41 protein-coding genes and 2 pseudogenes (1 of these 43 running past the window's edge) are annotated in these 57,671 nt (G+C 69.4%); 11 read left to right on the top strand and 32 right to left on the bottom strand.

The window, feature by feature from the left end; genetic code table 11:
- The 13 genes from ABZ016_RS36695 to ABZ016_RS36635 form a co-directional block, all read right to left on the bottom strand.
- On the bottom strand, positions 1-5 hold the start of the coding sequence (locus ABZ016_RS36695; protein WP_356921063.1) for a phage baseplate assembly protein V. The gene continues 532 nt to the left of window position 1, outside the view; the window shows 5 of its 537 coding nt (coding positions 1-5); it begins with the start codon at positions 3-5; its stop codon lies beyond the left edge, outside the window.
- 34 nt (positions 6-39) lie between these two features.
- Positions 40-1,179 (bottom strand): hypothetical protein, encoded by a 1,140-nt coding sequence (locus tag ABZ016_RS36690; protein WP_356921062.1) that lies wholly within the window; start codon positions 1,177-1,179, stop codon positions 40-42.
- Positions 1,172-1,543, bottom strand: a complete 372-nt coding sequence (locus tag ABZ016_RS36685) for a hypothetical protein (protein ID WP_356921061.1) — start codon at positions 1,541-1,543, stop codon at positions 1,172-1,174. The genes ABZ016_RS36690 and ABZ016_RS36685 overlap by 8 nt, the downstream gene beginning before the upstream one ends.
- Before the next feature lie 8 nt (positions 1,544-1,551).
- Positions 1,552-2,253 carry a hypothetical protein gene (locus ABZ016_RS36680; protein ID WP_356921060.1) on the bottom strand — a complete coding sequence of 234 codons (702 nt, stop codon included), beginning with the start codon at positions 2,251-2,253 and terminating at the stop codon, positions 1,552-1,554.
- Positions 2,250-2,942, bottom strand: coding sequence for a hypothetical protein (locus tag ABZ016_RS36675; RefSeq protein ID WP_356921059.1), 693 nt, complete (start codon positions 2,940-2,942; stop codon positions 2,250-2,252). Before ABZ016_RS36675 ends, ABZ016_RS36680 begins: the two co-directional genes overlap by 4 nt.
- 13 nt (positions 2,943-2,955) lie before the next feature.
- Positions 2,956-9,816: a DUF4157 domain-containing protein gene (locus tag ABZ016_RS36670; RefSeq protein WP_356921058.1), complete on the bottom strand. Its 6,861-nt coding sequence runs from the start codon at positions 9,814-9,816 to the stop codon at positions 2,956-2,958.
- Complete coding sequence (locus ABZ016_RS36665; protein WP_356921057.1) at positions 9,813-10,109, bottom strand: hypothetical protein; 297 nt, start codon at positions 10,107-10,109, stop codon at positions 9,813-9,815. Before ABZ016_RS36665 ends, ABZ016_RS36670 begins: the two co-directional genes overlap by 4 nt.
- Positions 10,100-12,121 (bottom strand): ATP-binding protein, encoded by a 2,022-nt coding sequence (locus ABZ016_RS36660; RefSeq protein WP_356921056.1) that lies wholly within the window; start codon positions 12,119-12,121, stop codon positions 10,100-10,102. Before ABZ016_RS36660 ends, ABZ016_RS36665 begins: the two co-directional genes overlap by 10 nt.
- Before the next feature lie 31 nt (positions 12,122-12,152).
- Positions 12,153-13,052: a Pvc16 family protein gene (locus ABZ016_RS36655; protein WP_356921055.1), complete on the bottom strand. Its 900-nt coding sequence runs from the start codon at positions 13,050-13,052 to the stop codon at positions 12,153-12,155.
- A gap of 91 nt (positions 13,053-13,143) precedes the next feature.
- Positions 13,144-13,899, bottom strand: coding sequence for a hypothetical protein (locus ABZ016_RS36650; RefSeq protein WP_356921054.1), 756 nt, complete (start codon positions 13,897-13,899; stop codon positions 13,144-13,146).
- Positions 13,892-14,626 (bottom strand): hypothetical protein, encoded by a 735-nt coding sequence (locus tag ABZ016_RS36645; RefSeq protein ID WP_356921053.1) that lies wholly within the window; start codon positions 14,624-14,626, stop codon positions 13,892-13,894. The genes ABZ016_RS36650 and ABZ016_RS36645 overlap by 8 nt, the downstream gene beginning before the upstream one ends.
- Before the next feature lie 104 nt (positions 14,627-14,730).
- Positions 14,731-15,255: a phage tail protein gene (locus ABZ016_RS36640; RefSeq protein ID WP_004003113.1), complete on the bottom strand. Its 525-nt coding sequence runs from the start codon at positions 15,253-15,255 to the stop codon at positions 14,731-14,733.
- Positions 15,256-15,288: 33 nt separating this feature from the next.
- A complete protein-coding gene (locus ABZ016_RS36635; protein ID WP_356921052.1) occupies positions 15,289-17,154 on the bottom strand; it encodes a phage tail sheath subtilisin-like domain-containing protein in 1,866 nt (621 codons plus the stop codon).
- A 670-nt stretch (positions 17,155-17,824) separates the two neighbouring features.
- On the opposite strand from ABZ016_RS36635, the gene ABZ016_RS36630 reads away from it, so the two are divergent.
- Positions 17,825-18,313: a hypothetical protein gene (locus ABZ016_RS36630; RefSeq protein ID WP_356921051.1), complete on the top strand. Its 489-nt coding sequence runs from the start codon at positions 17,825-17,827 to the stop codon at positions 18,311-18,313.
- On the opposite strand, the gene ABZ016_RS36625 is transcribed toward ABZ016_RS36630, so the two are convergent.
- Positions 18,279-18,581, bottom strand: a complete 303-nt coding sequence (locus tag ABZ016_RS36625) for a hypothetical protein (RefSeq protein ID WP_356921050.1) — start codon at positions 18,579-18,581, stop codon at positions 18,279-18,281. The genes ABZ016_RS36630 and ABZ016_RS36625 overlap by 35 nt on opposite strands.
- Before the next feature lie 276 nt (positions 18,582-18,857).
- Between ABZ016_RS36625 and ABZ016_RS36620 the strand changes: the two genes are divergently transcribed.
- Complete coding sequence (locus tag ABZ016_RS36620; protein WP_356921049.1) at positions 18,858-20,081, top strand: GAF domain-containing protein; 1,224 nt, start codon at positions 18,858-18,860, stop codon at positions 20,079-20,081.
- A 119-nt stretch (positions 20,082-20,200) separates the two neighbouring features.
- Positions 20,201-21,718 carry an aldehyde dehydrogenase gene (gene adh, locus ABZ016_RS36615; protein ID WP_356921048.1) on the top strand — a complete coding sequence of 506 codons (1,518 nt, stop codon included), beginning with the start codon at positions 20,201-20,203 and terminating at the stop codon, positions 21,716-21,718.
- Between the two features lie 906 nt (positions 21,719-22,624).
- Here the strand turns inward: adh and ABZ016_RS36610 are convergent.
- The 10 genes from ABZ016_RS36610 to ABZ016_RS36565 all read right to left on the bottom strand — a co-directional run bounded on the left by ABZ016_RS36610 (position 22,625) and on the right by ABZ016_RS36565 (position 39,405).
- The gene (locus ABZ016_RS36610; protein ID WP_356921047.1) at positions 22,625-24,244 is read right to left on the bottom strand and encodes a hypothetical protein; all 1,620 of its coding nucleotides are present in this window, start codon (positions 24,242-24,244) and stop codon (positions 22,625-22,627) included.
- Between the two features lie 190 nt (positions 24,245-24,434).
- Positions 24,435-26,597 (bottom strand): AAA family ATPase, encoded by a 2,163-nt coding sequence (locus tag ABZ016_RS36605; protein WP_356921046.1) that lies wholly within the window; start codon positions 26,595-26,597, stop codon positions 24,435-24,437.
- A gap of 330 nt (positions 26,598-26,927) precedes the next feature.
- Positions 26,928-27,161, bottom strand: a complete 234-nt coding sequence (locus ABZ016_RS36600) for a hypothetical protein (RefSeq protein WP_356921045.1) — start codon at positions 27,159-27,161, stop codon at positions 26,928-26,930.
- A complete protein-coding gene (locus tag ABZ016_RS36595; RefSeq protein ID WP_356921044.1) occupies positions 27,148-28,326 on the bottom strand; it encodes a hypothetical protein in 1,179 nt (392 codons plus the stop codon). Before ABZ016_RS36595 ends, ABZ016_RS36600 begins: the two co-directional genes overlap by 14 nt.
- On the bottom strand, positions 28,323-28,604 hold the full coding sequence (locus tag ABZ016_RS36590) for a hypothetical protein (RefSeq protein ID WP_356921043.1): 282 nt from the start codon (positions 28,602-28,604) through the stop codon (positions 28,323-28,325). Before ABZ016_RS36590 ends, ABZ016_RS36595 begins: the two co-directional genes overlap by 4 nt.
- A gap of 1,087 nt (positions 28,605-29,691) precedes the next feature.
- Positions 29,692-34,875 (bottom strand): NaeI family type II restriction endonuclease, encoded by a 5,184-nt coding sequence (locus ABZ016_RS36585; protein WP_356921042.1) that lies wholly within the window; start codon positions 34,873-34,875, stop codon positions 29,692-29,694.
- Positions 34,856-35,791: an ATPase gene (locus ABZ016_RS36580; protein WP_356921041.1), complete on the bottom strand. Its 936-nt coding sequence runs from the start codon at positions 35,789-35,791 to the stop codon at positions 34,856-34,858. Before ABZ016_RS36580 ends, ABZ016_RS36585 begins: the two co-directional genes overlap by 20 nt.
- Entirely contained in the window at positions 35,791-37,863 is a 2,073-nt protein-coding gene (locus ABZ016_RS36575) for a caspase family protein (RefSeq protein WP_356921040.1), read from the bottom strand. Before ABZ016_RS36575 ends, ABZ016_RS36580 begins: the two co-directional genes overlap by 1 nt.
- Complete coding sequence (locus ABZ016_RS36570) at positions 37,860-38,822, bottom strand: alpha/beta hydrolase (protein WP_356921039.1); 963 nt, start codon at positions 38,820-38,822, stop codon at positions 37,860-37,862. Before ABZ016_RS36570 ends, ABZ016_RS36575 begins: the two co-directional genes overlap by 4 nt.
- 217 nt (positions 38,823-39,039) lie before the next feature.
- The gene (locus ABZ016_RS36565) at positions 39,040-39,405 is read right to left on the bottom strand and encodes a DUF6221 family protein (RefSeq protein ID WP_356921038.1); all 366 of its coding nucleotides are present in this window, start codon (positions 39,403-39,405) and stop codon (positions 39,040-39,042) included.
- Between the two features lie 514 nt (positions 39,406-39,919).
- Between ABZ016_RS36565 and ABZ016_RS36560 the strand changes: the two genes are divergently transcribed.
- Positions 39,920-40,045, top strand: a complete 126-nt coding sequence (locus ABZ016_RS36560) for a hypothetical protein (RefSeq protein ID WP_356921037.1) — start codon at positions 39,920-39,922, stop codon at positions 40,043-40,045.
- A 475-nt stretch (positions 40,046-40,520) separates the two neighbouring features.
- On the opposite strand, the gene ABZ016_RS36555 is transcribed toward ABZ016_RS36560, so the two are convergent.
- Positions 40,521-41,249 (bottom strand): NUDIX domain-containing protein, encoded by a 729-nt coding sequence (locus tag ABZ016_RS36555; RefSeq protein WP_356921036.1) that lies wholly within the window; start codon positions 41,247-41,249, stop codon positions 40,521-40,523.
- Between the two features lie 85 nt (positions 41,250-41,334).
- Between ABZ016_RS36555 and ABZ016_RS36550 the strand changes: the two genes are divergently transcribed.
- From ABZ016_RS36550 to ABZ016_RS36540, 3 genes are all read left to right on the top strand, one after another.
- Entirely contained in the window at positions 41,335-43,071 is a 1,737-nt protein-coding gene (locus ABZ016_RS36550) for a hypothetical protein (RefSeq protein WP_356921035.1), read from the top strand.
- Complete coding sequence (locus ABZ016_RS36545; RefSeq protein ID WP_356921034.1) at positions 43,068-43,967, top strand: hypothetical protein; 900 nt, start codon at positions 43,068-43,070, stop codon at positions 43,965-43,967. The genes ABZ016_RS36550 and ABZ016_RS36545 overlap by 4 nt, the downstream gene beginning before the upstream one ends.
- Before the next feature lie 61 nt (positions 43,968-44,028).
- On the top strand, positions 44,029-44,694 hold the full coding sequence (locus ABZ016_RS36540) for a hypothetical protein (protein WP_356921033.1): 666 nt from the start codon (positions 44,029-44,031) through the stop codon (positions 44,692-44,694).
- Between the two features lie 200 nt (positions 44,695-44,894).
- Here the strand turns inward: ABZ016_RS36540 and ABZ016_RS36535 are convergent.
- The 3 genes and pseudogenes from ABZ016_RS36535 to ABZ016_RS36525 form a co-directional block, all read right to left on the bottom strand.
- Positions 44,895-45,205 (bottom strand): annotated as a pseudogene (locus ABZ016_RS36535) (transposase family protein); the annotation flags it as partial.
- A gap of 771 nt (positions 45,206-45,976) precedes the next feature.
- On the bottom strand, positions 45,977-47,095 hold the full coding sequence (locus tag ABZ016_RS36530; protein ID WP_356921032.1) for an acyl-CoA desaturase: 1,119 nt from the start codon (positions 47,093-47,095) through the stop codon (positions 45,977-45,979).
- 7 nt (positions 47,096-47,102) lie between these two features.
- Positions 47,103-48,158, bottom strand: coding sequence for a ferredoxin reductase (locus ABZ016_RS36525; protein WP_356921031.1), 1,056 nt, complete (start codon positions 48,156-48,158; stop codon positions 47,103-47,105).
- 85 nt (positions 48,159-48,243) lie between these two features.
- Here ABZ016_RS36525 and ABZ016_RS36520 point away from each other — a divergent pair, with 85 nt between their 5' ends.
- Positions 48,244-49,383 carry a helix-turn-helix domain-containing protein gene (locus ABZ016_RS36520; RefSeq protein ID WP_356921030.1) on the top strand — a complete coding sequence of 380 codons (1,140 nt, stop codon included), beginning with the start codon at positions 48,244-48,246 and terminating at the stop codon, positions 49,381-49,383.
- A gap of 166 nt (positions 49,384-49,549) precedes the next feature.
- Here ABZ016_RS36520 and ABZ016_RS36515 read toward each other — a convergent pair.
- Positions 49,550-49,660, bottom strand: a pseudogene (locus ABZ016_RS36515) (transcriptional regulator); the annotation flags it as partial.
- 121 nt (positions 49,661-49,781) lie between these two features.
- A complete protein-coding gene (locus ABZ016_RS36510; protein ID WP_356921029.1) occupies positions 49,782-50,687 on the bottom strand; it encodes a helix-turn-helix transcriptional regulator in 906 nt (301 codons plus the stop codon).
- Between the two features lie 287 nt (positions 50,688-50,974).
- On the opposite strand from ABZ016_RS36510, the gene ABZ016_RS36505 reads away from it, so the two are divergent.
- Together ABZ016_RS36505 and ABZ016_RS36500 are read left to right on the top strand one after the other, a co-directional pair.
- Positions 50,975-51,829, top strand: a complete 855-nt coding sequence (locus ABZ016_RS36505; protein ID WP_356921028.1) for an oxidoreductase — start codon at positions 50,975-50,977, stop codon at positions 51,827-51,829.
- Between the two features lie 65 nt (positions 51,830-51,894).
- Complete coding sequence (locus tag ABZ016_RS36500) at positions 51,895-52,701, top strand: SDR family NAD(P)-dependent oxidoreductase (RefSeq protein ID WP_356921027.1); 807 nt, start codon at positions 51,895-51,897, stop codon at positions 52,699-52,701.
- A gap of 164 nt (positions 52,702-52,865) precedes the next feature.
- Here ABZ016_RS36500 and ABZ016_RS36495 read toward each other — a convergent pair whose 3' ends face one another.
- Together ABZ016_RS36495 and ABZ016_RS36490 are read right to left on the bottom strand one after the other, a co-directional pair.
- Complete coding sequence (locus tag ABZ016_RS36495) at positions 52,866-54,167, bottom strand: RICIN domain-containing protein (RefSeq protein ID WP_356921082.1); 1,302 nt, start codon at positions 54,165-54,167, stop codon at positions 52,866-52,868.
- Positions 54,168-54,267: 100 nt separating this feature from the next.
- The gene (locus tag ABZ016_RS36490; protein ID WP_356921026.1) at positions 54,268-55,698 is read right to left on the bottom strand and encodes an endo-1,4-beta-xylanase; all 1,431 of its coding nucleotides are present in this window, start codon (positions 55,696-55,698) and stop codon (positions 54,268-54,270) included.
- A gap of 452 nt (positions 55,699-56,150) precedes the next feature.
- Here ABZ016_RS36490 and ABZ016_RS36485 point away from each other — a divergent pair, with 452 nt between their 5' ends.
- Positions 56,151-57,620 (top strand): non-reducing end alpha-L-arabinofuranosidase family hydrolase, encoded by a 1,470-nt coding sequence (locus ABZ016_RS36485; RefSeq protein ID WP_356921025.1) that lies wholly within the window; start codon positions 56,151-56,153, stop codon positions 57,618-57,620.
- Positions 57,621-57,671: the final 51 nt, after the last annotated feature.

Raw genomic sequence — 57,671 nt, 5'->3', positions numbered from 1 at the left:
GCCATGCTGAACTGCTCCTGGTTTCCGTTGGGTCGGCCGCTAGGGCCGGACGTAGTCGCCGCGGGCTTCGAGGCCCTCTCGCGAGAGGGTGAAGTTCTGCTGGTACGAGCCCGGCCGCAGGTTGTGGGTGACGGACTTGACGTAGTAGTCGCCGTCGTACGCCCGGCCGGCGCCGCGCACGCCGACGAGCTGGCGCGGCTGGAGGATGTAGCCGTGCCGGTTGACGTCGAGGGAGCCGGAGCCGGAGACGACGTCCGCGGAGACGGCGGCGCGGGCGAGCAGTTCGGCCTCGGCCTGCTCGCGCTGCTGCTTGGCGGTGCCGGACAGCGTCCTGCGTTTGAGGGCGGGGGTGGGGCGGCGGCCGAGGGGCGGCCGCAGCGGGCTGATCGGGGGTTGCGGCAGGAGGGTGGACTGCCGGGTGCCGGGGTCCTGCCACCGCGCCTGCGGTTCCTCCCTCGCCGTCCCGTCGTAGGCGAACGTCATCTGGTCGACGGTGGAGTGGGCGTCCATGTTGACGTTGAGGGCGTGCTGGCGGATGCCGAGCCGGACCTCGGGCCCCCAGCGGGCGGACGACTGGCCGGGGTTCGGGCCGGGCTCCAGGTAGAAGGTGTATCCGTTGGCGCGGGCGAGGTCACTGACGTAGCTCAGGTCGGTGCCGGTCTGGTAGTGCACGCGCAGGTCCTGGTGAGGGGGCTGGGCGACCTTCTCGGTGTAGACGTCGGGCCGGATGCCGTAGTCGGAGTAGCGGCGCAGAATGGCGAGCACCCGCTCGGAGGGCGGCAGGTTCGGGTACCGGGCGGTGCGCTCCTCCAGGTCCATGAGCAGGGTCAGGTCCTCGCCGGTGAGGGTGAGGGTGGAGTGGCCGGGCCGGTTGCTGGCGCCGACCTCGTGCCGGACGACGAGCCCGTCGAAGAGGACGTCGGAGGTGCCGCGCACGCTGACGGTCACGATGAGCCGGGTCTTCGGGTCGAAGAACCCCTCGGGCAGGAGCCGGCGGCTGATGATGCCGTTCTTGGTGAGGTCGAACGCCAGCTGGAATCCGCTGCGTTCGCCCGCGGTGGCGGTGATCTGGGCGGAGAGCAGGGCCTCGGTGACCTCGGCGGGCACGGGGCGGGCGAGCTTGGGCCCCATGAGGAGGGTGATGTGCACGGGGCCCTGTCCCACGGGCAGGTCAAACACGCCGGTCTCCCCGGGTGAAGCCGCCGCCCAGGGGGATGTCGATGACGCGTCCGGCCTCGTCGGTCAACTCCCGCGGGTCCAGTACGGGGTTGGCGTCGGCGATCTGCCACCACTGGCCGGGGTCGCCGAAGTAGCGCTGGGCGAGCAGGTCGGGGCGTTCGCCGGCGCCGACGACGTGCTGCTGGGGCTCCTGGTCGGTGTCGTCGAGGGGTGGCAGCAACCGCCGCTTGGTGTACCGGACTTCTGTCCCGTCGGCTCTGCGGTGCACCCCGATCTCGGCGTCGTGGTACCTGCTGGTGCGCGGATACGGATGGGCGCCCGGTATGGCGTCCAGGGCGCTCTCGTACGGTTCGATGTCGGCCATGGTGTGGCTCATCCCCTCCTGATCGACGCGCCGGCTGCTGCCCCGATGCCCCCGCCGAGCCCCAGCGTGCCGAGACTGCCGCTCCTCGCGGCCGCGGCCAGCCGTTCCTTCTGGGCGAGGTGGGCCATGTACAGGTCGGCACCCCGGTGCCCCGCCGGCAGGTCGCTGACGGTGAGGATCTTCATGCCGATGCTGAGTGAGGCGCGGATCGGGTTGAGATTCACGTCGAAGGCGGACTCGTTCACGGACAACTCGGTGAGCCGCACGGGCATGACCCGCTTGCTCCCCCAGGTGAACAGCGTCAGCGGCATCTCGATGGGGCTGATCTCGATGGCGCCCTGCTGTGAGAGCCTGCTCGCGGCGCGCAGTTGCGCGGTGGTCGGCTGCACGAGCATCTCCAGCGTGGCGAGCTGGGGGTGGATGCCGTCGGGCGCCGCGATCTCGAACTGGTCGGTGGCGTCGATCTCTGCGGTGAACTTCCAGGTCTCCTGGGCGGGGCCCTTGAGCCGCAACGCCTCGTTGCGGTCTCCACTGCCGGTGCCACCCCCACCGGCGTCCCCACTGTCTCCCGCCGACTGGGGGCTGACGCTGCGTTCGAGGGTGTCCGGGTTGAACTGGAGCACGATGATCCGCTGGGGCGTGCCGGTGTCGGGGTTGACGACGACGATGCCGGAGCGGATGGGCTTGGGGATGTCGGCGTAGCGGGTCACAGGCGGGCCTCCAGACGGGTGCGGAGGTCCGAGTAGTCGTGGCCGGGGAAGAGTTGCGGGAAGACGTCCAGCATGGTCCGCAGATCGTCCGCCACACTCCCGAGTCCGCTCTCCCCCAGATCGACGTCGGCGAACAGGTACTGCCAGCCGAACGTCCCCTTGGTGACGAGAAGCGCGTCCAGGTACTGGGCGTAGTCGATGTCCAGCAGACACGCCCCGTCGGAACTGTCGTAGTACCAGACCTCGGGTGAGATGGTCTCGGTCACCACGGACGGAAGGCGCAGCGCCGCGAGCGTTCCGGCTCCGGTCCTCGGCTGTTCGTCGAACACGCGGAACTCCTCGTAGAGGGCACGCACGTCCGCCGGCAGATCGTCGTGGATGAGGGTCTCACCGGTGGCGAACAGGGCTGCGGGAAGGTGACGCAGAGAGAACTCACCGCTGAGCGTGGTCGCGCCCTCGGTGAGCGTCCAGTGGGACGAGACTCCGTCGAACCGCAGGAAGGCCCGCTGGAGTTCCGGGGCGAAGCGGACACCCTGCCACTCCTCGATGAGGGCGAAGGCCTCCGGCGCCTCGCCCGTCGCTTCCTCGATCTCCCCCCTCTCCTCGTAGCGGACGTCCACCCCGTCGGCTTCCTGCAGTTCGTCCAGGAGCCTGAGGTACCTGAGTTCCTGTTCCGTGTAGCGCGCCATGGTCCTCTGATTCCTAGGTGAAGCGAATGTCGTTCTTCTTGGCGACGACGGCCGCGAGCTCGCTGTCGAAGTTCCTCAGCTTGCCGGGTGATGCGGCGGCGAGGCGTTTCTTGTACGCCTTCATCCGCACGATCAGCTGGAAGATGTCGCGGTAGGGCGACTCGTCGCGAAGTGCCTGGGCGAAGGCCCGGCTGACGCCGAATTCGGTCCTGATGGAATCGGGACCCTTACCGTTGATGTCGAACCTGGAATCGAGGGCGTTCGGACGCTGGATGTTGTCGCGCGTGTAGTGGCCCTCGGTCGGCTGTTTCCGCCAGGTGTTGCCGGCGGGGGCGTACTTCCCCCAGGCCATGGAGATCTTCTTGGGGAAGTACTCGTCCGCACCGCTGTAGAAGCTGACGTCGAAGTTGTACCAAATCATCGCGATGCTCGGATCCTTGGTGATCGCCTTGAAGGCGGGCAGCTCGACTCGGTAGGCGAATCGGCTGTTCACCGCGGTCCCAGGAGCGGGGACGAGGTTCGATCCCGTGGCCTTTCCTCCGAACTTCTCGGTGAACAGGTGCATACGCACCCAGGCCGTGTCCTTCCGGAGATTCGCGGGCACCAGGTCCCACCCGAGCGGGATCTTCGGATTCCCGCGCGGCTTCTCGCCCTTGTGGTTCTTGATGGTCTTGTTGATACCGGTGGCCTGGAATCCATGGCCACGTACACCGTCCGTGTAGGGCGGCAGGACCATGGGGAGGAGCGGCGGCCTGCTCGGATCGATCTCGCGGAGTTCCAGCAAGCGTCCGAGCCTGCCGAGCGCGCCGCGCAGGGCCCGGTATTCGAGCTCCCCTGTACGGGTCGTCGTGCCCCGGGGCGGCAGCCTCCGCTTGACCTGTTCGGCCCGGACGTGCTGGGCGCGTGCGGAGCGGATGGCTTCCAACTGACGACTCTGACGATCGGGGAACTCCGTGAGCTGGTCGGCCTCCGTCTTCCATTTGTCCAGGTAGTCGGTCACCGGGTCGGTCTGGCTCCGCACCACCATGTCGGCAGTCGGTCCCCGCCCCCGGAACATCAGGGTGTGCGATTCACCGTCCAGATTGCGGAAGTGCACCCTGGGCATGGTCTGCTCCCAGGTCGTTTCCTCAGGCTTGCGGTCGTCACGGCGCCTCCGGTCGCGGTTGCCCGTCCGGTCCCTGGCCCGGTCGTCCCGGCGCCGCCACTGCTCCCGCAGTCGCCGCAACCGCTCGTTGAGGCCGTTGCCGATCCGGCGGCGGGCCTTGCCGGAGAGCTTGGCGGCTGCGCGGCGGGCGCGGTCGACCGCTGACTTGATGGTCTGGCGGGCGCGTCGGAGGGGGCGCCGGCGGGAGCGGTCCTTGTCGCTGTCGCGACGGCGGTCAGGACTGCGGTCGTCGTCGCGGCGGCGGTCGTTGTCGGTGTCGCGGCGGGCGCCGGGCGGTCGGCGGTCGGGCCTGCGGGCGTCGTCGCGGTGGCGGTCCTGGTCACGGCGGCGGTCGCCCGGGCGGGTGTCCTTGGTCACGCGATCACGGTCGCGGTCGCGGTCGTCCGTGTCCCGGCGCCGGTCGGGACGCAGCGTGTCGCGGGCCGGGCCGCGGCGTGACGGTGTGCCAGGCCGCTCGGTCTTGTCGTCGTCCTTCATACGGCGTTCCGCGTCCCTCATGCGGCGCCTCGCGGCGTTCACGTCCCGCCCCTCGTCCCGGCGTTCGTCGTCGTCCCGGCGCTTCCTCGGGCGGGTGGTGTGGGACGGGCGGGACTTCTTCTCCGGGGTGGAGCGCTTGCCGGGGCGTGGCTTCGACGGGGGGCGGGAGGTCTTGTCCGGGGGCGGCTTGCGGGGGGACGTCGGGCGGTTGCCGGGCTTGTCGTCCATGCGGTCGGCCGGGCGGTCGGGGGACGGCGTGCGGTCGTCCGTGGGGGCGGGGCGCTCGTCCTTGGGCTTGTCCGGGGCGTCCGGCTTGTCATCGGAGGAGCCCGGCTTGTTCTTCTTGTTGCGGAGGTTCTTGAGCATGCCGCCGAGCCGTTCGGCCACCTTGCCCATGAAGCGGCTGACCCCCTCGACGAGGAACTGGTAGATCAGTTCCAGCAGGGCCACGACCCCGGCCGCGACGGCCTTCGCGAACGGCAGCGCGCCGTTGCCGCTCTTGACCGCCTTCAGGAAGTCCATGAACAGGCCGAAGGCGGCGAGGATCTCGCTGAGGGCGCCCCAGGCGGTCTGGAGGGCGTCGATGACGGCCATGACCCAGCCGGCGCCGGGGATGAGCTTGGCGACGACCTTCTCCACGACCATCACGCCGATGATGACGGGCAGTTGGGGCAGCGCCTCGTCCCAGGCCATCTGCGCCATCTGCTCGACGGTGACGCCGCCGGAGACCAGCTCCTGGAAGTCCTCCAGCGGGATGCCGATGATCTCCTGGACCTTCTGATCGAACCAGGCCCGGACCGCGGTCTTGATCTCCTGGAAGAGGTGTTCCTTCGCGCCCGTCTCCGCGGCTGCTCCGGCCTTGCTGATCCAGTCGCCCGGGTCGGAGACGATGTCGTTGAAGATGGCCGCCCACTCGCCGAGCGCGGCGACGGCGGCGGCGCCGAACTCCAGCGCGCCGACGGTCACCGTCTCGGCGATGTCGACCGCCGAAAGCAGACCGCCCTCCAGGGCGTCGAGCCCGGCCAGGAGCGCTCCGCACAGTCCGTCGAGGAGTTTGCCCGCGACCTCCTTCAGCGCGTCCGCGGCCTCGTTGACCTTCTGCACGGCCCAGTCGCGCGCACCGTCGATGGTGCCCCGCCACTTGTCGCGCATCGCCGGGTAGTCGGCGAGGAGTTCGTCCCCGAGCGCGATCAGCGCGTCGGCGAAGGTGTTGATCTGGTCGATGACCCAGTTGCGGGCGTCGTCGATGAGCTTGAATACCTGCTGCTTGAACTTGTCGATGAGGTCGGTGACGACCTGACGGGCCTTCTCGAAGACGCTCTTGATGGCGTTCTTGAGGTTCTCGAAGAACTCCTTGAGTTTCTCGATGGCCTCTTCGAGCCAGTTGTCGGCGTCGTCCTTGCCGTCCTGCTGCTTCTTCTCCGCCTCCTTCTCGGCGCCCGTCTGCTCGTCGTCGATCTTCTTGTTGTCGTCCTCGGTCCGCTTGTCGACGTCCTTGTCGGTGTCCTCCTCCTTCTTCTTGATGTCGTCGCGGACCTTGTCGTACTTCTTGCCCTTCTTGTCGTCGATCTCCGAGACCTTGTCGTCCTGCTCCTTGCGCCACCGGTCCCGTGAGTCGGCGATGTCGGAGCGGCCCTTGTCGCGGGCGTCGGACTGCTTCTTGCCGCTGGCCGTGACCTCCTTCTTGAGGTCCTGGTCGTGCTGCTTGCGGTCGTCCGCGGCCTTCTTGTCCTTGGCCTGGCGTTCCTGGCCCATCTTCTGGCGGCCCTGGGAGAAACCGGCCTGGATCTGCGGGCCCCGGTCGTGCTCGGCCACGGCGGAGGCGGACTCGACGGGCACCCCGCCGCCGGACACCGATCGCGCGCCACCGGCCTTCGCCGACTTCTTGCCGCCGGCCACTTTGCCGGTCAGGGTCTCCTTCGGCACGTCGGGATAGATCTGATCCTCGCCCATCGGGCGGGCCGCGTCCTCACGCCCCGACCGGTGCAGCTCCCTCTTGCGCTCGTCGAGCTTCTGCCCCTGCTCGTCGGTGCGCCGCGGGTCCGAGTCGTCCTCCAGCGGAAGCTTCGGTGCGTCGCCCACCCGGGCGTTCCTCAGCCCCTCGTCCTTGGTCGGCAGGCCCAGGATGGAGTCGATCAGGTCGTCGAGCGGCAGGATCTCCTTCAGCAGCTTGCCGAGCAGCTGGGCGCCGATGGTGACGGCGATGTCCCACCAGCTGGGCTCCGGCACGTTCGCGCCCGGGACCTCGCCCTCCGGCTTCTGCTCGCCGGAGATCTCGGGCGTCCTGCCCGGGGCGGCCTCCGTACGGGCGACCTTGGCGTTCGTGTACGTGCCCGGGGCCGCCGTCTTCGGGCCCCCGGGAACCGTGCGCGGGGAGCCGGAGGGCCGTTGCATCTTGGGCGGCGCCTTGCGCAGGGCCGTGCGCTCCTTGTCGACGGAGCGGCCGACCGCGCTGCCGACGCCCTTGAGGGTCTCCAGGGCCTGGTGCGGTTTGAGCCCCGCGGCCGTCGACAGTCCGGACTCGGGGGTGGCGTTGGAGACGTCCGGGGGCGGGGCCTGCTTCTTGGGCTTCGGGTTCGCCTTGGAGCCGCCGGATGCGGAGGAACGGCCGCCGGAGCGGACGGGGGCGGGCGCCGGGGACTTGCGACCGCCTCCGCTGCCCGAGCCGCCGCGGCGCGACGCGGTCTTCGCCGCCTGCCGTGCCGCTTGGCGCTTGCTGCCCGCCGGGCGGGAGCGGGAAGCCGTTGAACCGCCGCCGGACGCCGGGGCTTCGGCGGCCTTGGGCGTGTTGGTCTTCGGTTCCGGCCCCGCGGCCATGGGGGAAGGACCGTTGCCCGGTGCCAGTTTCGGGGCGCTCGCGGGTCCCGGCGTGGAGACCTTGTCCGGGCCGCTCTCCGGGCCGGGGGTGGTGGCGGGGCCCTTGCCCTCGGTGGCGTCCTGGCCGCCGCCGGGCGAGGCCTCGGGCGTGGGGGCGGTGGCCCCCTGGCCCCCGGCGGTTTCGCCCCGGCCGTCCTCCGAGCCTCCCTCGGGCTTGTCGGCCTGCTTGCCGGTCTGCGGGTCCGTCTGCTTGTCCTGGGCCTTGTCCGCACCGGCACCGGACTCCTTGGCGCCGCTGCGGTCGGGGGCTCCCGCCGCCGACTTGTTGTCGCTCTGCGGCTTGCTCTCGCCGCCCTTGTCCGCGCCCGTCCCGCCCCCGCCCGAGGACGAACCGGCGTCCTGCGCGCGGGCGTCCTGCCCGGCCTTGGCCAACTGGTCCGGCGCCGCGGTCTCACCGGGCCCGGCGACCGTCCCACCGGCGGCGGCGTCCGAGGCGCGTGCCTCCTCGTCGCGCCGCGCGGCCTCGGCGTCCTCCTTGCGTTCGTCCGACTGCTTCCGTACCGGATCCGCGACAGAGGCGTCCGCCGCCGAGGATTCCGGGGACCCCGTGCCGAGACCACCGCCTATCCCGGACGGTCCGGCCCCCTGTTCCTCGGTCGCAGCGCTCAGGAGGTCCTCGAACGACTCACGGTCGCTCCCCTCTTCCTCGGAACGCGACGCCGCGTCCTGGTCCCGCCGGGCCTCCTGCGGTGCCGGGTCAGGCGCCGGAGCGTCACCGACGGACGACAGGCCGGGCAGCGCGGCCGTGCCCCTGCGCCGTTCCTCCGCGAGACCAGGGTTCCTGGCCGCGTCGGTGTATCCGACGAGGTCGGCGTCGGGGACGGGCTCCCCGTCAGCCGCCGACGCGGCGTCGTCGGCCGATTCCCGTTCCGTGTCGTCCTGCGCGGGTTCCGCGTCCAGTCCCAACGGCTCGTCGTCGGCGTCCTGTTCGTTCTCCGGGTCGCCGACCGTGCGGGCCGGGCCCGGTCCGCCCCCGGTGCGGGGCTTCTCGCCGGGCTCGGCACCGCTGCGGTCGATCGTGCCCGGGGCCACTGCCCGCCGGCCGGCCGCTTCGCCCGGGCCTTCGCCCTGACGCCGCTCCTCCTCCTCGACGGCCTGTTTCTCGGGCTCCTGGGCGGCCCCGTCGTCGGCCCCGCCCTCCTCCTCGGTGTCCCGGTCGTCCTGCCTGTCCTGGTCCTGCTGCGCGCGGTCGGTGTCCGAGGCGTCCTGGCGTTCGTCATCGGCGTCCTTGTGGGCGTCCCGGCCGGAGGCGTCCTTCTCCTCCCGCTGGGCCTCGGAGCGGTCCTGCTCGTCCTTCGCGTGCTCCTGCTGCCGCGTGGCCGAGCCGGCCTCGCCCTGGGCCGCGTCCTGAGCGCCGTCCCGGTCCGCCGCCCCGGCGTCCCGCCGCTCCCCCGCCCCCTCGTCCCGCCGTTCTCCGCCGGCCTCGCCTTCGTCGTTCCGCCGCTCGTCCCGGTCCTGTGAGGCGGCGCCTGCTTCGGGCTCGGAGTCCTCGCGCGCTCGCTCCTCCTCGACCTCCTCGGCCGCCCCCGCCACCGCCTCCGGCGCCACCGTCGCGTCCATCGGCAGCGGGCCCCGCCGCTCCGTCTCCTCCACTCCTTCGAGGAGCCGGTCGACGACGGGCGCGGGCAACCGCAGTTCCAGCCGGTCCAGGACGGTGTCCTGCACCTCGGGTGCCATACGGGCCAGTTGGCGTCGTACCCGGCCCGAGCGGTCCTCCGGGTCACCGCGCAGGGACCGCAGCAGGCCGTTGGCGATGCGGTCGACCAGGGTGGCGGGGTCGAGCTGCTCGGTACGCCGGCGGTCGGCGTCGACGGTCGCGTAGCGGAGCCAGCCGGGGGTGGCCTGCCCCTGCTCGACCTTCGCGGCCGAGCCGGACGCGCCGGAGTCCGTGTCGCGCACCAGGTCCTGGGCCGCCGACTCCGCCTCACGCTCGATGGCCTGCTGCGGCAGGCTCACCGCGCCCAGGTCACGTCCGGCCCGCAGGGTGCCGAGGCCGTGCGGGTTCTGCACGGTGTGCAACAGCTCGTGGGCGAGCAGGCGGCGGCCCTCGTCGGTGCCGGGCCGGTACGCCCCCTCGCGGAAGAAGATGTCCTGGCCGACGGCGACCGCGTCCGCGCCGAGCAGGTCGGCGAGCTGCCCGGCGTCCCGGCCGGTGTGCAGGCGGACGCGGCTCAGGTCGTGTCCGAGGCGCTCCTCCAGCTCCCGTCGGACGCCCGGGTCGAGCGGCTGTCCGGCGCCGCTGACGATGTCCTTGGGCTCGGGGGCACGGGACGTGGCCGCGCGCTCCTTGCGCTTGCGGCGGCGCTGCTCGGCGGACTGCTCCGAACTACTCTCCTTGGCACGGGAGTTGCTCATGAGCACACCTCCCCACGACCGCACAAACCCTCGTGCACCGCGCGCGCCAGCTCCTGGCCGAGGCGGCGCGCGGACAGCCCGGCGGGCAGCGGCGGCAGGCCGGACAGGACGTCGGCCGTCCACGGGCCGTCGGCGGGTAGGCCCCGCTCGCGGACCAGCCGGGTCAGTTCGCGTTCGAACGCGGCGGACACCCGGTCGGGGTCGGCGCGGAACCCGGTGAGGACCAGTTCGCCTATCTCCACCCGGATCTCGCGCGGCGTCGGTGTCGTCCGCGCCGTCGGTGTCACACCCATCCGCGGACCTCCGTCGGCGTCAAGGAGCGTTCCAGTTTGAGGTATTCGGTACGGGCCGCCGCGAGCATGTGCCGCATCTGGAGCGCCTCGCCCTCCTCGGCGGCGAGGAACGCCCCGGACAGGGCGATGTTGCGGATCGAGCCGCCCGCCACGGTCAGCTGGGCGAGCAGGCGCGGTTCGATGTCCTTCACCGGGGCCTGCGGCGGCAGCACGCGGCGCCAGATCTCGGCGCGCTCGTGCTCGGCCGGGAAGGGGAAGTCGACGACGAAGCGAATGCGCCGCAGGAAGGCGTTGTCCAGGGCCTTCTTCATGTTGGTGGTGAGGACGGCGAGGCCGCGGTAGGCCTCCATCCGCATCAGCAGGTAGCTGACCTCGAGGTTGGCGTACCGGTCGTGGCTGTCCTTGACCTCGCTGCGCTTGCCGAACAGTGCGTCGGCCTCGTCGAAGAGGAGGAGCGCGCCACCGCGTTCAGCGGCGTCGAAGACACGGCGGAGGTTCTTCTCCGTCTCACCGATGTACTTGCTGACGACCTGGGAGAGGTCGACGACGAACAGGTCGAGGCCCAGTTCCCGGGCCATGACCTCGGCGGCCAGGGTCTTGCCGGTGCCGGAGCCACCCGCGAAGAGAGCGGTGACGCCGAGGCCTCTGCGGAGGGTCGCCGCGAAGCCCCACTCCTGGTGAACCACCGACCGCTGCCGGACGTGCGCGATGATCTCCCGCAGCACGCCGGTCTGCCGCTCGTGCAGCACGAGGTCGTTCCAGCCGGCCTGCGGCTCGATGCGGCGGCCGAGTTCGTCCATGCCGACCCGGGCCTCGTCCAGACCCGCCCGCCAGGCCAGGCCCGCGGCGTCGAGCTCGTCCTCGTGGGGCAGTTCACGGCGAACGGTTGCGGCGGCCGAGCGGACGATGTGCGGCGGCAGCTGGAACTGTGCGATCAGGGACCGCAGTTCCGTCTCCTCCAGATCGACCACGTCGCCGAACGCATCCGCCCACAGGGCGAGTTGTTCGTCGTCGTCCAGGCGCGGCACGGCCACCCGCGTACCGTGCGGGCGCTCCGACCGGCGGGGATCGGCACTCGAAGCGACGACCGGTACGGCCGCCCCGGCCAGGAACGCCTCCGTCGCGGCCCGCTGCTCCCGGTCCGGCTCGCCGAACTCCACGAGCAGCGCGGCGGGCAGCAGGATCGCCTCGCGCTGCCACAGCCGCGCGAACCGGTCGCGCTCGGCGGGATCGACGGGGATGTCCTCGGCGCCGAGGGCGTACAGGCCGAGCCCGGCGCGGGCGGCGGCAGCGGCGGCGATGTCGGCGCGGCTGCGCAGGTCGCCGCCCACCAGTTCGACGAGCAGGGGCGCGTCGGAGCGGGCGCCGTCGGTCCAGCCGGCCGCGATCTCGCTCGCGGCGAGGTCGTACGACGGTGGCAGCCGGTCGGGCACGTCGGTGCGGCGCAACTGGCCGTGCAGCCGGGCGTCCAGGTAGGGCGAGCCGAGCAGGAAGTGCAGGATGCGCTCGTCGAGCCGGAGCCGGGTGGTCGTGAGGCGTGACTCGTCGTCCAGTTCCAGGATTCGCCAGCGCCGCAGCGGCGACACGGGGGGCAGGGCGCTCCAGTGCGGTTCGGCCAGGGCGGCGAGTGCCAGCGAGAACGTCGGGTACGCCCGCTCCGGGTCACCACTGGCGGCGGCGCAGCGGGCGGCGGTCGTGGGGTGCAGCTCCTGCGCGGCGGTGAGCAGTACGAGGTCCCGCTCGAAAGGGGTCAGTCCGAAGCAGGCGACCAGGGCGTCGAGGGGTGCGGTACCGGGGCCGTCGGCCAGGCGGTGTCCGGCTGCTCCGTGGGTCTCCGGCCCGGCCGCGCCCGTTGTTCCGCCGCCCTCCTCCCCGGCCGCGCCCGCTGTTTCGCCGCTCGCGTCACCGGCCGCACCCCGCGCGTGGGCGTCGACGCGGGCCAGGACACGCTCGACCTCGGTGGCCAGCGTCGGCCCGTCGCCCGGCGTCGCCGGCGTTCCGCGCGTGTCCATGTCCTCACCTGCCCCCGTCGCTCCCATGGCCTCAGTTCTCCGTGTCCTCTTCGCCGCCCGTGTTCTCTGCCGTCGGCCGGGCCTGCGCGGACTTGGCGGTCCTGGCGGACTTGGTGGGTGCCTTCTTTCCGGTCCTGGCAGTCTGCGCCGCCTTGCGGTTCCGGGCGGCCTTCACCGCGGGGGCCTTCACCGGTGCCTTGGCGACGGACTTCCCGGGTGCGTCGGCCTGCCGGGGCGCCGCGTCCGGTTCCGTCGGCTCCGGCTCCGGTTGCGGTCCCGGCTCCGGTGTCGCGGCGGCCCTCGGCGGCACCGGGGCGTCCGGCGCCCCGAACGGCAGCACCCGTACCTCGGGCCGTTCCACCGGCTTCGCCGGCACCGGCGTCTCGCGGCCGTCGAGGACGACGAGGACGGCCTGGTAGACGACCGACAGCGTGTACGGCGTCTGGTGCAGCATTCCCCACAGCTTGGACGTCTCGTCGACGTCCATCACCGTGGGTGTGAACCGCACCCGCTGCACCGCGTCGGCCAGGTCACTCCCGGCCAGGTGGGGCCGCCGGCCCGCGAGTTCGATGATGTCCCTGGGCAGTACGGGTATCTCGTGCAGGGTGCGCACCACGGAGCCGATCAGCCGCTGCCCGACCAGTTCCGACTCCTCGCCGTATGCGCTGATCAGGTAGTGCAGGTCGAGCGCGGCGGCCGGCCTCCGGACCAGCGTGCCGTCGGGCGCCCGGGTCGGCAGGTCGTTGTTGCGCTGCGAGGTGTTGGGCGTGACCTGGTACAGGAACACGGTGACGGTCGGCTCGGCCGGCGGGTCCACCGGTGGCTTGCGCGGCTCGACCTTCACCGCGATGTCGATGTCCGGCGGGAGGTTGGCCTCGATCAGCAGGGCCAGGGCCTGGGTGACGTGGGCGAGGGCAAGTGCGTTGCTCATGGCGTCGGTTCCTCGATCCCTCTCCTCGACCTGGTCCTTCTCGTCCGGGTCGTTCTCGTCCGGCGTCGTGGGTCTGCCGTGTCGTCGCGGCTCACTCGCGCCCCCTGGCCAGGTAGTCCGCGAGGCTCACCGTGGCGCGGGGCCGTTGTTCCGCGTCCCGTGGCCGGGGCCCGCCGCCACCGCCCTGGGGCGTCCCGCCCGCCGTGACCTCCAGACGGCCGATCTGCACCTGCACCACTTGTTCGGCCTGGCGCCCGGGCCGTCGGGCCGCCGCCTGCCGGGCGGCGTCCCGTGCGGCCGCCGTGTCCGCCGCGCTGGGGAGCAACGGGGCGGACACGGCGGCGGGGGAAGCGGCGTCCGCACCAGGGGGGGTCGGCACGGACGCCGCGTTCATGAGGGCCGCCTGCTCCGGACGGCCCCGGCCCGCCGCGCGGCGCGCGGTGTCGGGGACCGGCCGCAGCACGGGGCCGGCGGGGGTGGCGGGACGCAGCAGCGGGCCCTCGGGCTCGGCCGGCCGGTCCGGACGGGGGGCGGGTTCGAAGGGCGCCGGGGCCTGCTCGGTCCGGACGACGGTCCGCTTCCGTTCCGTACGGACGGCCTCGCGGGCCGCCGGGCGTGCCGCGTCGGGCCGGGCGACGGCGGCCGGCGCGGCGACGGGCCACAGCGGCTCGGTGCCGTCCGGGGCCGGTGCGGCGGCCCGTACCGCCTCGACCCGCTCGAACGGCCCGGCCAGTCGCGGCCGTACCCGCGCCACGCCGGGGCGTCGCGCAGCGGGTGTCGCGTGCCGGGCGAGCAGCCGGTCGAGGAAGTCGGGCTCCGGCCGTCCTTCCGCGGTGGACTCAGACATCCGCACACAGCTCCAGGTAGTAGCGGCGCCGCAGCGGGCTGAGCGCCAGGATCTCCGGCTCGCTCCAGCCGTACGCGGTGGCGAGCAGATGGACGTCGAGGAGGAGGTCCCGGGCCCAGGCGTCCAGTTCGGTCCACAGGTAGGAGGCGATGTCCAGTTCGGCCCGGGTGGCCTCACCGCAGTCGGGGCAGGCGACGTCGAGCGTGACGTCGCCGCCCGGGTCGGCGGCCTCGGCGGCCTCGGCGATCCGGCGCTGCACGGCGGCGGGCAACATGTCCGGCGGGGCGGTCTCCCCGTCCCGTACGGCGTTCACCACGCACCGTGCCAGAAGCGCCCGACGCGGATCGGCCGTCCGGGCCGCCGCCGTCAGGTCGGCGACGCCGGGAACCCGGAACTCGATCTCCCAGCCGTCCTCGGCGATCCGCACCAGCGGCTCGCCCCGGCCGGCCAGGGTGCGGGCGAACTCCCCGGCGTCCAGTTCGAACTCCATGTCCGCGCCGCACGCCGCGCACTCCAGACGCACCTGCATCCGCTCGCCGAACAGCGCCCGGCGCAGGGCGAACAGATCCGCCTCCCGCTCCCCCACCGGCAGCGCCAGCAGGCGCTCCCGGTCACCGCCCAGCTCGGGCCGCGCGGCCCCGTGCAGCAGCAGGGCGCGCCCAGCCGCCGCCTGAGCCAGCCCGCTCTCCCAGGTGGCCAGGACATCGGCCGCCTGTGTGATGGCCATGCCTCCCCCAGTACGTGCCCCATAGGGGCGCGGGGAACTGCGCGACCAGCCCCCACGAACCCGCAGACGAACAACAACCCCACCACGGCGCCCCCAGCGGAGCGCTACGCCGGGTTCAGGAACGAGGGCTCCTCCGGCTCGGGCACCTCGTAGTCCCGCTCCCAGCCCTCGCACTCGAGCTTCAGCGACTGGATGGCCACCGCGTTGGCGTTGGCGTCGAGTTCGCCGAGGACCTGGTACTCGCTCGGCCAGGTCCGGTACAGCTTGTGCGAGACGGCGACCTGCCCGGCCTCGTTGAGGACCTGGATCACGATGTCCTTGCGGAAGTCGGCGAGTGATACCTCGGAGCCGAGGCCCGCGCCGACCTGCCAGACCTTGTTGGCCCAGCGGTCGAACTCGGGGTCGTGGGTGACGCCGCGTTCCAGGGTGATGCCCTCGAACTCGGAGCGGCCCGGCGACTTGCGCGGGGACGAGGGGTCGCCGCCGTGGCGGTGTTTGACGACCTCGGTGGTCCGCTTCAGCGGACTGATCTTGCTGATGCCCGCGACCGTCCGACCGTCCCACAGGACCAGGAACTTGAAGTTCTTGTACGGGTCGAAACGATGGGCGTTGACTGTGAACTCTGCCATCGACATGTCCTCAGGGGTTCCTTGGAGCGTTCCTCAGAGCGCGAACTGCCCGGACGTCTGCTGGATCTTGACGACCACGAACTCGGCCGGCCGGACCGGCGCGATGCCGACCAGGACGTTGACGATGCCGTTCTCGATGTCCTCGGCGGTCGTGGTGTCGTTGTCGCACTTGACGAAGTACGCCTCGCGGGGCGTGCCGCCCTTGAAGGCGCCCTGGCGGAAGAGGGTGTGCAGGTACGAGGAGGCGGCGAGCCGGATCTGCTGCCACAGGTTCTCGTCGTTGGGCTCGAACACCACCCACTGCAGGCCTCGCTGGAGGCTCTCCTCCACGTGCAGGGCGAGCCGCCGCACCGGCACGTACTTCCATTCGCTGTCGAGGGCGTCGGAGCCCTCCAGTGTGCGGGCGCCCCAGACCACCGGGCCGGTCACCGGGAAGGTCCGCAGGCAGTTCACGCCGAGGGGGTTGAGCAGGCCGGTCTCGCGGTCGGTCAGGTCGACCGTGAGCGAGTGGACGCCCGCCAGCCGCGCCTCGGTGCCGGCCGGGGCCTTCCACACGCCGCGCTCGGAGTCGGTGCGGGCGATGACGCCCGCGACCGCGCCGGACGGCGGGAAGGAGCGCAGCCGGCCGGTGAGCGGGTCGGTGAGCTGGAGGTGCGGGAAGTAGAGCCCGGCGTGGTTGCCGCGCACGGCGTCGAAGGCGGCGAGCCCGGCGCGGGCGGTGTCCACGCTGACCCAGGTGCTCGGCGCGTCGACGAGCAGGAAGATCCGCCGTTCCTGGCAGAGCCGCTGGGCCGCGGAGACGACGGTGACGGCGTCCTCGGTCTTCTCGTACGCCGCGAGTTCGGGCAGTGCGAGCAGGTTGACGTCGGCGACGCCGCGCAGCGCCTGGATGCCGGACTTGTCGGCCTCGGAGCCGATGAGGTCGCGCGGGCCGGGCGCCTCGCCGTCCTCGCCGCCCTCCAGCGGGAACACGGGCGGGTTGACGGAGGCCTCGAGGCCCAGGTCGTTGGCGCACTCACCGACGAAGCGGACGACGTCCTCGGGGTCGGTGGAGCCCGCGACGACCTGCACGCGCCGGCCGAAGGCGGTGACCTCGGCGCCCGCGAAGGCGTGCTTGCCGGGCGCGTCGGGCAGGGCGCGCAGCTTGCGTTCCAGCAGCAGCGCCAGCTCGGCGACGGAGGAAGGGGCCTCGCCGTCGCAGTCGGGGTCGTGGAGCGTGAACTCCCGCTCCACGTCGCCGATCTTGACGGTGAGGTCGACGGCGAGGTCGGGCAGCTCGTGCCCGAACGGCTTGGACACGGTGCCGGACGGGTCGGGACGGCCCTCGCCGACGACCTCGACGCGGATCAGCCGGGACCCGGCGTTGACGACGGTCTGGACGTACCGCCCGCTGGACGGGTCGGTGGACAGGCCGGTGAAGCTCTCGCGGGCTTCGCCCTTGGCGTCGTGGACGCGCAGGTTGAAGGTCTCGTCGGGGCTGGGCGTGTCGTGATCGACGGCGACGCGCAGCCCGTTGCCCCAGACGCCGGGCTCCTTGGCGTGCACCTCGAGGACGTCGCACTCGCTGTGGCCCTCGGTGGACTCCAGCGTGACGCGGGCGGCCTGGCCGCTGCCGGCCCTGGCGACCCGGACGATGACGGCGACGGTGCCGCCGTTGCCGAAGAACTGGTGAACGGCGTAGCCGACGGCGCTCTGCGCGCTCAGCCCCCCGAAGCGGCGCTCGAACTCCGTGAAGCTGGTGACGCGCACCGGCTCGTTCAGCGGACCGCGCCGGGTGTGGCCCACGAAGGCGGTCACCGAAGTGGTCAGGGTCGAGATGGTGCGGGTGCTGCTGGGAAGCTCTTCGACGTAGACACCGGGATACGTCGGCTTGGCGGCGCTCACTGCGCTCATCGGCATTCCCCCTCCTAATCCCTGTCTCGGGCACCGGACGACGGCACCAAGAGACGGTGAGGGAGGGATGTTCGGACCGTGCGTGCGGAGATTGCCTGCCGTTCGCCGACGGTGGGCACGCGCACGTCATCAGTTCCCCCGTCGTACCCGTGCGATTCGGTCGCACGGGTCAAGCAGCTCGCTTGTGACTCCTGATGCTCAAGTGCTCAACCCACCTTCTTGCGAACGGAGTTGGCGGAACAAGGCGGCTTCCGGCCAGCAGGCTGGAAGGTTTTGTGAAGGCAAACTCCCGCGATTCGCACATCGTGCCCGCGCGCCCTCGGGGACTGGTCCACACCTTGCGCACAGCCCATGTGCCGACGCCATGGAGGACATGCCGAAAAGACCCCGCTCCCCGACTTCTCCGCGAGTCGTCCACAACCGTCGATGGCCGGTTTCAGCCGAGCGGCATGGACGCGTACGAAGTTGATCGAGCCCTTACGGGATCCACCTTCGGGTGCCCTCTTTCGACCGGGGCATGCCCCACGTAAACGCCAGACCGCGCCACCCCTTCCAGCGCGTAGAAATATCTACAAACATGGGGGTCGCCGGACCGGCACGCGGGGCCCGAAGCCCGCGGGTCACCGGCCCGTGTCCAGCGTCCGTCGCGGCGCAGCCGACAGCGCCTGGGGTGGCCATGCAGAGCGTCATGTGGAAGCAAGCCGTCGAGTGGCTCGCCGCGGCCGCCACGGACCCCCAGGAGTGCAAGCGGGAGTGGGACCACGGCACGGGAACGGCACTCGTGGAGGCCGGGCGCTACTGGGACGTGCTCAGTGTTCCCGACCGGCTCGGTCTGCTCGCCCTGGACATCCTGTGGCGCGACCCGCTGAAGACGCCCGGCCCCACTCTGGTGGACTGCGCCGCACGCAGAGTGGGGTTCTTCCTGCCGCCGGATCCTGTCAGCGAGTGGGTCGGGTTCGGTGTCCGGCACGTCGGACGGGGTTCCTGGGTCGCCGTGCCACCGCCGTACCGGCCCGCCGGACGCCTGGAGTGGCTCGTCCCGCCGGACGGAACCGGCGCCCTGCACACGCCCGGCACGCTCGAGTCGGCCCTGCGGGAGGCCACCGGCACACTCGCCGTGCTGGCGCCGGTCAGCGCGGAGCACGTGGGGGCCGACCGCTGGTGAGGCGTGCGTCGTCGGGGACAGCGGTGCCGGAATGCCGGCCGGCGGCCCAGGTCGTGAAGGCGGCCCAGGTCTCGCTCGCGGACGGGGCGGCGAAGGAGACCCACTGGCCGTCACGGTGCTCCGGGACGGCGTGCCCACGAGCCTGCCATTCGGCGACCAGCGCCGCGTAGATCGGCGGGTGGCCTCCGTATCCGCTGGTGAGTTCGGCATACGACCGGGGCGCGGCATCGGTCCCGAGAGGGCGCTGCGCCGTCTCACTGCTGTCCATGCCAGGGCAACGCGACTCCGTACGCCGCTGGTACGCGTGCCGGGCCGCGTCCGTCGGGTCGAGTGAATCCATCACCCGTACGGCGGCACGCAAGTACCGGACAAACATCCAGTCAGGCGGTCGCCCGTTCACGCCGGCACACGGAACGGTGGAGACCGGCTCTGATGGTTTCCTCGACCCCGGCCCTGTGCGTCCGGTAACACTGACCTCAGGCCGAGGACCGGGCGGGCACCGCAACCCGAACCGGTCCTCCCCGTACGACGGCAGGGAGAGGCCATGTCACAACGCCCTGACCTCGGGCAGCGCAGGGCCGTACTGGAGCACGAATGGTCCCGCTGGGTGCCACGGCTGAGCGTCCCGGGCACCCGGCCGGGCGGCAGCGCGGCGTTGCGCCACGAGGTGACCGAGTCCTGGGCGCGTTCGCTGAACAGCGTGGACCCCGGGCGGGACAGCGCCCCGGTCACCGACGGCGGCCTGGTGCACCAGCGCTGGACCTCCTCACCGCTGCACCGGCCGGTCTCGGGCCTCTCCGGGGAGTTGCACAGCATCGCCGAGGACGCCGGGTTCGTCACGGCGGTCACCGACGAGTCCGGCACCATCCTGTGGACATGCGGCGGCGCGACCATGCGCCGCAAGGCCGAGCGGGTCAACTTCGCGCCGGGCGGCCGGTGGGACGAGCAGGCCATGGGCACCAACGCGCTCTCCCTCGCGCTGCGCACCGGCCGCCCCAGCTCCGTCTTCTCGGCCGAGCACCTGGTGTCGGCCCTGCACGGCTGGGTCTGCTACTGCGCCCCGGTGCACAGCCCCGACGGCCGTGTCCTCGGCGTCCTCGACCTGTCCACCACCTGGGACCGCTCGCACCCCCTGGCCATGTCCACGGTGCGCACCCTGGTGTCCACGATCGAGGCCCGCCTGACCACGGAGCAGCACCGTCCGGGCGAGGTACGGCTCACCTGCCTGGGCACCGAACAGGCCGTGCGGGAGGGACGGCCGCTGCCCCTGCGGCCCCGCCGGCTGGAGATCCTGACCCTGCTCGCCCTCGAACCCGACGGCTTCTCACCGGAACGGCTGCGCGCGGCCCTGTACGGCGACCGGCCGGTCACCGCGTCCACCTTCAAGGCGGAGATCTCCCACCTGCGGCGCACCCTGGACGGTGGCATCGCCGCCCGCCGCTACGCCCTGACGGTCCCGGTGTCCTGCGACGCGGCCGACGTGCTGCGCGCGCTGGAACAGGGCGACACGGACACCGCCCTGCGCCTCTACGGTGGCCCGCTCCTCCCCCGCTCGCAGGCGCCCGGCATCGAGGAGTGGCGCACCCGCCTCGAAGTGGCCGTACGCGAGGCCGTCCTGGCGAGCACCCGCCCGGAGCACGCCCTGCGCTACGGCGAACGGGCACCGTACGACGCCGAGATACACCAGCACGCGCTGCGCCTGCTCGACCCGGGCGACACCCGCCGGGCGATCGCGGCGGGACGGCTGACCACGGCCGTGCGCGCCTGAACTCCCCCTCGCGGCACCAACCTCGCGCCAACCTCCGGGCACCACAGTGAGGGGCGTCAGCGTCACAGGGGCGTGGCCCTCACCCGCCCTCCCCCTGCCCTTCACCGAGGAGAGCCGCCATGGTGTACGCGCAGCCCGGAACGGACGGCAGCATCGTCACGTTCGCCCGCCGCTACGACAACTTCATCGACGGCGACTGGGTCGCCCCCGTCGAGGGCCGCTACTTCGAGAACCCGACCCCCGTGACCGGCAAGTCCTTCTGCGAGGTGGCCCGCTCCTCCGCGGCCGACGTCGACCTGGCCCTGGACGCCGCGCACCGGGCGGCCGACCGCTGGGGCCGCACGTCCACCGCGGAGCGCGCGGGCGTCCTGAACAGGATCGCCGACCGCATCGAAGAGCACCTGGAGAAGATCGCGGTCGCCGAGACCTGGGAGAACGGCAAGCCGGTCCGCGAGACCCTGGCCGCCGACATCCCGCTGGCCGTGGACCACTTCCGGTACTTCGCCGGCGTCGTCCGTGCACAGGAGGGCAGCATCGCGGAGATCGACGCCGACACCGTCGCGTACCACTTCCACGAACCGCTGGGCGTGGTCGCTCAGATCATCCCGTGGAACTTCCCGATCCTCATGGCCGCGTGGAAGCTGGCCCCCGCGCTGGCGGCCGGCAACTGCGTGGTGATCAAACCGGCCGAGCAGACCCCGGTCAGCCTTCTCTACGTCATCGACCTGATCGCGGACCTGCTGCCCCCCGGCGTCCTCAACGTGGTCAACGGGTTCGGTGTCGAAGCGGGCAAGCCCCTGGCCTCCAGCCCACGTGTGGCCAAGGTGGCGTTCACGGGGGAGACGACGACCGGCCGCCTGATCATGCAGTACGCCAGTGAGAACATCATCCCCGTCACCCTGGAACTGGGCGGCAAGAGCCCGAACATCTTCCTGCCCGACGTCATGGCCGCCGACGACGAATTCCTGGACAAGGCGGTCGAGGGTTTCGTGATGTTCGCCCTCAACCAGGGCGAGGTGTGCACCTGCCCGTCGCGCGCCCTGATCCACTCCTCCATCTACGACGAGTTCATGGCCCGTTGCGTGGAACGCACTCGGGCCATCGTCGGCGGCGACCCCCTGGACCCGGCCACCATGATCGGCGCACAGGCGAGCAACGACCAGTACGAGAAGATCCTCTCCTACCTCGACATCGGCCGTGAGGAGGGCGCCGAGGTCGTCACGGGCGGCAACCCGCGTGCGGTTCCCGGCTTGGAGGGCGGCTACTACATCGAGCCGACCATCTTCCGCGGCACCAACGACATGCGGATCTTCCAGGAGGAGATCTTCGGTCCGGTCGTCTCGGTCACGACCTACGACTCGGTCGACGAGGCCCTGAAACTCGCCAACGAGACCCTGTACGGCCTCGGCGCGGGCGTCTGGACGCGCGACGGCAACACGGCCTACCGCCTGGGCCGCGAGATCAAGGCGGGCCGGGTGTGGACCAACTGCTACCACGCCTACCCGGCCCACGCGGCGTTCGGCGGCTACAAGAAGTCGGGGATCGGGCGGGAGACGCACAAGATGATGCTGGACCATTACCAGCAGACGAAGAACGTTCTTTGTAGCTACTCGCCCAAGAAACTTGGGTTCTTCTAGGGCACGTGAAGTAGGCGCCTAGCAGGGCCTTTGCCCTCTGGGCGCCTTCATCGCCAACGCGTCACACCACCCCCGGGCTGGCCTATTTCTCCCGATATGCCTATGCCCGAGGCAGATCTTCCGGACCAGTCACGGACCAAGGAGCAGACTCGCTTGGCCTGACCAACCTCGGCGGGACGGTGGCGACTAATGCGCCAACCCGTTCGGGGAGATCAAGAGCGGGTACCTGGCAGTCTTTCCATGCTTGTCACACGCCCCCGTGCTGGACGCCCAGACCTGGCTCGGACCCGATGAAGCGCTGCTCAGAGGGCTGGCGTGAGTGACGGAAGAGACGGGCGGGGCACTGGTACCGGTCTTTGATCTGTCGCATCCTATGTGTATTGCAGCGCGTTACGAGTCATGGCGAACAACACACACTGTGCGGCACAGCCTCAGACAAGTCAGTTGGGTCATAGCAGACGATGCGCACCTCTTTCGCCCTAAGCGCCAGTGGCCGCTGGCCGAACTAGGAGACAACACAATGGGGCCAGCCACCCATCAGCTTGCGGTCGCCCGCGTCCAGCCAGCAGTATCCTTGACCGCATCAGATCGAGCTCACTACGGTTCCGAGCGGCCTGCAGATCAGTGACCGAAGCCCGCGCCGGAACCTGCCCGCCGTGGGCATCGATCACGGGGTTTCGGAGGCCAGCCAAGGGGGGAGGCAGGCCAGCGGTGCGGTGCTTGGAGTCACCCCTGCGGAGGCCGCGGTCCCGGACATGGCGGAGGTCAAGGAGCACTCCTCCGTGATCTTCGGCGGCTGGGGGACTCCCCGAGGTCGTCATGAGGCGATCACATCCGGGCAACCAGCAACCCAGGGCATCCCTTGCCGGGGTCGATCTGGGAATCCGTCCGGCCTGCCTCGTCCCCTCATTCGCCACCCACCACCGTATCCCCGTCGAACCGCAGTTGCGTAATCCGCGACTCGCCGACCCACTCCTGCAGGGTGTCCAGTGCAGCGGGCTCAAGTTTCGTGGTGAAGAGGATGGCCAGATGCTCTCTGGCCCGTGAGCATGCCACGTAGAAGAGGTTGCGTGCCCTGATGAACGCCTCCAGTTCCTTGTCCATCAGTTCGTCGCGCCGGGAGAAGTTAGCCAGCATCTCGGGGATCTGGAAGCGGGAATGTCCCTTGCTGACCACGGCGAGGACCCGGTTGAACTCCAGTCCCTTGACTCCGTGTTGTGTGGCGAAGGGCGTGCCGCCGCCGAGGTGCTCGTTCAACGCCAGCAACTCCGCGTACGGCACCTGGCGCAGTTGTTGGTACTCCTTCGACCGCGCCGCCGCCCGGGCTTCGGCCTTGTCGTCACTCACAACCTGCGGGTCGGTGCCGGATGGTGACACTGCCTTCCGGTGACGCTCGCGCACCTTCCCCAGGCCGTCGAAGAGCTGCTGCTCAAGACAGAGGTCGAGGACGTCGCCGACCGTGCCCGTCTTGCGGGCCTCCCCCAGTTTCGTCAGGAACGCCATCCATTCCTGCTTGTCGGCCGACGAGTTGATGGGTGGGCGGCCACGGGGGTCGAGTGCGTCGAACATCGCGCCGTAGCGCTTGTTCCGGTGGTGGAGCAGGGCCGGTTCCAGCGTGTCCATGAAGAAGGCCATGGCGTGGTCCTCCTTCCTCACGTAGGAATCGTTGCGCCGAAAGGCCCCGTGGAGCTTCTGATATCCCAGTTCGCCGGCGATCGTCTCGTGCGTGAGCATGAGGATCTTCGTACTGGGCTCCTCCGCCCGCGCCTGGGCATCGTGACCGGATGCCCCGGTGTTCCATAACCGGTCGCGGACGTCGTCCAGTACCCATTTCCGGGCCGCGTGGGCCGCGTCCCAGCCGAGCTGACCCTTCCGGTGGTGGGTGAGCCTCGTCCCGGCCCATTCGTTGGTGTGATAGACGGCGACGGTGCCCTCGCCAACTCCTGACGCCGTGGTCTGCGTCAGTTCGGGACGCATCGTGTTCAGGAGGTTCACGACGGCGCGCTGCGAGCGCCGATTGCGCCGTCTGAAGACCGGTGTCGGGCGGGCGTCCTCGAGTGCCCCGCACGCGTTGTCGTAGATCTGCTGCCAATGGTCCCCGAAGAAGCCGCAGAGGGGGCCGCGCGCGGTGGCCTCATCGCCCGGCGTGCCCAGCATGGCCTCCGCCAGACCGGTGGGGGTGTCCTGGTACTCGTCCACGAAGACGATCGGGAACCGGTCGGCAGCCAGGGCCCGGAACTTGGGAAGGGCGAAAAACGCTCTCGCGAGGACGGGCAGATCGTTGTGACCCAGCTGCACCCGACGGCTGTCGTGGTCCACTTTCTGGAAGCCGGTGCTGTACTCGACGGTGTAGCCGTCCAGTGAGGTGTGGCCCTCCATCTTCGACAGCATGATGTCCAGCTCGACGATGTGGCGCAACAGGTGCTTGCGGAAAGGGGAGAGCAGCTGCCACAGGAAACCATGGATGGTTTCGGCGAACACGTACGGGCTGCGGTCGGTACGGCTGATGATCTCGTCACGGGCCACATTGGTGTAGGTGACGCAGGCGATGCGCTGGTGGGGCCGCGGGAGGTAGCGGGGGCGGTCAGCCAGGATACTCTGGAGCGCCTCGATCAGTGAGCTGGTCTTGCCCGCCCGGCACCGGCCTCCACCTTGAAGTGACGGCCCGCCTGGAGAGCCGTCAGGATCGTGTGCGTGACGTCTTTCGCCTCGGTCGTCACTGGACGTCCACCTTCGTCGCCGTCCCGTCCTGTGCCATGAGCCACTCGAGGCCGCGCCTGATGTACTTCGGGACCTGCCAGTCGTGGTCTCCGAGGACGTGGTCGAGGGCGAAGTCGGCCTTGCTGCGCCTGGTCTCCACGCTGCTACGGGCCTGTTGTTCCAGTTCCTCGGAGGGAGCGGCACCCGTGGGGATACCGAACAGGGCCCGGTTGGCCAGCGCGAAGGCGTCCTCGAAAGTGCGGCCGCACGGACCGCCGGGCTCCTCCGGCACCTGGTAGGCGAGGCACATGCTGCCGCCGGCGATCGGCGGGTCCGTCTCGGCCCGCTGCAGCAGCTCGGCCACCGTGATGTCGGCCATCTCGGGGGACCACGCCCTGATGGACTGGTTGGACGTGCGTCCGGATTCGGACACCAGGCATTTGCGGATCTTGGGCTCCCTGTCGTCGACGGGATCAAGATCCGTGATGATCAGGGCTGGGATCCCGAGGACCTTCAGCAGCGGATAGAACCTGTGGGCATGCGCCCCGCCGACCTCCATCAAGGTCACGTACTGGTGCTGGGGCGTCTCTCCGGGCCTCCTCGCCGCCAGCTTCTCCTCCGCAGCCGGGACGAAGATGCGCTCGCTGGCGCCCTCGACGAGGATGGCCTTGTCCGCGAAGTAGAGGTCAGCCCGGGTGAGGGTCAGGTACTTGCGGAGGAACCTCTCGTCGCCGGTCACCTGGGACAGGTCCTTGATGACGGTGCGGGCCGGCCCCGGCTCGCTTCCGCTCTCCACGGTGTCCTCCTCCTTCCGGAAGTACCGGATGTCGGAGAAGTGTCCCCGGTTGGCCACGTGTGCCGAGTGGGTGGTCACCACGAACTGAGCGTTCCACCGGGGGCTGCTATCGATTGCTGTGCTGCTCTCCTCGACCGCTCCCTTTTGCCCGGGCATCGTCGCTCTCATCTGAGCGTCGATCCGGGGGAACAGATTGACGGAGTACGTGAGTCGCTGGATGAACGCCTCCTGCATCTGCGGATGCAGATGGGCCTCCGGTTCCTCCAGGAAGACGAGATGGATCCCCGACTCCGGAGAGGTCGCCGTGTGGTCGCGGTAGCAGGTGAAGAGCCTGAGCAGAATCATCACCAAGTTCCGCGTACCGAGGCCGTTGTACGACTCCGGGAACCGCACACCGGCCACTCCCGGATAGTGAATGCGCGCGAAGTTCCTGAGCAGCCTCTTGGAGTCCAGCCGGGCGGCCGTGACGAACTCCTGGTTGGCCAGACCCGGATAGCCGAATGCCTTCAACGTCGGCGCCACCCGTTCGCGGACCTTCTGGAGGCTGCTGTCGAGACTGCCGGAGGTGTCCACGAGTGTCCTGTCGATGTTCGCGGCGAGCTCCTCCAGCCACGTCGCGTTCTGGCTCTTCTCCGCCGCGGTCAGCAGTTGCTCGAAGACCGCTCCGATCGGCGCGGCATGCCCCTCGCCCTCGTCGTCCAGCCCTCGCTGCGCCTCGACGAAGTCCACCCTCACCAGGGTGCGCACGTCCGCGAGGTCGACCGGTCGGACGTTCGCCTCATCGGTCGGGTCGACCGCCATCACCGACATCTCGAAGTGCTTCGGGATGCCTCTGCCCAGCCGCTCAAGCGTGGCGGTGACATCCGGCCCCACCGGCACGCCGCCGAAGAACTCCTTCAGGGCACCGTCCCCCAACGCGAAGGCGAACCTGATCACCACCTCGGAGCAGTCGGGGTCGAGGTCCACCACGAAGGGGGCCAGGGGTCCGTACTGGCCGCAGTCCTTGTCGTAGGAGATGTGGAGGGTGAGGGTGACTGCCGGAACCGTGTCGCGCGCCTGCTCCGCCTCACCCGAGGCGAAGAGGCGATGGGCGGCGAGGAACTCCTCGTAGCAGTCGGCGGAGAAGTCCTCGATGCGCAGCGCGGCTTTCTTCCTCGCCACGAAGAATTCGAACAGTTTCGCCAGCGAGGTCTTTCCCGTGTTGTTGCGTCCGACGCACAGTGTCACCTTGTCCGTGAAGGAAAGCTCGGTTCTGCGGAGCAGCCGGAAGTTGCGGATGACCGCCTTGGTGAGCCGGGGCGGCACCGGGACTACGGTCCCGTGTGGTTCGGCGGAGCCGTCTCGCGGGCCTGGGATGGCACGCGGATCACTGGGCTGGGTCATCGCGTCTCCCTGCTGCGCTCGTACACACCCTGGGACGTCCGGCGGGAACACACAGCAAAGGAAGCCGCAAGCCCCATGAGATGCCGTCGCCCCCTCAGGATCTGGGGCCGCATCTTGTCACCATAATTCTCTAAATGCACAGCGGTCGCATTTGATTCAGTTTCGGTCACCTATCGATCTGAATTCACTCCCGAATGTCCGAGATACGGCACCCATGCGGCCACCACCTCATAGGCCGACGGACCGGGTGAGGGATGGCCATGTACGAGGCGCACAGCGTGACCGGTGCTCAGCGAAGGCTTTGCGCCAGGAGCGGTGAATGGGTCCGCATCAGGTCCGATGCCAGCCCATGTCCAGTCCCGTCGAGTCCTTGAGGACCTGGTTCAGCGCTTCGACCTGTCCGACGTCGTCGAAGAGGCTGCGGGGACGGTGGTCGTGAGCGAGAGGGCCGACGCCGTGCAGGATGTCGTCGTACGCCGACGCCACGGCGGCACCTATCAGTAGGTCCGTCGCCTCATCGAGGCCCGCGTGCTCCGCCGGCCACCGGTACTCACCCTGACTCACCTGGAACACCGGGAACAGCCACTGCATGTCCCGGTCGGGCTTGATGAACCTGGTCGCTCTCTCGCCCAGGAAATTGACGCCGTAGTGCGAGATTGAACAGACGTCTCTTTCCCGCAGGGCAAGCAGACGTGAAGCGCACATGAGGGACACGGCAGGCGTACGCGCGGACAGGTGCATGGGGGCCGTGGCGGCTTCCCGGAGGGTCGAGAGGTCGGACAGACGGGAAGCCAAGCTTCCCATCGCTCGGATACTGGAACTCCAGGTCCGTCTCCCAGCCCGCCATCGCCTTGGCCGCCGTCACGAACCGGTAGGGAGGGTAGAGCTCTTTCCAGTCGACGGACGGGTCGTCGGAGTTCAAGCCCGGCACCACAGGGTTCAGTGCGAAGTCGATGAGGGCCAGGACGGTACTTCCGCCGAGGGTGCGCCCTGCGAGAGCACGCGCCAGGCGACACGGCATCCCATACTCGCCGTTCAGCACCTCGAGCAAGAACTCGCGCAGCGCCGGGTCAGCTTTCCGTATGAAGGCGCCCTCGAACTGGAAGAGTTCGTCGAGCACCGCCGCGCACTCGAAGAGGACGCGAGTGGTGAGCGGGCCCTCGGAGGTGTGCACGAGCTCCAGGGGCCCGTCGATGCCGACGCGTACGTCATCGGGACACTCGACCATCTCCATGCCCGCACCCTGGCGCCACATTTCTTCGAGGGAGTGCTCCATTGCCGCCCGCATGTCCCAGGTGGCGGTGTCGAACTCCGTCAGGCCCTCCGGGTCCAAGAGGAGGTAGTAGGCGAAGTAGAGGTTGAGCCAATCCAATTCGCTGTATTTCAGTTCCCCTTGGGCGTGCTTGGGGTAGCGCTCGAAGGAGAAAAAGCGGAGTCCACTGCTCCGGTTCTCGTGGAGATGCTCCACGTCTTGTCGGGGCAGGTGAGAGATCGTGTACGCGGCCAACTGGCCCCTCGTGCGCCGCAGCAGGCTCAGAAGAATGCCGACAGTGGATCCGTGATATTGCGCCCAGTGGCTGCTCTCGTGGACATAGGTCTTGTGCCAGGAGCCGACCGTCGTCACAAGATCGCTGGTGCGCGTGCGGGTCTGATCCTGGAAGAGGATCTGGCTGCGCAGATTCAACTCGGCGCCGCTCGAGTTCCGTAGACGTGGAGAGTGGACGGTCACCGGTTCACTCCTTCCGAGCCGTCCGCACCCTGGTCGTCGTCTTCCGGTCGAGGAGGCGCCTCCTCCACGGGCCCCCGGTCACGCGCCCGCTCGACCAGTGCCTTCAAGGCGTCATAGAGGGTGTTCGTGGCCAGTCCGGCGGCGACGGAGATGGAGATCTCCGCCCAGTGGGCGTGGCGTAAGGAGTCGCGCCTGTTCTGCTGCAGGGGTGTGAGGGCGAGGGAGCACTTTCCGGCGAGGTGCTGATCCGCCTCTATTTCCCGTGCCAGCACCTTCAACTTCGCGGCTTCGCCCCGGTATTCAAAGATCGGCAGGGCGGGAGCCTACAACTGGCCTCCGGTTCCCGGATCGGGAGTCGGACACCGCCGTCTTCGCTGGAGGACCGCGGTAGCGCAACGTCGGGTGAGTTCGCCCCCGGGTGGTCGATTGAGGCCAGCGACGACGTGGGGGGGCCGGTATAGGCGCGGTCGGCGAGGACAGGGACGCCTTGTCGCTCACAGATCCGGATGATGTGGTGGCCCACGCTGACACTCACTTTCCAGCAACATGCGGCTGTCGTGGGTCGCTTCGGTGACTGATGGCCGGCGCGGTCCGACGCGCCCGTCGCCATCAGGGCGGCACGCGGACACAGGCGCCTGGCGTGGCCGGAGCCATGCGGCGAGCCAGGGTTCCCGGGGACTCGCTTCCGTCTCCGCTGATGCCAGGGCATGCGGGCATATGCGGCTGACCTCGGAGCGTACGCGACCCAGTCTGCAGCGACTCCTGCGACCGCGCATCCGATCGACTAAGGGCGACCACCTGTCAGGCACTGCAGAACCGCGGCCTGGTCCTGGTCTCCCAGATGGGTGGGCAGTGGAGCGTCGCCCTGACGAGCGGCGGCCGGCACTACCTGGCGCAAGGCACATACCCCCTCCCCGTGGATCGCGCCCGCGGAAGGCCCAGGCCGCCGCTCTGCAACCCCCGTCCCCGCGAGCGCTGGAAACTCCGGCCTTCGCGCGAAAGCCAAGCCCACCTCCACAGCGTCGCGTGACATTCGGGCTACTTCTCGTGCCGACCGGTAACGGGCAGAACCTTTCGGAGGGCGACAAGTGCGGGCTCAGCCTGCTGACCCGGACGCCGCAGATGAGTTGACGGGCCTTCAGGCCTGACCGGACGAGGTCCTGGAGTCGGTCGGGGCCAACGCAGATGGGCTTCCCATTTCGGACGGCGATCTGATCGAGGCGTACCGAAGCCGCGGCGAGGAGCTGGCAGCCGCACAGGCTGCGGGCGCCGATTGAGCCGACCGGCTGAACAGGCGTCATTCGTTGCCGTTCAGCGGTCCATGTAGCTTCCGACGAGCTCGGTCCGATCGTTCGAACTTCGGCATCAGCGAAGCTGCCGGCGCAGTTCGGGTAAGGGCTCAACAGGATCATCGACGGCTGCCCGTACCCAACGGGTGCCATTCAGCTCGATGTACTGCTGATTCCTGTGCCGGTCCGGCTGGTACCGAGTCAGCCGGACACTGACGTACCCGTCGGAGCGGGAGCCGTCGGCCGTACCCAGTTCACGCGCGAGGCTGCGGTCGGCGGCGCGGGGGCCGAGGAGCAGGATTCCCTGTTCACGCAGTTCCGGCACAGCCTCGCGCAGGCGTCGCTGCCAGTGTGTTCCTCCGATCTGGCGAAGGGCAGAAGGAGCGACCGGTCGCTCCTGGACCCGGACGAACAACCGCACCATGCGGCGGACACGGGGCCCGGAGAAGACGGCCTCCCGGTCTTCGGCGGGGAGGTGCAGCAACAGGTTCTCCGGCAGCGGCTCCTGCATGTGCAACCACAGCACGGCGCTGGTCAACGCGTCAGAGCGAAGTGTTCGACGGCCGTCTGTGGTGGCTCCGGCGTTCAGGTGCAGGGGTTCCAGCCTGAGCACTCCCATGGACCACCGGGACCGGTGGTCGTCCGCCTGGATGAGGACGATGATCCGTCCCGGGTGATCAGCGGCAAAGCTCCACCGTCCGGACAACGAGAATTTGACGTCGAAGCCCACGGCGTCGACCTCGTCCCCGGCCGCGGGGAGAAGGAGATCGGTTGAGTCACCTGCCAGGAAGGAGGGCCAGCGCCGCAGGGCTTGCTCGATCGACGTGATGACCCCTGACCTCTCCTTGGGGCTCAGACGAGCGGGGTCAAATCGGCCGGTCGTCTCCGTGTCGAGCATCGCGTCGATGCTCTCGCGCAGCAGCATGCCCATCCGGCGGCCTTCGGGATCCGCTGATTTGCACGCCAGTGTGACACGGCGCAAGTCGGGATCGTTCAGCGGCCACACCGGCTCTGCCGGAACGAGCAGTCGAGCCCCGGAGGCTGCCTGGACGCTGGTGTTCTCGATGAAGAACTGTTTCCCGCGTACTCCGGCCGTCATGGCGGCGTGCGCCTCTGCGGACATGTGCGCGGTCGGCCAGGTCGCGCTGCTGCGCGCCAGCGAGCGTATGGCGTGGTCGTGCAACAGCAAGCGGGCGCGGTGCCGCACCGGTGGCGCGCCGGGGGCGATGTCCACGGCCATGTGCACGGTGTACGGGAAGCCGGAGACGGTCAGGGTCCTCGGTAGCTGCTGCGCCAGACCGTGCACGAGTGCGGCCGTCTCGATCGAGCCGTCGGCGATCAAGAGACAGCCGTGTGAGATGGTCTCTCCCGACACGAGGTTCATGTTGGGGACGACACGGCTGCTGCGGACCGCCTCGAGAGCAGCCAGCAGCAGAGCGTCCGACAGGCGGGCGTCCTCCTCCTCGTCCTCGATCTCACCGGTCAGCTCCAGCCCGATCACGGTCTTCACCCCGTAGGCCCTCTTCATGGCCTTCAACCGCGCCACTGTGGCGTTGTCACGCCCCTCCATGAGCGAGACCGCCTCATCCAGCGCCTCCAGGGCCCGTTCCGGCTCGCCCATACCGGTGAGTACCGCAGCGTACATGGCCAGGGTGGTGGCCCGTTCCCGCTCGAGGCCAGGCCGTTCGAAGCAGGTGAGGGCCGCTTCGAGGGCCTCGACGGCCTCCTCCGACCGGTCCAGCTGGAGACATGTGTCGGCCATCTCGGCCAGCACTTCGCCCATCGCGGGCTTCTCGTCCATGACCTCGTAGACCCGGCAGAGCTCTGTCTGCACCTCCAGCGCGCGGGCATGCCGCCCTGCCGCCGAGGCGGCGACGACCAGGAGGTGCCGGGCATCACGGGCCAGCCGCACACGGGTGGGGGCGAAGTCCACGCCGGCCACCGCCTCGGCCAGTTCCAGCGCGAGGGACGTCGCGCCGAGGTTCAGCTCGGCTCGCGCGAGTCCCAGGCGGGCCTCCGCCAGTGCGTAGGGATCCGGCAGTGCCTCGAATGCGGCGCAGGCACGTTCGTAGTGCCGCCGCGCCGGGGCGAACGCGCCCCGATCCAGCGCCAGGGCTCCGGACAGCGACGAGATGTGCCCCGTCCACAGATCGTCGCGGACGCCGTCAGCCGCGAGGATCAGCGGTTCCAGTTCCCGCGCGGCCGCGTCCACCCGGCCACCCGCATGGTGCGCGCTGGCCACGGCGAGGCGGGCAAGTCGGATCTCCGGGGGAAGCCCCTTCGCGACGGGTGCCGTGAGCGCTTTCGCAGCCTGCTCGAAGTCACGCCGGTGGAGGGCGGATCCGCCGACGTCCCGAAGGAGGAACAGCAACTCGGAAAGGGAGTTCCGGGTGTGCTGGTCGGCCTGGACGCCGGCCTCGGCCACGTACGTGAGGGCGTTCGCAACCCACGTGGAGGACAGGCCGCCCGTAAGGGAGGAGGCAACCTGCGCGGTCACCGACACCTCCGGGACACCCAGCAGGCGTACGAGGCCGGACCCCGGGCGAGAAGCTTCGTGCAGGATCGAGGCCGCTGCCAGGTAGAAGTCGGACAGGCATTCATCCGTACTCGGGCGCCCGTCACGGCCGTACCCGGGTCGGCCCGGATCGGGGCGTAGCGCGGCGTGGAGAGCCGAGTGGAACCGGTACCGGTCCACGCCCCGCCGCTCCAGTACACCTGCCCGGACGAGGGGTTCCAGGGTCTCCCGCGCACCGTGTCCGTCGCGTTCCAGCAGTGCCCCGGCCTCGTGCAGGGTCAGTAGTCCCGTGCCCACGGCGGCCAGGCGCGCCGCGGCCTCCCTCAGGTGTTCAGGGAGGACCCGCGCCAACTGCCCGAGGAAGACGAAGCGGTCCTCCCCGTTCCATGTTTGTCCCCGGGCTCCGCCGATCAGCCGGATGAGATCATCGACGGAGCGGGTCGCGTCGAGCGTGAACCACGCGGCGCACAGCTCAACCGCCAAGGGGCTCCACGGGCCGTTCGCGTCAACGGCCGCACGCAGCCGCTGACGGTCGGAGCCGGACAGCCGCGCGCCGGACACGGCGGCCAGCATCTCGCACACGTCCCCCTCCGGCAGTGAACGCAGGCCAACGGTGGTGAATCCCCTCGGCGAGCGCCCCGGGTCCCGTACGGTCACCAGCCATGCGCAGAACGGGGCCTTTGCGGTCAGCCGGTCGAGGAAACCCGTGGCGTGCGCGTCGTCCAGGACGACCAGCGTCCGTCGTCCCCGCAGGGCTGTGACGGCGGCCGCCACGAGCTCGTCCGTGGTCCGTGGAACGGACTCTGCCGGCTGCCCCAGCGCGGTCAGCAGCATGTACAGGGCCGCGTCCGCGTCGACGGGGTGCGGTGTCGATCCGCGCAGGTCGAGGAAGACTTGTCCGTCGGGGAATGAATCCCGCACCCGGTGGGCGATGTGCAAGGCCAGAGCGGTCCGGCCCGCGCCCGGCCGGGCACCGTGCTCGGTCACGCACACCCGGCGGGACCCGTCGCCCGCCGCGACGAGCAGGTGAGCCAGGTCCTGGACCCTCTGTTCGGAACCCACGAAAGGTACCGGGGCGGGAGGCAGTTCGTGCGGGCCCGGGGCGGAATCCGGCTCCGGCTGCGGGTGCAGCCGTACCGTCCGCGGGTCGGCGGCCCTCTCCGGTACGGAGACGCCGAGCAGCTCAAGCGTTTCCCGCGAGGCGCGGGCGAACGGGCGAAGCTCGGCGGGCAGCTCCTGGGAAGCGGCCGGGTCGGGCAGCACCGCCGCCAGTCCGGGATCGCCGCCGATGCGCTCCCGGAGATGGCGGTCGAGTGCCTCGTGCAGCCGCCAGACGTCGTCCTGGGGCAGCTGTTCCCGCAGAACCTCCTGGGCTGCCCGCGTCAGCGTGAGCTCCACCGCGTCACGGTCCTCGGTGACCTGGAACAGGCCACTCGTGACGACCTCGGCCACGTCCGCCGTCGTCGCCTCCGGCACGAGTGCCTCCCGTACCAGGTGCAGCACGGCCGAGCTCAGCCGGTCGAAGGTGGAGCAGAGCACGGCGAGCCGGACCGCCGCCCTGCTCGCGGTGCGCAGGAAGCCGTGCGCGCGCATTTGGGGCGGCACGGGCCGGGTGGCCGGCACGGAGCGTGCGGGCAGGCGGCCCGTGGGCGGTACGAGGACCGCGCTGCAGCCTGCCGGATCGTTGCGCATCAGTGCACGCGACCAGCGCCCGACGGAATGAGCGGACAGAGACAGGACGGGGACCGGCTGCCAGGGGCCGAGCCCGTCGGACGAGCCCATGTCGAGCAGCGGCGGGACGTCGTACGGGAGCCGGGTGCCGTACGGACCGGGGACGGTCGGGGTCGTCCGGACCATCGGCAGATCCAGTCCGGTGCCGGGCCACAACCTGGTGGGCAGGGGGTTGAGCAGGGCGGTCGGTGTAGCGCCTGCCCAGGCGTGCACAAGTTGCCACACCTCGGGTCGCCGCCAGGGGGCCGCAGCGCAGTCGGAGACGAGGACCACGAGCATGCGTCCGCTGGAAGACCCCAGCCGCCCCGGTGAGACGGGGGTGCCGTCCGGCCTGAACGTGAGGTCGCGGACCCGGAGCGTGCGGAAGGCACTGATACGGGTGGCGAGCGCCGTGAACTCCTCCACGGTTTCACGCCACACCCGCATGCCTGGCGAACGGTCGACCACGAACGTCACGTCGAACCACCGCTCAGGGGCGGGGGCGAAGACGGGGATCAGCTGACCGCTGCGCGCGTAACCGGCCACGGTCATGTCGACATCGAGTTCGCTCCGCCGTCCCTCGCGCCAACGCCGCTTCCACGGCCGCAGCGCACGCGTGAGTTCCAGGGCCTGCGGGAGCGCGGCCGCACGGGGTGCCGGCAGAGCGGTGCCGCGGAGCAGGTCCCGCTCCCCGGTGCGCCGCTCGTGCAGGGTGTGGTCGGCGGGCCGGTCGGCTCCGGCCGCCGCGCCAGAGCGCCCGGCGTCGGGCGACTTGACGGGCGCGGCAGCCGTGGGCTGTGGTACGGAACGGTCCGGTGTCGGGGCCGGCCTGACCGGGTTCGCCGCGGGCCGGTCGGGCCGCGGATCCGTCGGCTGTTCCCGGACCGCGGCCGAATCACCCGCCATCCGCGCGGCGAGCCACAGCACTTCGGCCAGAGCGGTGCCATCCAGGTCCGGTGCGGCCGCGCGCAGCGCCGTCAGCACCCGGGACAAGCCCTCAGACGCGCCGGGCTCGTCAGGCACGGGACAGCTCACGCAGCAGCAGTTCCTCGATGTCCCGTCGGCGGTCCTCGTCGGGGGCGTTGTCCGAGCTGAGGAGATGGACGGCGTTCAGCAGCTGGTCCACCGCGAGGTTCTCGCCGGCCTCCAGGCGGGCGACGAAGGCGGTGATCAGTTGCTGTGAGGTGGTCGCCCCCGCGGTGTCCTCATCGAGGTGCGCAGCGACGACCCTGGTCAGGGTCTCGACCGTGGGCCGCGGCATGGTGAAGCGTACGCAGCGGCGCAGGAACGCGGCGGGGAAGTCGCGTTCACCGTTGCTGGTCATCACGATGAAGGGGAATTCGGTGCACTGAACCCTTCCCCGTTCGATGTCATGACGGTGATCGCCGTCCCATTCGCGGACCGCGACCACCTCTGCCGCGTAGCGGGCGAGCTCGGGGATCTCGAACTCCCCACGCTCCAGCACGTCCAGCAGGTCGCTGGGGAGGTCGAGGTCGCTCTTGTCGATCTCGTCGACGAGCAGGGGCCGCGGGTGCCGGCCAGGCAGCAGGGCGGTGCCCAGCGGACCCATGCGGAGAAAGGGCGCGATGTCGTCGCTGCCGTTGCGACCTTCCAGCCGCTGTGCGTGAATTCGGCCGAGCGCGTCGTACCGGTAGAGGGCCTCGCCCAGGGTGCTCCGCGAGGTGATGTGCCAGCGCAACACGGGCCCCAGACCGAGCTCGACGGCGACCTGCTCGATCACCGTGGACTTGCCCGAGCCGGCCGGACCCGTCAGCAGGAGCGGGCGGCGCAACAGCAATGCGGCGTTCACGGCCTCCACCAGTCCGGGCTGCGGCACGAACTGCTTGTGGAGCGGTCGGCGCGGGAACTCCCTCCAAGGCGGCGCCGGATCGAGCGGGCGCGCCTGCTCGGGAGGACGGCCGTGCCCGACGTAGAAAGGCTGCCAGGTCATCAGGGTGTCTCCCCCTCGGTCGTGTACTTCTGGAACCAGCGGCAGAATTCGAGGTAGTCCAGGTCGTCCCAGACGGCGCGCAGCCGGTGCAGGTCCCGCTGGTCCGACGAGCCGGAGCCATGGCCGGGCGGGCCGGACCGCCGGCTCTCGCGGTACGCCGTGCAGAACTTGCGGGGCAGTTGATGCCAGCTCTCGTCGACGTACCGGCGGACGTCCTCGGGGACCCGGCCGCCGCCCTCCGGCCACAGGACGATCGGCGAGGCGGCGAGGAGGGTCGCCATGATGTCGCCGAGTTTCGCCGGCCGGTGACCGAGGGCCACCGCCCGGCCCTGCGGGCGGCTGCTGAGCCGGCTGTGCAGCTCCCCGTCGGGTCGAGTGTCGTTCTCCTCCAGCCAGTCGACGCGCCGGCCGCATGCCGCGGCTTCCATCGCGCGCAGGTGCTCCCGGGCCTCGTCGTTGATCCACCACAGATGCTCGGGCGGCTGCATCCGGTCGCTCCAGCGCAGGATCACGTCGTGCCGGTCACCGAGCCGCCTGCCATAGTCGGTCTCCTCAGGGCGCCACTGCACCAGGAGCGGGGCCGGGGCCGCGATCTCGACCCTCTTGAGGGGGAAGCCGAGGGTGTCGGCGAGACCGGAGGCCCACCGCAGGGCGGCGCCGATCTGCCGTTCGACCCCGCTGCGGTCGGGCCGGCAGGGGAACTCCTGATGCTGGTGGTGGGCGTCGCCGTCGAGCAGCCACGCCGTCAGGGACTCGGGCCATTCGTCGCCCACGGCGGCGTGCAGCGAGACAACGAGCCGCAGCCGCATCTCCCGGGCTTGTTCCGCCCATTTCTCGAAGGCGTCGTTGAGGTCGATGTCCGCGCCGATGTCAGCGGCCCACTGCCGCAGGACGGGATGCTCGGCCGGCACGCCCGTCGTCATGGCGAGGGAGGCGACGAAGCGCACGAGGGGAATCACCGGGCGCTGGGCCACGAGCGGTGCGCGCAGTCGCAGGTACTCCACCGCGTCACGCAGCAGGTCGTTGCCCGCCGCGCTGGGCAGCCCCTGGGCCTGCGGAGCGGCCGTGACCAGCGACCGGTTCAGCACCTTCGAGGTCAGTTCGCTGCCCGGCCACGCGGCCAGCAGCGAACGGGTGCGCGCGCAGTGCCGGACGGCCTCGATCACGGCGCGCGCCCGTGCGCCCTCCTGAGGACCGAGGGCGGCCGCTTCCTTCTCCAGGTCCGCGATGTCACCCATGAGCAGTACGTCCTCCGGACGTCCGCCGTCGATGCCGCCGACGACGGTCGGCCTGGCGGGCAGCGCGCGGGCCAGAGCCGCGAGTGCCAATGGTCCCAGCAGCCGTCCCGCCCGGAGGATCGTGTGCCGCCGGTTGTACGCCAGCCAAAGTCCGGTCTCCTCGAACTGGGCGCCGTCCCAGTCCATCCGGTGGACGTCCTGGCCGACGGCACCGCCGTCCAGACGGACGGCCTGCAGGACGCTCTCGGGAGAGAGGCATTCCGCCGCCCGCTCGACGCCCTGCCGGACGATCTTGGTGATGGTCCGGCTGAACCGGAGGTTGAACGCCTCCTCCGCGACGCCCGCGCCCATGAGCAGGGACATCCGCGTGTTGCCCTGCCGGATGCCGGAGGCGATGGCCTTGACCTCGGGTACGGCGCCGGCCGCATGGCAGGTGTCCACGACGGTGATGATCCCGGAGAGGCCGGGCGTCTCCACGACCTGCTTCAGCAGGGATGAAACGTCGACGGTGGTCGTGAGTTCGTCCCGCCGTGAGTCACTGGCCATTAAGTACAGGTTGCCGCCGGACGCGATCCCGTGACCGAGCAGGGCAAGGACGAGCACCGCGTCCGCCTGCCCGGCCGCTCGCGCAGCCGCACGAATCGCCTGTTCGATCTCGGACTGACGGATCTCCCCGTACAGCAGGGTCTGCGTCGGGTGCCCGGTCGCGCAGGCCCCCGCGTCCGGCGCCGTGAGGACGGCGTGGAAGGACTTTGCCGCGTCCTTGAGTTCGGTGAGGGTGCCCAGATCGGGGCATTGCGCCGCGACCACCAGGGCGTGGCGGCCCCCGGTCACTGTCCCGCGAGGGTGTCCAGGGCCGCGACGATCGGGCCCGCGACGGCCGGGTGGGCGAGGTACTTGGCGGCAGGGTGCACCCACAGCCCGTCCGAGTCGACGCGGTCGCTCACCGGGCCCGCCTGGCTCGCGTTGGGCCGGATGAAGCCCTCCAGCACCGGGCGGGCGGCGATCACGTCGTCACGGTCCCAGAAGTTCAGCCAGCGGCCGACGACATCGGGGGTGCTCGGCGGCTGTGGCCGGGTGCGGGGCAGCACGGCGGTCCGCATACCGAGGGGCGAGCCGAGGGTTGCCAACAGCGGGATTTCCGCTTTGTGTTCATGGAGGGTTTCCAGGGCGACAACTGTGCCGAGCGAGTGGGCGACGACCACGCTGGCACCGTCCTGGTCGAGGCAGCCGGCCACGCGCTCACGGATCCTCCGGTCCAAGGAATCGCCGGAGGAGTCCGGTTCCCCACGGTTCAGGTAGCGGGCGACCTGACCGAGAACCGTCAGCGTCAGCTGGGAACTCGCCAGGTCGCCGAACCAACGCAGGCCAGGAGCGGACGTGAGCGTGGTCAACGCGTTCAGCGTCCGGCGGCCGACATTGCCGAGCCCCTGGCCCTGCCCGGCCGGTGCGAGCCGGGCCCGGGCATGCAGCAACACCCGACGCTCCGGTGCGGCGAGGCCGGGATCGACGAGGTGCTCGTCGATGGCTTCGAGCAGCAGCTCGGCGACGAGGGCCTCGTCCTCGTCGGCGCCCCAGGACCCGTCGGCGCCTTGCGCGCCTGCCCGGTGGAAGAGATCGCCGTAGTGGGCGAAGCGCGTGTCGGCGCCCCAGCCGCCTGTCAGCGCGGACACCCACCGGTCATGCCCCGCGCGCCGTGCTCCCTCCGCCAAGGCCCGCAGCCACTCGCCCTGCTCGGCCTCGACGTCGCGCGGCGCGCCGATGCCATGAACGAACACCAGACGCGGCTTCAAGATCCCCCCCAAGTCGGCCTACCAGTTTAGGTGAACCGAAAGACACTTCTCTGCGGGACCGGCGGTCGGGCGGACGGCGCGACGGGCAGGCAGCAAAGGCTGCGTCTCATGCGGCGCTGGTCATCGACGGCGGTGACGGTCCCTAGCCCGCGGCCTCAACAGATTCTTCTTTGCAGCTCCTTGATGTTGTTGATCCGCAATTCTTGGAGCGGCGACGTCAGGCGATGTAGTCCCGGCTACGGGCGCTGAACCTCTCGTCAGGCTCGTACTCATCCTCATTCGGCTCCCACTCGGGATCGAAGTCGGGGTGGCCGATGTACGCAGTAGCAAGGTGGCGAAGCACGGCCTGGAGCGCGGCCAGCGAGACCGTGGCAGGGCCACGAACCATGAAGTCTTCGGCATCGGCGTTCCGTTGCTGGCACTCCACCAAGCGCAGGAGCCCGCGCTTGGCGGCAACATCGGCAAGGATGCGGGCGCTCATGTCCCCTGAGTCCTCGCTTTGCTTCACCGCGCGGGCCGCAGCGCCGTCCTCGTCCAGACGAGCGCTCAGAAAGAACACCAGGTCCGCAACAACACGGTCCATCGGGTACCCCTCGGTCGGTAGGTGTGAGTGACCATCATCCACTGGCGCTCTGACAACCCGGTCCCGCCTTTCTGTTGGGTTGAAAAGCGTGCTGGGGCGAAAACTGCCGCGGCGACGTCACACACCCGCGGGACGACTTCGGGGCTGGTCTCTTGATCCTGGAACTGTTCGCGGGTCCGGGTGGATGGAAGTCACTCTCTGACCCTCCTCGGCACCCGGGACATGAAGCCCCGCAACCCCCGCCCTCGACGAGGGCGACGACCTCGACGACCTGCCCGACACGCATCCGCAGCAGCCGGTGCTACGCCGAGCGTGCTCTCCTCGTCGAACCCCGTCGCCTCACCAACGTCGCCGGGATCGAGCCCGGCTCGTTCTTGAGAATTACGGGCACGGCGCCCTGTCCGCCGCGATCCGCACCCTGACGCTCCCGGCCCGGTCCAGTATGCGCAGGACACCAGCTGGCTCAACGCAGTGCTCGCCGAATGATCGAGACCGAGCACGTCCGCCGCACCCTGTGCCTACCACCCTCACCGCCGCCGACGCCCTCGCCAGCGTGGTGAACGACATCGCCTCGCGGTTCCCGCTCGGCTCCGGCTCCCTGCCCCGCACTCCCGCACACGCGCCGACCGCAGCCCCCTAACAACGCCGAGGAGACGGCCGATGAGGAGTGGCTGCTGCTCGCAACCTCGACGGCACACCCCGCTGAGCAGATGCGGTGGCTGACCGGCGACAACTTCACGCTCCCCCTGCACGCCGGACTGTGGTAGTGCCAGACCGTTCTGACGTGGCGCGTTGCCCCCGTCGAGCCGGTCACCGTCCTGTGGGAGGCCCAACAGCGCGGCCTCCTCGCATCTGGCCTCGGGCCGACCGAACTCCTCGATATCCTTAATCGCGGACAGCAACTGAGTGGTCTACAGGCTGCGCTGGGCGCGTGTGGAGGGGCGCTGCCGGGAAAGCGTAGTCCAGAAGATGCGTTGGCCTCAGCCAGCTGAAACTCTCGGGCGAGGGTCACTCGACTTTTGTGGCGGCCTTGGAGTCCGCCGTGCGGTGCCGGTTCGCCCTCAGCCCGGTGAGCACATCCCTCGGTTAGTCGCCTGTCGTGACCGGAGCCCGCCTCAGCCTCGCTGACCAGATGTTGCAGTACGCAGCAGGGGCGGGTTGAGCAGCCAGGCGTGTCCACGGCGGTAGAGGGCGGCCGGGCGGCCGGTAGGGGGCAGCCACTGATCTCCCGTCGGCTGCACGAATCCCGTGGTGTTGAGCACCTTGCGGCGGAAGTTGCTCGGATCCAGTGGCTGGCCCCAGATCACCTCGTACACCGTGCGGAGATCTCTGAGCGTGAACGTCTCCCCGCAGAAGGCCGTGGCGACAGCGGTGTACTCAAGCTTCCTGCGGACCTCTTCCAGCGCCTCGGTCAGAATTGCCTGATGGTCGAATGCCAGGGGGAGCGTGCTGTCCTCCAAGCGCGCCGCGGGGGCCCAGAAGGCGCATGCGGCGTCGGTCCCTCCGACGGGCGTCGGCAGGTTCGGCCCCAGTGCGAGGTAGGCGACGGTCACGACTCTGCCTCTTGGGTCACGCCCGGGGTCCGCGTAGGTTCCGAGCTGCTCCAGGTGCAGCTGACTGCCGTCGATGCCGGCCTCTTCGGCCAGCTCGCGCAGGGCCCCGTCCCGGAGGGTCTCGTTCTTCTGGACGTAGCCACCGGGCATCGCGGGCATGCCGTTGAAGGGGTCCAGGCCGCGCTCGATCAGGAGCACCATCAGCTGGTCGTCTCTGAGGGTGAAGATCGCAAGGTCCACGGTCAGCCACGAGGGTCCGACCTCGTCTGAGTCTTTCAGCCAGTCATCCACCCGCACCCCTAAAGGTCTCATTGACTTAAACTCCGCCGACACTTATGGTCACAGCAACCATAACTGTAGAAGCCGGGGGCAGGACATGACCACTTCCCACGCGCCACCAGCACAGGAGACGACGCTCGAACCCACAGCCGCCACGCGTCATCTGTGCGCCGGCGTGTATGTGGACGAACGTTTCCGCGACCTTGTGATCGGCGAAGTCTGCATCGCGCCGCACCGCAGGGTCGCCCCGTCCTACGGCTTCGACATCGTCCCCGTCATGCATCACGCGTGGCGCGCCGCCGCGCTCAGCGCGCTCCCTCGTACCACTATCCTCGCTGCAATAGTCGGACCCGTCCTCACAGGAGCCCTTCCCGCAGCCCTCCTCATCGCCTGCGGCTTCGGCCTGTTGTTGCTGCTCCGTCTCGCCACACTGCTTCAAGGCATCGACCGCCAGCCGATGCCAGCCCACAAGTCCAGACGCCGTGGCTTAGGCGGCCCCTTACGGGCCCACCGCTACCTCCTCAGGTTCCTCCTCCCGCGCGTCACGACGGGCAAAGCAGTCGCGTTCAGACGGGTCACCACGGCCGCGCTGTGGCTGGCCATGACCGTCCTGGTCATCGCCCTGGTCTATCCGCGGCAGGCGCTGACGGCACTCCTCCTGGCCGTGGCGATCACACTCGTCTACCTGGCCGTGGGAGCCACACGCCAGCTGATCCTCAACCGGATCCTGCGTACCCCTGCACTGCGTCCCGCCCGCCTGTCGGGCCGGCAGCGTGCAGCGGACCGCCAGCAGCACCACATGTGTGCGGTGTACCGCCGCCCCCGGCACAGCGACGACGAGGATGACGACCTCACCATGTTCACGCTCTTCGGTGACCGGTCACCGTTCATCGGAGCCGGTGAGCTCGTCTACCAGTGGAATCCGCCGATGAGTATCCAGTTGCTGCGGCCCGATACCGATGATGAGCCACTGCACGAGCGTGAGCACTCGGTGCCGCCTTTCCAGGCACACGAACTCGTTGAGCATCTGCGCGAAGCTGTCCTGCCGCTGAACATCGACAGCCGCGACGTCCGGCTGCCGGCAGAGGTCCGGGACCGCGTCTACGTCGCCGAGACCGATGTCGCGGTGGACCGATCGTTGCTTCCGCACCACTTCACCCGAAGTGAACTGCGTTCCATCATCAACACGCCGGAATCGAAGCAGCACCACTTCCTCGAGGTCACCACCTCCGCCGACGGGGGCGAATTCGTTGCGACCGTCCTGCTGCATGTCAGCCTGCAGGGACGAACCCTGAACCTGTCCACTGCGGCATGCGTGCTCGCGCACACACCACGCTCCTTCCAGCGAGCCGAAGAGTTCGGCCACCACGGCGGCGCAGCCGTCATCTGGGCAGCCTTCAACGAACTGGCCGCGCTGCCCTCCGACATCCAGCACTCATGGCGGATCTTCCGCTACCTCTATGCGCTGGCCAAGGCCGCTGTCCTGCCCCGCGACCTCACCGCGACGCCGATCCGCAACATCCTCATTGGCAGCCGCGTCAGCATACGAGAGGAATCGTCGCAGGCCTGGACCAAGGTACAGCTTGAGAAAAGCGACATCCTCGGACGGATGAAAACCATAGAGCAGCGGCTCTTGAGCGCCGCCAGCGACTTCCTCCAGGGCAAGGATGTCGATACGTCCGTCTTCAAGGACCGAGCACTCAAGATCATCAACAGCGGCATCTTCAACTTCGGCGACAACAACAGCTTCACCAACAACGCAGTAGGCGAAGCGGCTCAGGTCGGCGTCCCCGCGAACCAGTCCGCACAGCCCGACAACGGAGCAGCCCCATGACCAACAACCAAGGCATCATCAGCCGCGGCAGCAACAACCGCTTCAGCAACATCGCGATCGGAGCGAACGCTCAAGCATCCGGGCCAGCGCCCCTGCGCTCCGCTGAGCCGGCTGTCGAAGCGGACGCCGGGTGGGACCTCGGGATCGTCACCATCCTCAGTGAGGAACTCCGCTCCGTCATCGATGAGTTAAAGCTTCACCGTCACAAGCTGCCAAGCGGCCTGTACTTCTACCAGGGCGAACACAGTGTCCCCGGTGCCACCTTGCGCGTCGTGGCCACACAGACGCAATGCCAGGGCCAGCGGTCCACCATGGCTGCCCTGGAAAACCTCCGACGCCACTACCACCCCCGGCTGTGGGCCCTCGTCGGTATCGGAGGCGGCATCCATGATGACCACGCCCGGATCGGCAACGTCATCGTTTCCACCGACGTCGTCTACTACGAGAGCCGCAAGATCAACCCGATGGGCGACACCCGCCGTCGCGGTGAACACCGGCAAGCACCCGGGCAGGTCGTTCACGCCGTGAATGCCTACTTCACCGACCACGGGACGCCAGCGCTCATCGACGGCCAAATGACCGCACACGCCGGCGACCAGTACGAGGTATACCCCGGAGTCATCGGGTCCGGCGAAGCCGTCATCGCCGACCGGGCCAGTGACGTCCGAACCTACCTCACCACCTACCACGAAAAGGTCCTGGCCGTAGACATGGAGGCCGGCGGGCTCAGCCAGTACTGGCAGGAGAACTCAGTCCACGGCACAGAAAACCCCGGCTGGATCGTCATCCGCGGCGTCTCGGACAACGCCGACGAAGACAAGGGCCACCGGCACCACGAACTCGCAGCAAGAAACGCCGCCCATGTCCTGAGCCAACTACTCCCCTACCTCTGCTGAGCCAGCGACGAGCACCGCGAGCACCGCCTAAGGAGACAACTCACACCACCGGAGCCTCAGCATGAACGCCTTTCTGCTCGGCATACTCAGCTCCCTCGTCACCAGTACCCTCCTGCTCGCCCTCAGCCTGCTGCGCGCCTCACGCCCCCTGTGGTGGCTCACCGCAGCCTGCTCCTGGTTCACCGGCACCGGACTCCGCCGCGTCTACCGCCGCCAAGCCGCCGCAGAACAGAACATGAGCCAGGACCTCGCCAGGGCCCGCTGGGTCAAAGTCATCGCAGGACGCGGCAACATCCTCACCCGTGAAGCCTTCGCCCCCCTGTGGTCCGGCGACCTCTCACCCGCATCCGTCCAGATCCTGCTCCCCAACCCGGACACACCACACGACTCCTGGCTCGACCGCCGCTCCCACGACGTCGCCCGCTTCGACCCAGGCTTCACCCCTGACGTGCTCAGAAACCAGGTCCGAGCCAACATCAACTACCTTGCCCAGGCCGCACGCGCACAACGCAACATCCAACTGCACAGCTACAACCTGCCCCACACATGCCGCGTCATAGCCACCGACAAGGTCGCCTACCTCACCTTCTACAGCGACAACGCGCACGGTAGGAACTCACCCTGCCTGTACGCACGAGCGCCCGGCCTCCTCTACACCATCGCCCTCCAACAATTCGACACATCCTGGGCGAACAGCACAGAAGCCCTCGTCACACAGCATCCCTGACATCGATTTACAGCGCCTGGGCTCGGCCCACGTGCGAAGACCGGACGGGGCGTCATTCGTGCTGCGATGTCTCGAAGTTGAGAGAGCCGCGGCAAGGGATGCGGTCTTTACAGCGGCATACGGGGGACTGTAGCGGTGCACCTGGTACTCCTGGCCACCCGGAGCCTATTCGCCAGCTGCCGCACAGTGAGCCTTCCAGTCTGCCTTTCCAGGGTGAGGACGGCCTTGGCGATGACGGTCAGGCACTTGGGCTGAGGCGGGATCTGCGTGAGATCTGCCAGGACTCAGCCTTGCCATGCCGCGCTCGACGGGAGCTCGAGCCTGGGCTAGGGCGCGGTTGACGGTCCGCTGGGTGAGGGTGAGCTCCCCCACCGGGCTGACGTCGCAGGCCGGTGAGGACATGAGGGCCGACGCCCGTGTAGGCGCGGTCCGCGAGGACGGCCAAATCTTGTCCTTCACCGATTCGGACGATCCGATGGGTCCGGTGCACCGTCAGGTCGCCGGTGCGGCCCAGGCCCCGTGCTTCGTCGGGCCAGCCTCCCCCAGCGCCTCTGCGGTTCGTCGGAGAGGGGCCGGCGCCGAGGATCGTGTGTCATCGCGCTCGCTGTCTCTCTGCGGCTGCCCCGTCGATCCGTCGCGGTACGAGGCGGCCCAGCACCAGCAAGATCCGGACCATGCGCGGGCCAATTCTCCTCATTCAAAGCGCCGGACCGGCATCCTTGCTGTTCAGAGGGGCATAGCACTTGTACCACCAGCAGACGAAGAACATCCTTGTTTCATACAGCCCGAAGAAACTTGGGTTCTTCTAGAGCCAGTCAGCCGTCGGCCCCGCGGACGGCGACTACAGGACAGACGGCACTCTCACGCTACTTCCTCCGGACTGCCTCGATCGTCAACGCGGCTACCAGGCAAACCGCACCTGCAGCCATCGAGCCGTAGAAAACCCCGTCGAAGAGCGGACTGTTCGCGCCCTCAACTGTGCCGTCCTCATGCTGGCATGACGTCTCAAAAGGGAAGCTGGCTCTGTGCAGATCTCCGCAGCGATCGGGGAGGTCCTCGTTGAGCACGCTTGCCTTGACCCAAGAGAGCGCCCACACGAGGAAGAAGACCCCGGCGCAGGCGCACACGGCTCCCCACAACCGGTTCAGTCGAGCATCGTACGTGCCAGTTCTCGTCATGCGGCGGAGCGTATGCGCCGTTCTGACAACGCCTCAAGGCTCTACGAAATGAACCGATTCGGAGAGGGGCCGGAGTGGCCCGCTGACTGAACCCATACCGGGAATCAGGCCGCGACGAGCTCCTGCTCGCGGTCCGGGATTTTGACCTTGGGCTTCTTGTTCGGCAGTGAGAGCCGGAAGACCTTGTGCCACGCGGAGAACACCTGCTTGGGCAGCGGCCCGGTGACGTACTCCAGCTCGTACTTCTCGAACAGCGCGCGCACCTTCACCGAGACCTCGGCGTACCGGTTGCTCGGCAGGTCCGGGAACAGGTGGTGCTCGATCTGGTGCGACAGGTTGCCGGTCATGAAGTGCATGGCCTTGCTGCCGCTGATGTTCGCCGAGCCCATCATCTGGCGCAGGTACCACTGACCACGCGTCTCGCCCTTGATCGACCGGCGCTCGAAGACCTGCACGCCCTCGGGGAAGTGCCCGCACATGATCACCGAGTGGGACCAGATGTTGCGGACCAGGTTCGCGGTGAACGTGGCTGCGAGCGTAGGGAGGAACGACGGGCCCGACAGCAGCGGGTGGATCACGTAGTCCTTGAGCACCTGCTTGCGGATCTTGCGGCCGACGGCCCTGGCCCGCGCGCGGAACTCCGGGTTCTTGCGGCGGCGCTTGTGCAGGTTCTTGCCGAGCTCCAGGTCGTACGCCGCGATGCCGTACTCGAAGAAGCAGGCGTTGATGAAGTTCCACAGGGGCTGGCCGAGGTGGAACGGGTGCCACTTCTGGTCCTCGTCGACGCGCATGATGCCGTAGCCGAGGTCGTTGTCCTTGCCGATCACGTTGGTGTACGTGTGGTGCAGCTCGTTGTGCGAGTGCTTCCACTGGTCCGCCGGCGAGACGTGGTCCCATTCCCAGGTGGTGGAGTGGATCTTCGGGTCCCGCATCCAGTCCCACTGGCCGTGCAGGATGTTGTGGCCGATCTCCATGTTGTCCATGATCTTCGCCACGGACAGGCCGGCGGTTCCGATCAGCCACGCGGGCGGGAACATCGAGAACAGCAGCACGCCCCTGCTGGCCAGCTCGAGCTTGCGCTGCGCCGAGATGACCTTGCGGATGTAGGCGGCGTCCTTCTCGCCACGGCTGGCGATCACCTCGTCGCGGATCGCGTCCAGCTCGCGGCCGAGCTCCTCGATCTGCTCCGCGGTCAGGTGGGCGGTGGGGTCGATGGCGGTCAAGCTGTTCCTACCGTTCGATGTCGCAGGGGCCCGCCGCGGCGGACACGCAGGTCTGAATGAGGACGCCCGGCTCGGCCTCGGTGATCTCGCCGGTGCGCAGGTCGCGGACGGCGCCCGCCTTGAGCGGCGTGACGCAGCCGAAGCAGATGCCCATGCGGCACCCGGACGGCATGAGCACGCCGGCCTCCTCTCCGACGTCCAGCAACGGCGTGGCGCCGTCCGCGTCGACGGTCTTGCCGGTGGTGCTGAACGTGACCTCGCCACCGTCGCCGGCGGCGACGATGCCGGGGCGGAAGCGTTCGGTGTGCAGGCGCTCTGGGACGCCGTGCTCGGCCCAGTGCTTTTCGGCGGCGTCGAGCAGGCCCGCGGGCCCGCAGGCCCAGGTCTCTCGCTCGGCCCAGTCGGGCACGAGTTCGTCGAGACGGGCGATGTCGAGCATGCCGTCCGTGTCGGTGTGCAGCTCGGTGAGGCGCAGCTTCTTGTCCGCGACCAGGCCGTGCAGCTCGTTGCGGAAGATCACGTCGTGCGGCTGTGGCGCGGAGTGGACCATGACGACGTCGTCGAACTCGGTGTCGCGCAGCATGCCCATCACGGGCGTGATGCCGCTGCCGGCCGTCAGGTAGAGCACCTTGGCGGGCTTGGCCTCGGGCAGGACGAAGTCACCGGTCGCCTGGTCGAGCTGGATCAGCGTGCCCGGCTTCGCCCTGCGGACCAGGTGGTTGCTGACCTTGCCGTCCGGGATCGCCTTCACGGTGATCGTGACGCGGCCGTCCTGGCGGTTTGTCGGCGAGGTGAGCGAGTAGGCACGCCACAGGCGCACCCCGTCGACGTCCACCCCGATCCGCACGTACTGACCGGCTCTGTGGCCGCGCCAGCCCCGTCCCGGCCTGATCACGATGGTCGCGGCGTCACCCGTCTCGGGGTGCACGGCCTCGATGCGCCCACGCAGGTCGGCGCCCGCGCGCAGCGGGCTGACCAGGTCGAGGTAGTCCGACGGCAGCAGCGGCGTCGTGACCATCTCCAGTAGTTTCCACGCCCTGCTGCGGAGGGCTGCACTCGTCATGACTCCAGCTTGATGCGCCTGAGAGCGTAAAGTCCTGTTCGCAGGACGTGAATCTAGTCGGCTGAATTGTTCGCAGGGAACAAATATGAGCCATGTACAGCGGAGGGCCACCGAGCTGGCCCTGGATGAGACGACGGTCACCGTACTTCGGGCCGCGCTGAAGACCACCGCCGACGAGGTCGTCCAGGCGATCATCGACGAGGTCCCTCCCTACGCAGGCGCCCTTTCGGGCCGCATGGGCGGCACCATCCGCCGAGCCGTCCGCACCGCCCTGGGTCACTACCTGGACGTGGCGAGCGGGAACGCCACGGGCGGCGACGCCGGTGACGCAGCTTACGAGCTGGGCCGCGGCGAGGTGCGTGACGGCCGTTCGATGGACGCCCTGCTCAGCGCCTACCGCGTCGGTGCCCGCGTGGCCTGGCGATGCCTGGCCGCGGGTGCCGTACCCGCAGGTCTGCCCGCCGCCGAGGTCGCCAAGTTCGCCGAGCTGACCTTCGCTTACATCGACGAGCTCTCCGCCGCGAGCGCCGCGGGCCACGCCGACGAACTGGCAGCCCGGGGCCGGGTTCATGAGCGCCACCTGGAACAACTGGTCCGCGACCTCCTCACCGGCGCGAGCCCGGACGTGCTGCTGGCCTCTGCTCAACGGGCCGCGTGGCAGCCTCCGGCTTCGCTGACCGCGGTCCTGCTGCCCGCCGCCCAGGCCCGGCCCGCCCACCGCGCGCTCGACCCGAGCACCCTCGTCCTCGACGATCTGCCGGACTCCTTGGGCGTGCTGCTCGTCCCCGATGCCGACCGATCACATCTGTTGAGGCAGCTGGCCGACCGCGCCGCCGTGGTCGGCCCGGCCCGGTCATGGACTCGTGCGTCCGCCTCGTACGCACGAGCCGTACGCGCACGCTCCCTCTCCTCTGATATTCGCGACACCGAGGACCACCTGCCCGAGCTGGTGCTGAGCGCCGACGGGGAGGCGTTCGCAGACCTGCGTGCCCGGGCCCTCGCACCGTTGCGGACCTTGCCTGTCGCGACCGCGCGGCGGCTGGAGGAGACCTTGCGGGCGTGGCTGCTGCACCAGGGCAGGCGGGACGAGGTGGCGTCGGCGTTGTTCGTCCATCCCCAGACCGTCCGGTACCGGATGTCGCAGCTGCGGGAGCTGTTCCCGGATCTCGGGTCGCCGCACCGGGTCCTCGAACTGACTCTGGCGGTCGGACTTCGGGACAGCTGACGCGTTCTTCGACCGTCCACGTCCGCGGCCGCGAGCGGTCCAGGAATCGTGCCTCGTCCTCGGCGCCATCAGCGAAGATCGAGCTCTCCGTTGGGTGCGGGCATGCCGTCAGCGGCGCGCGTCGCGGACGGCACTACGGAAGCGCCGAAGCCGGGGGATCGGATGCTCAGCCGTGTGAAGCCACGGCTACGTCGACCGCTTCTGAGCCTTCGCGTCGCATCCGCTCAACCCCCCAGGCGCCGAGCGGCCAGAGCGCTTGATCAAGCGTGCGCCCGTGCAGCATCCGAGGGCCGCGCTGACCACATGCGGGGCCGATGAACCCTCAGAAACACCTGCTTGGCCGCGGCCGGCTTGCCGTCGCCTTGCGGCGCAGTGTGTCCGATGCCTCTGCGTCGCGCCTACGCATGGCGGGAGTCCTGTTCGGCCGACTCGTCCGGTTGCGGCTGGGCCGCGTCCTTGCCGACGGGGGTGGACTGGGCGTACCAGCTGGCGAGGATGCGCAGTTTCCCGAGGTCGTCGTCGGTCTTGCCGGCGTAGACGAAGAGGATCTGGTCGGGGTCGCCGGGCAGGGAGAGAGCCTCGTAGGTGATGTCGAGGCGGGCGACGACGGGGTGGTTGAACCGTTTGGTGCCCCAGGTGCGTTCGATGACGGTCCGCTCGGCCCACCAGGTGCGGAACTCGGGGGATACCGAGCGCAGTTCGGCGACGAATTCGGCGATCTGCGGGTCGTGGGGGTTGCGGCCGGCCTCGGCGCGCAGCACGCCGACGACCTCGGAGGTGACCTGCGCCCAGTCGAGGTAGAGGGAGCGGGCGGCGGGGTCGAGGAGCATCCAGCGCAGCAGGTTGCGTTCGCCGGGCGGACGGTGGTTGAACGGGGTGAGCAGGGCATCGAGGAGGTCGTTGGAGGCCAGGACCTCGTTGCGGCGGCCGAGGACGAAGGCGGGCTGGTCGTGCAGGCCGTTCAGCATGCGCAGCAGATCGGGACGGACCTGCTGGGGCGGTGCCTGCTCGGCGCCGCGGCGGGGCCGGGGGCGCAGCAGGTCGCGCAGGTACTGGGTCTCGGCCTGGGTGAGCTTCAGGGCCTCGGCGATGGAGAGGATGACGCCTTCGGAGGCGCTGGTGAGCCGTCCCTGTTCCAGGCGGGTGTAGTAGTCCACGCTGACCCCGGCGAGCTGCGCGACTTCTTCGCGGCGCAGGCCGGGTACTCGCCGGCCCGGGTAGTTCGCCAGGCCGGCCTGGGAGGGACGGACCGCGTCACGCCGGGTGCGCAGGAACTTCTTGATCTCCTCGGCATTGTTGGCCATGGCCCCCAGTGTTCCCCGGCTCGCGGAGGGGTTCCACCTGCGTGAGGGGGAAGGTTTTTCCCCGGCAGCAGTGGCCCCCGCCAGCGGCTTGGCCTGCCGCTTTTCGTCGTGCATGAATGGTGGGGCGGCCATCGCAGTGACCCGAGAAGGGTCCGCGGCCCGCCCGCCGTGTGCGTGGCACCGGCCGGGCGGGCGCCGCCTCACCCCGTGCACACAGCACTCCTGTCGCCGTCACCTGTTGTGATCGCCGTGGTAGGGGTGCGCCCATTTCTGAGGGAGATCGCCTCGTGACTGTTCAGCAGAAGGTCTGGTTCATCACCGGCTGCTCGACCGGCTTCGGCCGGGCTCTGGCCCGGGAGGTTCTCGACGCCGGCCACAAGGCGGTCGTCACCGCCCGCAACGTCGCACAGGTGAAGGATCTTGTCGAGGGCACTGACGATGCGCTCGCGCTGTCCCTCGACGTCACCGACGCCGCGCAGGTCGAGGCGGCCGTCGAGGCCGCCGAGAAGCACTTCGGCGGCATCGATGTGCTGGTCAACAACGCCGGCATCGGTTACTTCGCCGCCGTGGAGGAGAGCACCGACGAGGAGATCCGCCGGATCTTCGACATCAACGTCTTCGGCCTGTCCGACGTCATCCGCGCCGTCCTGCCGGGCATGCGCGCTCGCCGCTCGGGAACGATCGTGAACTTCTCCTCCATCGGAGGGCTCCGTGCCTTCCCTGCCGTCGGCTACTACGCCGCCACCAAGTTCGCCGTCGAGGGCCTGACCGACGCCCTGCGCCAGGAGGTCGCCCCGCTGGGCATCACCACGCTGCTCGTCGAGCCCGGCCCCTTCCGCACCGACTGGGCCGGCCGGTCCGCCAACGAGACGCTGCCCGAGCGGGAGATCACCGACTACGCCGACACGGTCGGCGCGGCGCGTGCCGCGTTCCGCGCGGACACCGGCAAGGAGCCCGGCGACCCCCACGCCGCCGCCCGGGCGATCATCACCGCCCTCGCCGCCGACACCCGCCCCCAGCGCCTGCTGCTGGGAGCCCCGGCGTACAGCATGGCGGTCGAGCAGCTGGAGTCGATGCTCGCCGAGATCCGCGCGAACGAGGCACTGACGAAGTCGGCCGACTTCGACGCCCCCGCCGCCTGACCTCAACTCGAGCGACAGCCGAACCGAACCGGACGACCACCAGCACACGGAAACGGAGCACCCTCATGTGCAGCGCCGCCTCCCCCCATCGCCCGCTCGCCCTGGTGACCGGGGCCTCCGCAGGCATCGGCTACGAACTCGCGAAGCTGTTCGCCCTCAACGGCTTCGACCTGATCGTCACCGGTCGCAGCGAACACACCGAGCAGGCAGCAGCCGACCTCGCACGGCCCGGGGTCCACGTCACCCCCGTGCGCGCCGACCTCTCCCGGAGCGAAGGCGTCGAGACGGTGTGGCGCGCGGTGGAAGAGACCGGACGGCCGCTCGACACCGCGGTCCTCAACGCCGGCCGCAGCATCGGCGGCGCCTTCCTCGACACCGACCTCGACGACGAACTCTCCCTCATCCAGCTGAACGTGGCGTCCGTCGTCCACCTGGCCAAGCACGTTGCCCGGCACATGGCCGGCAACGGCCGCGGCCGGATCCTGATCACCTCGTCGCTGTCGGCGACCCTGCCCACCCCGTACGAGACCGTGTACGGGCCCTCCCGCGCCTTCACTCGCATGTTCGCCCTCGGACTGCGCGAGGAACTCAAGGAACACGGCGTCACCGTCACCTGCCTCATGCCCGGCGCCACCGACAGCGACTTCCACGCCCGCGCGGGCATGAACAACACCGCCTTCGGCCCCGGCATGAAGAAGAACAGCCGCAAGGAAGTCGCCCGCCAGGGCTTCCTCGCCCTGATGAACGGACGCGCCGAGGTCGTCGGAGGCGATGCCGCCACCAAGCGCACCGCGATCGAGCACCGCTTCCTCCCCGAGACCTACAAGGCCGCCCGCCACGCCACCAAGGCCAAGCCGCGCTCCGAGCGTTAGGCGAGCCGGGAGCTGCGGACGGGCGCGTTGCCGAGTCCACGGGCCGGCCCTGTCCCTGCAGCCATGCCGAGACTGATTCGCGATACCTAAGCCCCTCCCCGAGCCTGTGCGGCACTGAGAGTGGAGCCAGGACGATCCTGGCTCCACTCCATGGTGCGGGCGGGTCACTGGAACTGTGCGAAGAACCTCCAGATCTCTGCCTTGGTCCAGGTGGTGACGCCACTTTCGTTGGGGGAGCCGTCGACCGGACCGGGTAGGTGGCCTCCGTCGAACGCGGCCCATTGGACCGGGTATCCGGCACGGCAGCCCGAGTAGCTGGTGGTGAAGTGCGTTCGGCTGCCCGGGGCGGGTTCGCGCGGGCCCTGGAAGGTGCAGCCGTTGTTGCTGACGAACCTGTCGCGCAGGGACCTTCCTTGCGCGATGTTGAGGACGGAGTCGCTGACGCCGTGGATTCCGAAGTAGGCGATGGGCTGGGTGCCGCCACTGCACCCGCTGATCTGAGCGCCGGAGATGACCGCGACGGCTCTGAAGACGTTCGCCCGGCTGCAGGCGAGTGCGTAACTCATGCCGCCGCCCCAGCTGAATCCCGTGGCGAAACGCTGTGCCGGGTTGACACAGAGGCCACCCTCGATGCGCCGGATCATGTCGTCGACGAAGGTGATGTCCTCATTGCCCGCGTTGGCCCAGCCGTTGCCGAGGCCCTGGGGGGCGACGAGGATCGCGGTGTTGTTCGACTGTTCCTGCTGGCCGTAGTAGGACCAGGCGTTCCCGCTCGTGCCGCCCGAGGCGACGTCACCGGCGGTGCCGCCCCGCCAGTGGAACGCGAAGATCAGCCGGTAGCGGTGGCTGTTGTCGTAGTTGGCGGGAACCCTGAGGATGAAGCTGCGGCTCTTGCCGCCACTCTGAATCGTGTGCGTCCCGCTCGCCAGAGTCGGGGCACTGCCGCATCCGCCGCCGCCACCGGACGACAGCTTGACCATCTGCCATTGCTGGTTGGCGCCGCCCCCGTCGGTGTACTGGACGACGTTGCCTCCGTCGGCCGTGGAGGCGCCCTGGACCTCCACCGCCTTGCTGCTGGTGCGGTTGATCAGCCGGACGTGGCCCGCGTCGGAGTCGGCCAGGCGGAACTGCTGGTTGGCCCCGCTGTGGTCGGCCCACTGCTGGATCGGGGCACCGTCTGCGGTCGAGGCGCCGGCCACGTCGAGGACCTTGCCCGAATGCCGGGCCTTGAGGCGGTAGAAGCCGCCGCCGGAGTCCACGAACTGCCACTGCTGGTTGGCTCCGTCGTTGCGGGTCCACTGGCCGACTCGCGCGCCGTCGGCGGTGGACGATCCGGAGACGTCCAGCGCCTTGCCGCTGTTGCGATTGACCAGGACGTACCAGGCGTTGGTGTCCACCGTCGCCGCCTCGGCCGGCGCCGGATTCACCGCGGCGAGCATGCCGGTCGCGAGGGTGGCCGCCACCACGGCGGCGACCCGGGACCACCAGCGATGTTTTCGTGGCGGGGCGGGAGGAACCGCACCGTAGGTCTTCATCGATTCACCCTTTCGTAGGTGACAGGTCCTCTCAGGTGCGGATCCAGCGCTGGTTGCCGCTGTTCGAGCAGGAGGAGAGCTGGATCAGGGTGCCGTTGGCGGTGCCTCCCGCGACGGCGTCGAGGCAGAGGCCGGACTGGACGCCGACGATGGATCCGTCGGAGTTGAGGCGCCATTTCTGGTTGTCACCGCCCCAGCAGCTGTAGATCTGGGCTTTGGTGCCGTTGCCGGTGCCGGCGGCGTCCAGGCACTTGTTGCCGTAGACCCTGAGCTCGCCGGCGGCGGTGTACGTCCACTGCTGGTTGCTGCCGTTGTGGCAGTCCCACAGCTGGAGCTGGGTGCCGTCGGCGGTGCTGGTGCCGGGCACGTCCAGGCAACGGCCGGAACCGACGCCCTTGATCGTTCCGGAACCCGAAGGGGGCGTGGAGGTACCGCCGTTGAGTGCGTTGAGGACGGCGGTGTAGGCGGGCTTCTTGCTGCCGTCGCCGTTGAACAGCAGCGGCGTCTGCTCCGCTCGCCAGGAGTCGGTGTCGCGCACACCCCAGACGGTGATGCCGAGGCAGCGCGGGACGGCCAGGCAGTCGTTGGTCACGTTGGCGTACGTCGCGGCCGGAGCGCCCTGGATGTCGAGTTCGGTGATGGCGACGTCGACGCCGAGGGCGGCGAAGTTCTGCAGGGTGGTGCGGAAGTTGCTGTTGTAGGGGCTGCCGCTGTTGAAGTGCGACTGGAAGCCGACGCAGTCGATCGGCACACCGCGCTGCTTGAAGTCGCGGACCATGTTGTACATGGCTTGGGTCTTGGCCCAGGTCCAGTTCTCGACGTTGTAGTCGTTGTAGCAGAGCTTGGCGGCCGGGTCGGCGGCGCGCGCGGTGCGGAAGGCCACCTCGATCCAGTCGTTGCCCGTGCGTTGCAGGTTGGAGTCGCGCCGGGCTCCCGAACTGCCGTCGGCGAAGGCCTCGTTCACGACGTCCCACTGCGCGATCTTGCCCTTGTAGTGGGCCATCACGCCGTTGATGTGGTTGATCATCGCCTGGCGCAGGGTGCTGCCGCTGAGGCTCTGCATCCAGCCGGGCTGCTGGGAGTGCCAGGCCAGGGTGTGGCCGCGCACCTGCTTGCCGTTCTGCACCGCCCAGTTGTAGACACGGTCGCCGGCGGTGAAGTTGAACTGGCCCCGCTGTGGTTCGGTGGCGTCGATCTTCATCTCGTTCTCGGCCGTCACCGAGTTGAACTCACGGCCCGCGATCGTCGTGTAGGCCGAGTCGCCCAGTCTGCCCGAGGCGATGGCGGTGCCGAAGTAGCGGCCGCTCTGCGCCGCCGCTGCGCCGAGCGTGTTCTCGGCGGCGTGTGCCGTCGGCGGCGCGACCAGTGCGGCGACCACCCCGAGGACGCCGACGACCAGCGTCAACAGCAGGGCTCGGATTTTCCGGCGGACAACGGGTCTGGGAAGGGCGTACGAGCCCATGACGGTGCCTCCAGGGTAGGAATCACGGAAGGACTGAAGCGCGGGAAGGACTCATCCGGCTTCGGTGCGCGGATCTGTCATGCAGCCATGCGTGGATCTGCCGTGCATCACAGAGGTGTTCGACATATCGAACTAAGACCGGCTCCTCAGGCAGGGATGATTGAGGCATTGACGATGCATCGTCAATACTCATCGCAGAACAAGTTTCGGTTCCTCGTTCGAAACTTGCGGAATTCCGGCGGCGGATGCCGCGGGGCCCGCGCCGGGGCCTGTTTATGGACAGATCGGCGACAGACCTTGACCAAGGGGCCCCGTATTCCTAGCTTGTGGCGTCGAAGCTTGCGGGAATTCTCCGAAACGTTTCGAGATCACCCCTCCTCTCCCGGCACGTCCGCTCCGTGGTTCACCGGGGGTCACCCCGCCCCCGCCCCGCCCCCGAAGGAGGCCCTCTTATGCGGTTTCCCCACCCGTCCCTCGTCCGCCCGAGACGACTACTCGCCGTCCTGGCACCCTTGCTGCTCGTGGCCACCTTTCTCGGTGCCCAGCCCGCCGACGCGGCGACCGTAGACCCCAACGCCTCGTACGTGCTGGTCAACCGCAACAGTGGCAAGGCCCTGGACGTCTACAACATGGCGACCGGTGACGGCGCCCGTATCACCCAGTGGTCCAGGAACGATCAGAACCAGCAGCAGTGGCAGTTCGTCGACTCCGGGGGCGGCTACTACCGCATCAAGTCCCGCCACTCGGGCAAGGTCCTGGACGTCAAAGACCGGTCCACCGCGAACGGGGGCTCGATCGTCCAGTGGACCGACCTGAACGCCACCAACCAGCAGTGGCGACTGGCCGACAGCTCGGACGGCTACGTGAGGCTCATCTCGCGCCACAGCAACAAGGCCCTCGAAGTACAGGGCGCCTCCACCGCCGACAACGCCAACGTCGTCCAGTACGACGACTGGGGCGGCTCCAACCAGCAGTGGCAGCTCGTCAAGGTCGGCGGCGCCGATCCCGCCCCCTGCGATCTTCCGTCGACGTACCGCTGGACATCGACGGGCGCGCTGGCACAGCCCAAGTCAGGGTGGGTCTCGCTCAAGGACTTCACCGTCGTCCCGTACAACGGCAGGCAACTCGTCTATGCGACGACGCACGACACGGGGACGCGTTGGGGGTCGATGAACTTCGGCCTGTTCACCAACTGGTCGGAGATGGCCTCGGCGAGCCAGAACACGATGTCGACCTCCACCGTCGCGCCCACGCTCTTCTACTTCGCGCCGAAGAACATCTGGGTGCTCGCCTACCAGTGGGGCGGGACCGCCTTCTCGTACCGGACGTCGAGCGACCCCACCAACCCGAACGGCTGGTCGTCCCCGCAGGTGCTCTTCTCCGGCAGCATCGGCGACTCCGGAACAGGCCCCATCGACCAGACACTCATCGGTGACGGGACGAACATGTACCTGTTCTTCGCCGGTGACAACGGCAAGATCTACCGGGCCAGTATGCCGATCGGGAACTTCCCGGGCAGCTTCGGCTCGACCTCGACCGTGGTGATGAGCGATACGAAGAACAACCTGTTCGAAGCCCCGCAGGTCTACAAGCTGCAGGGCCAGAACCGCTACCTCATGATCGTCGAGGCGATCGGTGCGCAGGGCCACCGCTACTTCCGCTCGTTCACGGCCACCAGTCTGAACGGCTCGTGGACACCCCAGGCCGCGACCGAGAGCAACCCCTTCGCCGGCAAGGCCAACAGTGGCGCCACCTGGACCAACGACATCAGCCACGGCGAACTGATCCGCACCAGCCCCGATCAGACCATGACCGTCGATCCCTGCAAGCTGCAGTTGCTCTACCAGGGGCGCAGCCCCAACTCCGGCGGTGACTACGGCCTCCTGCCCTACCGTCCGGGCCTGCTGACGCTGCAGCGCTGACGGCGTGACACGAGTCCGGCTCCGGTGCGGAGCCGGTGGGGCGGGCTCGGC

Origin of the sequence: Streptomyces sp. NPDC006372, assembly GCF_040612515.1 — a bacterium.
Taxonomy (GTDB): domain Bacteria; phylum Actinomycetota; class Actinomycetes; order Streptomycetales; family Streptomycetaceae; genus Streptomyces.
The sequence above is the reverse complement of the archived record's forward strand: the minus strand, read 5'-3'. Positions and strand labels throughout refer to the sequence as shown.

What these genes read in the sequence shown, in the direction of transcription:
- ABZ016_RS36485 (WP_356921025.1), top strand. Translation starts at nt 56,151, where the DNA reads ATGCGGTTTCCCCACCCGTCCCTCGTCCGCCCGAGACGACTACTCGCC.
- ABZ016_RS36545 (WP_356921034.1), top strand. Translation starts at nt 43,068, where the DNA reads ATGACCAACAACCAAGGCATCATCAGCCGCGGCAGCAACAACCGCTTC.
- ABZ016_RS36550 (WP_356921035.1), top strand. Translation starts at nt 41,335, where the DNA reads ATGACCACTTCCCACGCGCCACCAGCACAGGAGACGACGCTCGAACCC.
- ABZ016_RS36650 (WP_356921054.1), bottom strand. Translation starts at nt 13,899, where the DNA reads ATGTCTGAGTCCACCGCGGAAGGACGGCCGGAGCCCGACTTCCTCGAC.
- ABZ016_RS36525 (WP_356921031.1), bottom strand. Translation starts at nt 48,158, where the DNA reads ATGACGAGTGCAGCCCTCCGCAGCAGGGCGTGGAAACTACTGGAGATG.
- ABZ016_RS36645 (WP_356921053.1), bottom strand. Translation starts at nt 14,626, where the DNA reads ATGGCCATCACACAGGCGGCCGATGTCCTGGCCACCTGGGAGAGCGGG.
- ABZ016_RS36540 (WP_356921033.1), top strand. Translation starts at nt 44,029, where the DNA reads ATGAACGCCTTTCTGCTCGGCATACTCAGCTCCCTCGTCACCAGTACC.
- ABZ016_RS36580 (WP_356921041.1), bottom strand. Translation starts at nt 35,791, where the DNA reads ATGACCTGGCAGCCTTTCTACGTCGGGCACGGCCGTCCTCCCGAGCAG.
- ABZ016_RS36685 (WP_356921061.1), bottom strand. Translation starts at nt 1,543, where the DNA reads ATGGCCGACATCGAACCGTACGAGAGCGCCCTGGACGCCATACCGGGC.
- ABZ016_RS36665 (WP_356921057.1), bottom strand. Translation starts at nt 10,109, where the DNA reads ATGGGTGTGACACCGACGGCGCGGACGACACCGACGCCGCGCGAGATC.
- ABZ016_RS36510 (WP_356921029.1), bottom strand. Translation starts at nt 50,687, where the DNA reads ATGGCCAACAATGCCGAGGAGATCAAGAAGTTCCTGCGCACCCGGCGT.
- adh (WP_356921048.1), top strand. Translation starts at nt 20,201, where the DNA reads ATGGTGTACGCGCAGCCCGGAACGGACGGCAGCATCGTCACGTTCGCC.
- ABZ016_RS36640 (WP_004003113.1), bottom strand. Translation starts at nt 15,255, where the DNA reads ATGGCAGAGTTCACAGTCAACGCCCATCGTTTCGACCCGTACAAGAAC.
- ABZ016_RS36620 (WP_356921049.1), top strand. Translation starts at nt 18,858, where the DNA reads ATGTCACAACGCCCTGACCTCGGGCAGCGCAGGGCCGTACTGGAGCAC.
- ABZ016_RS36660 (WP_356921056.1), bottom strand. Translation starts at nt 12,121, where the DNA reads ATGGACACGCGCGGAACGCCGGCGACGCCGGGCGACGGGCCGACGCTG.
- ABZ016_RS36655 (WP_356921055.1), bottom strand. Translation starts at nt 13,052, where the DNA reads ATGAGCAACGCACTTGCCCTCGCCCACGTCACCCAGGCCCTGGCCCTG.
- ABZ016_RS36675 (WP_356921059.1), bottom strand. Translation starts at nt 2,942, where the DNA reads ATGGCGCGCTACACGGAACAGGAACTCAGGTACCTCAGGCTCCTGGAC.
- ABZ016_RS36500 (WP_356921027.1), top strand. Translation starts at nt 51,895, where the DNA reads ATGTGCAGCGCCGCCTCCCCCCATCGCCCGCTCGCCCTGGTGACCGGG.
- ABZ016_RS36670 (WP_356921058.1), bottom strand. Translation starts at nt 9,816, where the DNA reads ATGAGCAACTCCCGTGCCAAGGAGAGTAGTTCGGAGCAGTCCGCCGAG.
- ABZ016_RS36635 (WP_356921052.1), bottom strand. Translation starts at nt 17,154, where the DNA reads ATGCCGATGAGCGCAGTGAGCGCCGCCAAGCCGACGTATCCCGGTGTC.
- ABZ016_RS36490 (WP_356921026.1), bottom strand. Translation starts at nt 55,698, where the DNA reads ATGGGCTCGTACGCCCTTCCCAGACCCGTTGTCCGCCGGAAAATCCGA.
- ABZ016_RS36625 (WP_356921050.1), bottom strand. Translation starts at nt 18,581, where the DNA reads ATGGACAGCAGTGAGACGGCGCAGCGCCCTCTCGGGACCGATGCCGCG.
- ABZ016_RS36630 (WP_356921051.1), top strand. Translation starts at nt 17,825, where the DNA reads ATGCAGAGCGTCATGTGGAAGCAAGCCGTCGAGTGGCTCGCCGCGGCC.
- ABZ016_RS36520 (WP_356921030.1), top strand. Translation starts at nt 48,244, where the DNA reads ATGAGCCATGTACAGCGGAGGGCCACCGAGCTGGCCCTGGATGAGACG.
- ABZ016_RS36565 (WP_356921038.1), bottom strand. Translation starts at nt 39,405, where the DNA reads ATGGACCGTGTTGTTGCGGACCTGGTGTTCTTTCTGAGCGCTCGTCTG.
- ABZ016_RS36605 (WP_356921046.1), bottom strand. Translation starts at nt 26,597, where the DNA reads ATGACCCAGCCCAGTGATCCGCGTGCCATCCCAGGCCCGCGAGACGGC.